Origin of the sequence: Pseudomonas xionganensis, assembly GCF_009763245.1 — a bacterium.
Taxonomy (GTDB): Bacteria; Pseudomonadota; Gammaproteobacteria; order Pseudomonadales; family Pseudomonadaceae; genus Aquipseudomonas; species Aquipseudomonas xionganensis.
In genome coordinates this window covers 111,104-168,157 of sequence record NZ_WKJZ01000002.1, presented here as the reverse complement: position 1 = coordinate 168,157, position 57,054 = coordinate 111,104, and the positions used below count along the sequence as shown (strand labels likewise).

Annotated in this window: 54 protein-coding genes and 1 tRNA gene (2 of these 55 only partly in view); 48 read left to right on the top strand and 7 right to left on the bottom strand. The window is 61.1% G+C overall.

Annotation, left to right across the window (positions count from 1 at the left end; translation table 11 throughout):
• The 3 genes from GJV18_RS13375 to GJV18_RS13365 all read left to right on the top strand — a co-directional run.
• Positions 1–2,523, top strand: the 3' portion of a protein-coding gene (locus tag GJV18_RS13375) for an indolepyruvate ferredoxin oxidoreductase family protein (protein ID WP_160346409.1). It extends 945 nt beyond the left edge of the window; the window shows 2,523 of its 3,468 coding nt (coding positions 946–3,468); its start codon lies beyond the left edge, outside the window; its stop codon occupies positions 2,521–2,523.
• Between the two features lie 79 nt (positions 2,524–2,602).
• Positions 2,603–3,661: a Leu/Phe/Val dehydrogenase gene (locus GJV18_RS13370; RefSeq protein WP_160346407.1), complete on the top strand. Its 1,059-nt coding sequence runs from the start codon at positions 2,603–2,605 to the stop codon at positions 3,659–3,661.
• A 121-nt stretch (positions 3,662–3,782) separates the two neighbouring features.
• Positions 3,783–5,177 carry a sodium-dependent transporter gene (locus tag GJV18_RS13365; protein ID WP_160346405.1) on the top strand — a complete coding sequence of 465 codons (1,395 nt, stop codon included), beginning with the start codon at positions 3,783–3,785 and terminating at the stop codon, positions 5,175–5,177.
• Between the two features lie 126 nt (positions 5,178–5,303).
• Here the strand turns inward: GJV18_RS13365 and GJV18_RS13360 are convergent, their stop codons facing one another.
• A complete protein-coding gene (locus GJV18_RS13360; protein ID WP_160346404.1) occupies positions 5,304–5,783 on the bottom strand; it encodes a GNAT family N-acetyltransferase in 480 nt (159 codons plus the stop codon).
• Positions 5,784–5,897: 114 nt separating this feature from the next.
• Between GJV18_RS13360 and GJV18_RS13355 the strand changes: the two genes are divergently transcribed.
• A tRNA-Arg gene (locus GJV18_RS13355) sits at positions 5,898–5,972 on the top strand.
• 57 nt (positions 5,973–6,029) lie between these two features.
• Here the strand turns inward: GJV18_RS13355 and sstT are convergent.
• Both sstT and GJV18_RS13345 read right to left on the bottom strand, forming a co-directional pair.
• Complete coding sequence (gene sstT / locus GJV18_RS13350) at positions 6,030–7,250, bottom strand: serine/threonine transporter SstT (protein ID WP_160346402.1); 1,221 nt, start codon at positions 7,248–7,250, stop codon at positions 6,030–6,032.
• Positions 7,251–7,496: 246 nt separating this feature from the next.
• A complete protein-coding gene (locus GJV18_RS13345) occupies positions 7,497–8,012 on the bottom strand; it encodes a phage infection protein (protein ID WP_160346400.1) in 516 nt (171 codons plus the stop codon).
• A gap of 439 nt (positions 8,013–8,451) precedes the next feature.
• On the opposite strand from GJV18_RS13345, the gene GJV18_RS13340 reads away from it, so the two are divergent.
• The 4 genes from GJV18_RS13340 to GJV18_RS13325 all read left to right on the top strand — a co-directional run bounded on the left by GJV18_RS13340 (position 8,452) and on the right by GJV18_RS13325 (position 12,369).
• Positions 8,452–9,693 (top strand): glutamine synthetase family protein, encoded by a 1,242-nt coding sequence (locus GJV18_RS13340; RefSeq protein ID WP_178113461.1) that lies wholly within the window; start codon positions 8,452–8,454, stop codon positions 9,691–9,693.
• 74 nt (positions 9,694–9,767) lie between these two features.
• Positions 9,768–11,072 carry an MFS transporter gene (locus GJV18_RS13335; protein WP_160346396.1) on the top strand — a complete coding sequence of 435 codons (1,305 nt, stop codon included), beginning with the start codon at positions 9,768–9,770 and terminating at the stop codon, positions 11,070–11,072.
• Positions 11,069–11,755 (top strand): TIGR04283 family arsenosugar biosynthesis glycosyltransferase, encoded by a 687-nt coding sequence (locus GJV18_RS13330; RefSeq protein WP_178113454.1) that lies wholly within the window; start codon positions 11,069–11,071, stop codon positions 11,753–11,755. The genes GJV18_RS13335 and GJV18_RS13330 overlap by 4 nt, the downstream gene beginning before the upstream one ends.
• Before the next feature lie 2 nt (positions 11,756–11,757).
• Positions 11,758–12,369 carry a TIGR04282 family arsenosugar biosynthesis glycosyltransferase gene (locus GJV18_RS13325; protein ID WP_160346394.1) on the top strand — a complete coding sequence of 204 codons (612 nt, stop codon included), beginning with the start codon at positions 11,758–11,760 and terminating at the stop codon, positions 12,367–12,369.
• A gap of 1 nt (position 12,370) precedes the next feature.
• On the opposite strand, the gene GJV18_RS13320 is transcribed toward GJV18_RS13325, so the two are convergent.
• The 4 genes from GJV18_RS13320 to flgA all read right to left on the bottom strand — a co-directional run bounded on the left by GJV18_RS13320 (position 12,371) and on the right by flgA (position 14,987).
• Positions 12,371–13,120, bottom strand: a complete 750-nt coding sequence (locus GJV18_RS13320) for a flagellar brake protein (protein ID WP_160346392.1) — start codon at positions 13,118–13,120, stop codon at positions 12,371–12,373.
• Positions 13,121–13,199: 79 nt separating this feature from the next.
• The gene (locus GJV18_RS13315) at positions 13,200–13,667 is read right to left on the bottom strand and encodes a flagella synthesis protein FlgN (RefSeq protein ID WP_160346390.1); all 468 of its coding nucleotides are present in this window, start codon (positions 13,665–13,667) and stop codon (positions 13,200–13,202) included.
• A gap of 72 nt (positions 13,668–13,739) precedes the next feature.
• Positions 13,740–14,084, bottom strand: a complete 345-nt coding sequence (flgM, locus tag GJV18_RS13310) for a flagellar biosynthesis anti-sigma factor FlgM (RefSeq protein WP_160346388.1) — start codon at positions 14,082–14,084, stop codon at positions 13,740–13,742.
• 144 nt (positions 14,085–14,228) lie between these two features.
• Positions 14,229–14,987, bottom strand: a complete 759-nt coding sequence (flgA, locus tag GJV18_RS13305; RefSeq protein WP_160346386.1) for a flagellar basal body P-ring formation chaperone FlgA — start codon at positions 14,985–14,987, stop codon at positions 14,229–14,231.
• 85 nt (positions 14,988–15,072) lie between these two features.
• Here flgA and GJV18_RS13300 point away from each other — a divergent pair, with 85 nt between their 5' ends.
• The 40 genes from GJV18_RS13300 to fliL form a co-directional block, all read left to right on the top strand.
• Complete coding sequence (locus tag GJV18_RS13300) at positions 15,073–16,005, top strand: chemotaxis protein CheV (RefSeq protein WP_160346383.1); 933 nt, start codon at positions 15,073–15,075, stop codon at positions 16,003–16,005.
• Between the two features lie 44 nt (positions 16,006–16,049).
• Entirely contained in the window at positions 16,050–16,877 is an 828-nt protein-coding gene (cheR, locus tag GJV18_RS13295) for a protein-glutamate O-methyltransferase CheR (protein ID WP_160346381.1), read from the top strand.
• 257 nt (positions 16,878–17,134) lie between these two features.
• Positions 17,135–17,542, top strand: coding sequence for a flagellar basal body rod protein FlgB (gene flgB, locus GJV18_RS13290; protein WP_160346379.1), 408 nt, complete (start codon positions 17,135–17,137; stop codon positions 17,540–17,542).
• A gap of 13 nt (positions 17,543–17,555) precedes the next feature.
• Positions 17,556–17,999 carry a flagellar basal body rod protein FlgC gene (flgC, locus tag GJV18_RS13285; protein WP_160346377.1) on the top strand — a complete coding sequence of 148 codons (444 nt, stop codon included), beginning with the start codon at positions 17,556–17,558 and terminating at the stop codon, positions 17,997–17,999.
• A gap of 21 nt (positions 18,000–18,020) precedes the next feature.
• The gene (gene flgD, locus GJV18_RS13280) at positions 18,021–18,686 is read left to right on the top strand and encodes a flagellar hook assembly protein FlgD (protein ID WP_160346375.1); all 666 of its coding nucleotides are present in this window, start codon (positions 18,021–18,023) and stop codon (positions 18,684–18,686) included.
• 44 nt (positions 18,687–18,730) lie between these two features.
• On the top strand, positions 18,731–20,047 hold the full coding sequence (gene flgE / locus GJV18_RS13275; RefSeq protein WP_160346373.1) for a flagellar hook protein FlgE: 1,317 nt from the start codon (positions 18,731–18,733) through the stop codon (positions 20,045–20,047).
• 199 nt (positions 20,048–20,246) lie between these two features.
• Entirely contained in the window at positions 20,247–20,987 is a 741-nt protein-coding gene (locus GJV18_RS13270) for a flagellar basal body rod protein FlgF (RefSeq protein ID WP_160346371.1), read from the top strand.
• A gap of 46 nt (positions 20,988–21,033) precedes the next feature.
• A complete protein-coding gene (gene flgG / locus GJV18_RS13265) occupies positions 21,034–21,819 on the top strand; it encodes a flagellar basal-body rod protein FlgG (protein WP_160346369.1) in 786 nt (261 codons plus the stop codon).
• A 59-nt stretch (positions 21,820–21,878) separates the two neighbouring features.
• The gene (flgH, locus tag GJV18_RS13260) at positions 21,879–22,619 is read left to right on the top strand and encodes a flagellar basal body L-ring protein FlgH (protein ID WP_178113453.1); all 741 of its coding nucleotides are present in this window, start codon (positions 21,879–21,881) and stop codon (positions 22,617–22,619) included.
• Positions 22,620–22,630: 11 nt separating this feature from the next.
• Complete coding sequence (locus GJV18_RS13255; RefSeq protein ID WP_407692362.1) at positions 22,631–23,734, top strand: flagellar basal body P-ring protein FlgI; 1,104 nt, start codon at positions 22,631–22,633, stop codon at positions 23,732–23,734.
• A 16-nt stretch (positions 23,735–23,750) separates the two neighbouring features.
• Positions 23,751–24,926, top strand: a complete 1,176-nt coding sequence (gene flgJ, locus GJV18_RS13250; protein ID WP_160346367.1) for a flagellar assembly peptidoglycan hydrolase FlgJ — start codon at positions 23,751–23,753, stop codon at positions 24,924–24,926.
• A 6-nt stretch (positions 24,927–24,932) separates the two neighbouring features.
• The gene (gene flgK / locus GJV18_RS13245) at positions 24,933–27,026 is read left to right on the top strand and encodes a flagellar hook-associated protein FlgK (protein WP_160346365.1); all 2,094 of its coding nucleotides are present in this window, start codon (positions 24,933–24,935) and stop codon (positions 27,024–27,026) included.
• 44 nt (positions 27,027–27,070) lie between these two features.
• Positions 27,071–28,753, top strand: a complete 1,683-nt coding sequence (locus GJV18_RS13240) for a flagellar hook-associated protein 3 (RefSeq protein ID WP_178113452.1) — start codon at positions 27,071–27,073, stop codon at positions 28,751–28,753.
• Positions 28,754–28,849: 96 nt separating this feature from the next.
• Positions 28,850–31,672 (top strand): O-linked N-acetylglucosamine transferase family protein, encoded by a 2,823-nt coding sequence (locus tag GJV18_RS13235; protein WP_160346361.1) that lies wholly within the window; start codon positions 28,850–28,852, stop codon positions 31,670–31,672.
• Complete coding sequence (gene rfbF, locus GJV18_RS13230; protein ID WP_160346359.1) at positions 31,669–32,442, top strand: glucose-1-phosphate cytidylyltransferase; 774 nt, start codon at positions 31,669–31,671, stop codon at positions 32,440–32,442. Before GJV18_RS13235 ends, rfbF begins: the two co-directional genes overlap by 4 nt.
• Positions 32,424–33,509: a CDP-glucose 4,6-dehydratase gene (rfbG, locus tag GJV18_RS13225; RefSeq protein WP_160346357.1), complete on the top strand. Its 1,086-nt coding sequence runs from the start codon at positions 32,424–32,426 to the stop codon at positions 33,507–33,509. The genes rfbF and rfbG overlap by 19 nt, the downstream gene beginning before the upstream one ends.
• Positions 33,502–34,062 carry a dTDP-4-dehydrorhamnose 3,5-epimerase family protein gene (locus GJV18_RS13220; RefSeq protein ID WP_160346355.1) on the top strand — a complete coding sequence of 187 codons (561 nt, stop codon included), beginning with the start codon at positions 33,502–33,504 and terminating at the stop codon, positions 34,060–34,062. Before rfbG ends, GJV18_RS13220 begins: the two co-directional genes overlap by 8 nt.
• Positions 34,059–35,282 (top strand): class I SAM-dependent methyltransferase, encoded by a 1,224-nt coding sequence (locus GJV18_RS13215; protein WP_160346353.1) that lies wholly within the window; start codon positions 34,059–34,061, stop codon positions 35,280–35,282. The genes GJV18_RS13220 and GJV18_RS13215 overlap by 4 nt, the downstream gene beginning before the upstream one ends.
• On the top strand, positions 35,282–36,175 hold the full coding sequence (locus GJV18_RS13210) for an NAD-dependent epimerase/dehydratase family protein (RefSeq protein ID WP_160346351.1): 894 nt from the start codon (positions 35,282–35,284) through the stop codon (positions 36,173–36,175). Before GJV18_RS13215 ends, GJV18_RS13210 begins: the two co-directional genes overlap by 1 nt.
• Before the next feature lie 20 nt (positions 36,176–36,195).
• Complete coding sequence (locus GJV18_RS13205; RefSeq protein WP_160346349.1) at positions 36,196–36,960, top strand: cephalosporin hydroxylase family protein; 765 nt, start codon at positions 36,196–36,198, stop codon at positions 36,958–36,960.
• A gap of 271 nt (positions 36,961–37,231) precedes the next feature.
• A complete protein-coding gene (locus tag GJV18_RS13200; protein WP_160346348.1) occupies positions 37,232–38,857 on the top strand; it encodes a flagellin in 1,626 nt (541 codons plus the stop codon).
• Between the two features lie 72 nt (positions 38,858–38,929).
• Positions 38,930–39,319: a flagellar protein FlaG gene (locus tag GJV18_RS13195; protein WP_160346346.1), complete on the top strand. Its 390-nt coding sequence runs from the start codon at positions 38,930–38,932 to the stop codon at positions 39,317–39,319.
• 74 nt (positions 39,320–39,393) lie between these two features.
• Complete coding sequence (fliD, locus tag GJV18_RS13190; protein WP_160346344.1) at positions 39,394–41,124, top strand: flagellar filament capping protein FliD; 1,731 nt, start codon at positions 39,394–39,396, stop codon at positions 41,122–41,124.
• Positions 41,124–41,516 carry a flagellar export chaperone FliS gene (gene fliS / locus GJV18_RS13185; RefSeq protein WP_160346342.1) on the top strand — a complete coding sequence of 131 codons (393 nt, stop codon included), beginning with the start codon at positions 41,124–41,126 and terminating at the stop codon, positions 41,514–41,516. Before fliD ends, fliS (GJV18_RS13185) begins: the two co-directional genes overlap by 1 nt.
• A 71-nt stretch (positions 41,517–41,587) precedes the next feature.
• Positions 41,588–41,968, top strand: coding sequence for a flagellar export chaperone FliS (fliS, locus tag GJV18_RS13180; protein ID WP_160346340.1), 381 nt, complete (start codon positions 41,588–41,590; stop codon positions 41,966–41,968).
• A gap of 28 nt (positions 41,969–41,996) precedes the next feature.
• Positions 41,997–42,293, top strand: a complete 297-nt coding sequence (locus GJV18_RS13175) for a flagellar protein FliT (protein WP_160346338.1) — start codon at positions 41,997–41,999, stop codon at positions 42,291–42,293.
• A gap of 227 nt (positions 42,294–42,520) precedes the next feature.
• Positions 42,521–43,993: a sigma-54 dependent transcriptional regulator gene (locus GJV18_RS13170; protein WP_160346336.1), complete on the top strand. Its 1,473-nt coding sequence runs from the start codon at positions 42,521–42,523 to the stop codon at positions 43,991–43,993.
• 173 nt (positions 43,994–44,166) lie between these two features.
• The gene (locus tag GJV18_RS13165) at positions 44,167–45,378 is read left to right on the top strand and encodes a sensor histidine kinase (protein ID WP_160346334.1); all 1,212 of its coding nucleotides are present in this window, start codon (positions 44,167–44,169) and stop codon (positions 45,376–45,378) included.
• A gap of 7 nt (positions 45,379–45,385) precedes the next feature.
• Entirely contained in the window at positions 45,386–46,783 is a 1,398-nt protein-coding gene (fleR, locus tag GJV18_RS13160) for a sigma-54-dependent response regulator transcription factor FleR (protein ID WP_160346332.1), read from the top strand.
• A 162-nt stretch (positions 46,784–46,945) separates the two neighbouring features.
• Entirely contained in the window at positions 46,946–47,275 is a 330-nt protein-coding gene (gene fliE / locus GJV18_RS13155) for a flagellar hook-basal body complex protein FliE (protein ID WP_160346330.1), read from the top strand.
• A gap of 15 nt (positions 47,276–47,290) precedes the next feature.
• Entirely contained in the window at positions 47,291–49,075 is a 1,785-nt protein-coding gene (gene fliF / locus GJV18_RS13150; RefSeq protein WP_160346328.1) for a flagellar basal-body MS-ring/collar protein FliF, read from the top strand.
• Complete coding sequence (fliG, locus tag GJV18_RS13145) at positions 49,068–50,084, top strand: flagellar motor switch protein FliG (protein ID WP_160346326.1); 1,017 nt, start codon at positions 49,068–49,070, stop codon at positions 50,082–50,084. Before fliF ends, fliG begins: the two co-directional genes overlap by 8 nt.
• Positions 50,085–50,891, top strand: coding sequence for a flagellar assembly protein FliH (gene fliH / locus GJV18_RS13140; RefSeq protein WP_160346324.1), 807 nt, complete (start codon positions 50,085–50,087; stop codon positions 50,889–50,891). It begins immediately after the preceding gene.
• Positions 50,881–52,242: a flagellar protein export ATPase FliI gene (gene fliI / locus GJV18_RS13135; RefSeq protein WP_160346322.1), complete on the top strand. Its 1,362-nt coding sequence runs from the start codon at positions 50,881–50,883 to the stop codon at positions 52,240–52,242. Before fliH ends, fliI begins: the two co-directional genes overlap by 11 nt.
• 3 nt (positions 52,243–52,245) lie before the next feature.
• Positions 52,246–52,701, top strand: a complete 456-nt coding sequence (gene fliJ / locus GJV18_RS13130) for a flagellar export protein FliJ (protein ID WP_160346320.1) — start codon at positions 52,246–52,248, stop codon at positions 52,699–52,701.
• A gap of 133 nt (positions 52,702–52,834) precedes the next feature.
• A complete protein-coding gene (locus tag GJV18_RS13125) occupies positions 52,835–53,140 on the top strand; it encodes an STAS domain-containing protein (RefSeq protein WP_160346318.1) in 306 nt (101 codons plus the stop codon).
• 15 nt (positions 53,141–53,155) lie between these two features.
• Positions 53,156–54,850 (top strand): fused response regulator/phosphatase, encoded by a 1,695-nt coding sequence (locus GJV18_RS13120; RefSeq protein ID WP_160346316.1) that lies wholly within the window; start codon positions 53,156–53,158, stop codon positions 54,848–54,850.
• Between the two features lie 29 nt (positions 54,851–54,879).
• Positions 54,880–55,233: an Hpt domain-containing protein gene (locus tag GJV18_RS13115; RefSeq protein ID WP_160346314.1), complete on the top strand. Its 354-nt coding sequence runs from the start codon at positions 54,880–54,882 to the stop codon at positions 55,231–55,233.
• 78 nt (positions 55,234–55,311) lie between these two features.
• On the top strand, positions 55,312–56,589 hold the full coding sequence (locus tag GJV18_RS13110; RefSeq protein WP_160346312.1) for a flagellar hook-length control protein FliK: 1,278 nt from the start codon (positions 55,312–55,314) through the stop codon (positions 56,587–56,589).
• A 198-nt stretch (positions 56,590–56,787) separates the two neighbouring features.
• Positions 56,788–57,054: the 5' portion of a flagellar basal body-associated protein FliL gene (gene fliL, locus GJV18_RS13105; RefSeq protein WP_160346310.1), read on the top strand. It continues 255 nt past the right edge of the window; only the first 267 of its 522 coding nucleotides appear in the window; its start codon is at positions 56,788–56,790; its stop codon lies beyond the right edge, outside the window.

Below are 57,054 nucleotides of genomic sequence, written 5' to 3'. Positions count from 1 at the left end.
ATGAGCTGGCCGCTGGAACCGGTGTCGGTGCATGAATTTGCCGAAGGCCTGGACGAGATTCTGGTGGTCGAGGAAAAGCGCAGCATCATCGAAGACCAGCTCACCGGCCAGCTGTACAACTGGCCCGTGGGCAAGCGCCCGGTGGTGGTCGGCGAGTTCGACGAAGCCGGCCATTCGCTGCTGCCGAACCTGTCCGAGCTGACCCCGGCGATGATCGCCCGCGCCATCGCCAAGCGCCTCGCGCCGATCTACAGCAGCCCGCAGATCGAAGAGCGCCTTGCCTTTCTTGCGGCCAAGGAAGCCTCGCTGGCCGCGCCCAAGCACACCACCGTGCGCACTCCGCATTTCTGCTCGGGTTGCCCGCACAACACCTCGACCAAACTGCCGGAAGGCAGCCGCGCCCAGGGCGGTATCGGTTGCCATTACATGACCCAGTGGATGGATCGCAACACCGATACCTTTACCCAGATGGGCGGCGAGGGCGCCACCTGGATCGGTCAGGCGCCGTTTACCGACACCCCGCATATCTTCCAGAACCTCGGTGACGGCACCTACTTCCACTCCGGCCAGCTGGCCCTGCGCGCGGCAGTGGCTGCCGGGGTGAATATCACCTACAAGATTCTCTACAACGACGCGGTGGCCATGACCGGCGGCCAGCCGATCGACGGCGAGCTGCGCGTCGATCAACTGAGCCAGCAGGTGTATGCCGAAGGGGTAAAACGCATCGCCCTGGTCACCGACGAGCCGGAGAAATACCCGACCCGCGCCACCTTTGCGCCCATCGTCACCTTCCACCATCGCCGCGATCTGGATGCCGTGCAGCGTGAGCTGCGCGAGTTCAAGGGCTGCTCGGTGATCATCTATGACCAGACCTGCGCCACCGAGAAACGCCGTCGGCGCAAGCGCGGCAAGCTGGTCGACCCGCAGAAGCGCGCCTTTATCAACCCAGCCGTGTGTGAGGGCTGTGGCGATTGCAGCGTCAAGTCCAACTGCCTGTCGGTGCTGCCGCTGGAAACCGAACTGGGACGCAAGCGCGAGATCGACCAGAACGCCTGCAACAAGGATTTTTCCTGCGTCGAGGGCTTCTGCCCGAGCTTTGTCACCGTGCATGGCGGGGCCTTGCGCAAGCCGGAGGCCGTGGGCCTGGGCGCGCTGTTTATCGCCCTGCCGGAACCCAAGCAGCCGACCCTGGAGCGGCCGTGGAATATCCTCCTGCCGGGTGTCGGCGGCAGCGGCGTCACCACGGTCGGCGCGTTGCTGGGCATGGCCGCGCATATCGAAGGCAAGGGCTGCAGCGTGCTGGATCAGGCCGGCCTGGCGCAGAAGTTCGGCCCGGTGGTGACCCATATCCGCATCGCCGCCAAGCAGGACGATATCTTTGCCGTGCGCATTGCCGCCGGGGAAACCGACCTGCTGCTCGGTTGCGATCTGGTGGTGTCGGCCAGCGAAGAAGCCCTGGCCAAGCTGAATGACAAGATCGCCCATGCGGTGGTCAACAGCCATGAAGCGGCCACCGCCGAATTCACCCGCAACCCCGACGCCCAGGTGCCTGGCGCGGCCATGCGCGAGGCGCTGATCGAAGCGGTGGGGGCGAGCAAGACCCACTTTGTCGATGCCAGCCGTCTGGCCACCCGCCTGCTCGGCGACAGCATCGCCACCAACCTGTTTATGCTGGGTTTCGCCTACCAGAAGGGTCTGGTGCCGGTGTCCGCCGAAGCCATCAACAAGGCCATTGAGCTTAACGGTGTGGCCGTGCCGCTCAATCAGCAGGCCTTCCTCTGGGGCCGGCGCGCCGCCCATGACCTGGCCGCGGTGGAGAAGCTGACCAAGCCCGTCACAGTCGAGGCGCCCCATTGCCAGAGCCTGGATGAGCTGGTCGCCGACCGCATGCAGCGCCTGACTGCCTACCAGAACGCCGCCTATGCCGAGCGCTATCACCAGCTGGTGGAGCGCGTACGTCAGGCTGACAAGGACGCCGAGCAGCGCCTGAGCAAGGCCGTGGCGCGCTACTACTTCAAGCTGCTGGCCTACAAGGACGAGTACGAGGTGGCGCGGCTGTACAGCGATGGCAGCTTCCTCAAGCAACTGGCCGAACAGTTCGAGGGCGACTACCAGCTGCAGTTCCACCTGGCGCCCAGCTGGCTGAGCAAGCCCGATGCCCATACCGGCGAGCCGCGCAAGCGCACCTTCGGGCCCTGGATGCTCAAGGCCTTCGCGGTGCTGGCCAAGTTCAAGTTCCTGCGTGGCACGGCTCTGGATCTGTTCGGCTACAGCGCCGAACGCAAACTTGAGCGCGAGCTGATCGACGACTACGAACAGAACCTGGAGTACCTGCTCAAGGAGCTGCGGACCGACAACTACCGCACGGCGCTGGCCCTGGCCGAGCTGCCGGAGCAGATCCGCGGCTATGGCCACGTCAAGGAACGCAGCCTGGCCAAGGTGCGCGAGCAGAGCAGTCAGCTCAAGGCACGCATGGTTGTCAGCCAGATCGCCGCCGTGCAGCTGTTCGAACCGGCTGCCTGATTTCCCCCGTCATCTTTGCCGCCCTCTCCTGCCCGGGAGAGGGGCGGCCTTTTTACAACAAGAAAACCGAGGAACACCGATGTCTGTCTTTACCCATATCGACTTCGACCACCACGAGCAGGTGGTCTATGGCCATGACCAGGCCAGCGGCCTGAAAGCCATTATCGCCATCCACGACAGCAGCCTCGGCCCGGCTCTGGGCGGCTGCCGCATGTGGAACTATGCCAATGACGATGAAGCACTGCGCGATGTGCTGCGCCTGTCGCGCGGCATGACCTACAAGTCGGCCCTGGCGCGCCTGCCCCTGGGTGGCGGCAAGGCGGTGATCATCGGCGATCCGCACACCGGCAAGAGCGAAGCGCTGTTTCAGGCCATGGGCGATTTCGTCGACAGCCTCGGCGGGCGCTATATCACCGCCGCCGATTCCGGTACCGGCGTGGCCGAGATGCAGATCATGGCCGAGCGCACCCGCCATGTGGCCGGGGCAGGGCAGCGCGAGGCCTTCGACGGCGGCAGCCGCGACGGCGACCCGTCGCCGTCCACCGCCTATGGTGTGTTCGTCGGTATCCAGGCGGCGGTGGCCCATCGTCTGGGTCGTAGCGATCTGCAGGGCATTCGCGTGGCCATCCAGGGTGTCGGCCAGGTCGGTTTCGGCCTGGCCAAGCTGCTCAAGGCCGCTGGCGCCCAGTTGTGGGTGACCGATATCCAGCCGGCTAATGTGCAGCGCGCCGTCGAGCAGCTGGGCGCCACGGCCGTGGGACAGAACGATATCTACGGCCTGGATGTGGACGTCTTCGCCCCCTGCGCCCTGGGCGCCATCGTCAACCCGCAGACCCTGGAAGCCCTGCGCGCGCCGATCATCGCCGGCGCGGCCAACAACCAGCTGGCCGACGCCAGCCTGGCCGAGACCCTGCGTCGCCGCGAGTGCCTGTATGCACCGGACTACGCGATCAATGCCGGCGGCATTATCGATGTGTGTTACGAGCGCACCGGCGGCAGCGTCGCCCAGCTCAAGGCGCATATCGAAGGCATCGGCCCGACCTTGACGGAGATCTTCCAGCGTGCCGCGGACGAGGGCGTGACCACCAGCGAGATTGCCGACCGCATGGCCCGCGAACGCCTGCAACGCGGCCTGTGAGCCGTAGGGTGGATGACGCTTCACCCATCCACCATTGCGAATGGGCGGTGGATGATAAAAGCGTCATCCACCCTACGCCCGATTCCCTGACTTTTTCACAACAACAAGAGGGTAAAACCCGATGAGTCAAGACAGCATCGCCGCCACCTCCCTGGCCGGCTCCCGCAATGATGGCAAGCGTGGCTTATGGTCGTCGCGCTGGGCCTTTATCCTGGCCGCCACCGGTTCGGCCGTGGGCCTGGGCAATATCTGGAAGTTTCCCTATATCACCGGCGAGAACGGCGGCGGTGCCTTTGTTCTGGTCTACCTGGCGTGCATCCTGGTGATCGGCATTCCATTGCTGATGGCCGAGGTGATGATCGGCCGGCGCGGCCGCGCCAACCCCGAAGGTGCCATCGCGGCCATGGCCCGGGAGGCCGGTGCCAGCCAGCACTGGCGCTGGCTGGGCACATTGGCGGTTATCTGCGGCTTTCTGATCCTGAGCTTCTATGCGGTGGTGGCGGGCTGGGCCCTGGCCTATACCCCGGCTGCTGCCAGCGGCGCCTTCGCCGGGCTGGATGGCGAAGCCAGCGGTGCACTGTTCGGTGCGCTACTGGCCAACCCCTGGAAACTGGCCGGCTACGGCACCCTGGTGCTGGTGTTGACCCTGGGTATTGTCGCCTGTGGCGTGCGCGACGGCCTGGAGCGTTCCCTGCGCTTTCTGATGCCGGGGCTGTTCGTGTTGCTGCTGATTCTGGTGGGCTATGCCGCGACCACCGGGCACTTTATGCAGGCCGTGCATTTTCTGTTTGATGCCGATTTCAGCAAGCTCAGTGGCACCGGAGTGTTGGTGGCCCTGGGTCATGCCTTCTTTACCCTGAGCCTGGCCAGCGGCGCGATGATGGCCTACGGCTCCTACCTGCCGGCTGGCACCTCGATCGCCAAGACCTCGATCATGGTGGCTATTGCCGATACAGGTGTGGCCTTGTTGGCCGGGCTGGCGATCTTCCCGCTGGTATTTGCCAACGGCCTGGAGCCGGGGGCCGGACCGGGACTGATCTTCGTCACCCTGCCGATCGCCTTCGGCCAGATGCCCCTGGGCCAGGTGGTCGGCGGGCTGTTCTTTATCATGCTGGCCATCGCCGCCCTGACTTCGGCCATCTCCCTGAGCGAGCCGACCATCGCCTGGCTGAGCGAGAAGTTCGGGATCAGCCGTCTCAAGGCGGTGCTGTGCAGCGGTGCGGCGCTGTGGCTGCTCAGTCTGGGCACGGTGTTTTCCTTCAATGCCTGGAGCGAGGTCACCCTGTTTGGCAAGACCTTCTTCGACAGCCTGGACTTTCTGACCACCAACCTGATGATGCCCCTGGGCGGCCTGGCCACCGTGCTGTTTACCGGCTGGGTACTGAGCCGCAAGACCGTGCAGGAGTCTCTGGGTATCGACCAGCCGCAGCTGTTCAACCTGTGGTGGCAGTTGCTGCGCTTTATCACCCCGGTGGCCATTCTGGTGGTGTTCCTGCATAGCCTCGGCGTGTTCTAAATTGTGGATGGATAAGGCGTTGTCCACCCTACGGCAGGCCTCGCGTAGGGTGGATAACGCGCCGTTAATCCACCCCGGCCAGCTCGGAGTAGGGTGGAAAACCGCGAAGCGTTTTCCATCAGCGGTTTAGGCCAGGGTCAGCGCCAGGCTGACGCCGTGAGGCTTAAAGCCCTGCTTTTCATAAAAGCGGTGCGCCGCCTCGCGGCTCTGGTTGCTGGACAGCGCCAGCTTGTAGCAACCCCAGGCCCTGGCCTTGTCCACGGCGCTGCGCAGCAGCGCCTGGCCGATGCCCAGGCCGCGGGCGTCGCTGTGCACCACCACATCTTCGAGAATCGCCGAGCGGGCGAAGTTGTGTGCCAGGTGATCAATACGGTGCAGGCTGCAGGTGCCCAGTAGCTGGCCGCCGCGTTCGGCCACCAGCACCAGGCAGTGGCTGGGCAGCTCGCCCAGGCGCAGGGCCAGCAACCTGGCATCGGCCCTGGGTTCTTCCGGGGCCAGCTGTTGCAGCAGGACGGCCAGGGCCTGGGCGTCGGTGACGCTGGCGGCGCGCAGGCTGTAGTCGGCAAAGGGCGAGTCGGGCAGGTGTGAAGGGTTGGCCGGGTGCATGGCGGTCTCCGCTGGTTTTGCTCCAGTATGGCCAAGCCAAGGTGGCAGTGGCATGACAAACCCATTCAGGCCCGCTAAGATGCCGCCCGGCCGCGGGCTAAGCCCGCCGGCCCTGTCCCCTTAGTTCAACGGATAGAATAAGCCCCTCCTAAGGGCTAGATGCTGGTTCGATTCCAGCAGGGGACGCCACTTAAGAAAACAAAAAGGCTTACGCACTGCGTAAGCCTTTTTTGTTTGCGCGGGTGTTTAGCGGCGCTGCTCTTCGCCCATACAGGCCGCAGCGGTAAACAGGGCATCGGTGGAGGAGTTCAGCGCGGTTTCCGCCGAGTCCTGGACGATGCCGATGATAAAGCCCACGGCTACCACCTGCATGGCCACCTCATTGGGAATGCCGAACAGGCTGCAGGCCAGGGGGATCAGCAACAGCGAACCGCCAGCCACGCCCGAAGCGCCACAGGCGCTGACCGCCGCCAGCAGGCTGAGCAGCAGGGCGGTGGGCAGATCCACCGCGATACCCAGGGTATGCACCGCGGCCAGGGTCAGCACGCTGATGGTGATGGCGGCGCCGGCCATATTGATGGTGGCGCCCAGGGGAATGGACACCGAGTAGGTTTCCTCGTGCAGGCCCAGGCGCTGGCACAGTTGCAGGTTGACCGGGATATTGGCCGCCGAACTGCGGGTGAAGAAGGCGGTCAAGCCGCTTTCACGCAGGCAGGTAAAGACCAGCGGGTAGGGGTTGCGACGGATCTTCCAGGCCACCAGCAGCGGGTTGATCACCAGGGCAACGAACAGCATGCACCCCACCAGAACGAGCAGCAGGTGCAGATAGTCGAGCAGCGCGCCCATGCCGGACTCGGCCAGGGTTGCGGCCACCAGACCGAAGATGCCCAGCGGCGCCAGATGGATCACCAGCTTGACGATATGGGTCACGGCTGCGGCCAGGTCACTGAGCAGCTGCTTGCTGGCGGCATTGGCCTGGCGCAGGGCAAAGCCCAGACCGATGGCCCAGGCTAGAATGCCGATAAAGTTGCCCGTGAGCAGGGCGTTGACCGGGTTGTCCACGGCCTTGAACAGCAAGGTCTTGAGCACCTCGGCGATGCCGCCTGGAGGCGTCAGGGCGGCGTCGGTGCTGGCCAGGGTCAGGCTGGAGGGGAAGGCAAAGCTGGCCGCCACGGCGATCATTGCGGCGCTGAAAGTGCCGATCAGGTACAGCAGCAGGATCGGGCGGATATGGCTCTGTTGGCCCTGCTGATGGTTGGCGATGGAGGCGGCCACCAGCACAAAGACCAGCACCGGCGCCACGGCCTTGAGGGCAGAGACGAAGACATCGCCAAGCAGACCGACGCTGCCTGCGCTTTGCGGCATGAACAGGGCCAGGGTGATGCCGGCGATCAGGCCGACGAGGATTTGCAGTACCAGGCTGGTGCGGGTAAAGACGTGCAGGAGAGGGTGTTGAGCAGCGGACATGGCGGGCGTCTCGGAGCAGGTAGCTGAACCGGTGATCTCTGGGCGAGCCTGTCGTTGCGGCTATGCATGTGGCTGATGGCTGCGCCAGGACGGTTGCGGGGGTGTTGATGGGGCTTTCGGCCAGACCTGTCTGCCCGGCCAGAAAAATAGCCGGCGACTTTAGCACAACGCCGCCATGTATGGGCTGTGCCAGGAAGGCAATAGCCAGGCGCCGGTTTCGGCGCCTGGAAAGGCTGGGGCTATGCTTTAGACGCTGCGTTTGCTCAGGGTTCGCTCGGCGCCACCTTCGGCAATACGGTTGCGACCTACACGATCAGCGCCGTCTTCGGCGACTTTCAGGCGTTGCTGCAGGCGCTCGGCACCCCCTTCGGTGATGCGGTTGCGACCTACACGATCAGCGCCGTCTTCGACGATTTTCAGGCGTTGCTGCAGGCGCTCGGCACCCCCTTCAGCGATACGGTTGCGACCTGCACGATCAGCGCCGTCTTCGGCGACCTTCAGGCGTTGCTGCAGGCGTTCGGCACCCCCTTCGGCGATACGGTTGCGGCCTACACGATCAGCGCCGTCTTCGGCGATTTTCAAGCGCTGCTGCAGGCGCTCGGCACCGCCCTCGGCCAGGGTCTTGAGACCGAGGTTTTCCAACGTCTGCAGGCTGCTGTCGCGGCTTTCGCCCAGCAGGGGTTGAGGCAGGCTTGGTGGTAGGGCAAAAGCGCCTGCGGACAGGCTGGTGAGTAGCAGGGCAGAGAGGATTTGCTTTTTCATCTTCAGGCTCCGTAGGGGCGGTAAGTGAGTACGGGGCCCATGATACTTACGAAAATTTGATCAAGAAGTGCAGTCTGGGCATGGTAATAATCGATGGCCTTGATAGTTGTATTTATTTATTAAAAATCAATTACTTGGAATATTTTTAGGTCAGACTTTAGGCGCTCTTATAGCGAGTATTGCCCGGTTTTTAATATCTAATTGATTGATGCTTATGCCGGTGAACATTGGCCAACGACTCGGAATAGCGCCTCGTGCTTGAAATTTCGAACATGCGCTGCGTATTTTGTTCGCCTGGGCCGGACTGGCGGCTATGCATAGATAAGGACAACAGCAGATGAGTAGCCTTGGACGCGCGAACCTGATTGAGTTGCTGCGCGGTGTTGATGAGATTGAGTGTGTGACCCCGGATCTCAATGGGGTGCCGCGGGGCAAGGTGATGACGGCCGAGGGCTTTCTTGAGGGGAGGCGCCTGCAGTTGGCCCGAGGTGTATTGCTGCAATGCATCATGGGCGGTTACCCGGCGGCGCGTTTCTATGGCAGTGACGATGGTGACCTGGCGTTGAATGCTGCGCCGGGCCAGGTACATCGCCTGCCTTGGAGTGATACGCCGCGGGCCCTGGCCATCTGTGATGCCGATGAGCTGGATGGGCGCAGTTCGGGTTTGTCCACCCGTGGGCTGCTGAAAAAAGTGCTGGCTCGTTACGCCGAGCATGGCTGGCAACCGGTGGTGGCCACCGAGCTGGAGTTCTTTGTCTTTGCCGCCAACCCCGACCCGTTGCAGCCGTTCCAGCCGCCGCTGGGGCTGGATGGGCGGCGCGAGGATGGCGGCTCGGCCTTCAGCGTCAGCTCCAACAATGGTCTGCGGCCCTTCTTCAGCGAGGTCTATCGCTGCATGGAAGCGCTGGGGCTGCCGCGTGACACCTTTATGCATGAGATGGGCGTCAGCCAGTTCGAGATCAACCTGCTGCATGGTGATGCCTTGTTGCTGGCCGATCAGACCCTGCTGTTCAAGCACCTGCTCAAGGAGGTGGGTCTCAAGCATGGCCTCAATGTGGTGTGCATGGCCAAACCCCTGGCGCACACCCCGGGCAGTTCCATGCATATTCACCAGAGCGTGGTGGAGCAGGGCAGTGGGCGCAATATCTTCACCGCCGAGGATGGCCAGCCGACCCCGGCGTTCTCTCACTTTATCGGCGGTCAGCAGGCGGCGCTGGCGGATTTCACCTTGCTGTTCGCGCCCCATGTGAATTCCTATCAGCGCCTCTGTCATCCCTATGCGTCGCCCAACAACGCCTGCTGGTCCGAGGACAATCGCGCTGCCGGCCTGCGCATTCCGGCCAGCTCGCCGGCTGCACGGCGGGTGGAGAACCGTCTGCCCGGTGCTGATGCCAACCCTTACCTGGCCCTGGCCGCCAGTCTGGCCGCCGGGCTCTATGGTATCGAGCAGCAGCTTGCGCCCAGCCCGTCGATCCAGGGCGAGTTCGAAGTGCCCGAGCATTTGCGGCTACCCTGTACCATGCATGCAGCCATCGAGCGCCTGGAGCGTAGTCACCTGGCCCGTGAACTGTTCGGCGCCGAGTTTATCGAAGGCTATATCGCTACCAAGACGCTGGAGCTGACCAGCTTCTTCGATGAGATTACCCCCTGGGAACGCCGTGTTCTGGCTGCCCAGGCCTGAGCAGATCCTGGTGATCTGAGTTATTCCCGTCGGTTTATGCGCCGGCGGCCCAACAAGGAGCCCGGCGCCGCCCCATGAGCCTGATTCTCAAATCCTTCAGTTCGCTGTATTTCGCCACTCTGCTGATGCTGCTCGGTTCGGGTCTGCTCAGCACCTATCTCGGCCTGCGCCTGTCGGAGAGCGCCGATGGCCTGTGGGTCGGTGCGCTGATGACGGCCAACTACCTGGGCCTGGTGCTGGGCGGCAAGCTGGGGCACAGGCTGATCGCCCGGGTTGGGCATATCCGCGCCTATGTGGCCTGCGCCGGGGTGGTGACGGCGGCTGTGTTGGTGCATGGGCTGACGGACTGGTTGCCGGCCTGGTTGCTGCTGCGCATGCTGGTGGGTCTGTGCATGATGTGTCAGTACATGGTGATCGAGAGCTGGCTGAATGAGCAGGCCGAAGGCAGTCAGCGAGGGCAGGTGTTTGCCGGCTACATGGGCGCTTCCTATCTGGGACTGATCCTGGGGCAGCTGGTGCTGGTGGTGCATCCCGGTCTGGGCGTGGAGCTGCTGATGGGGGTGGCGCTGTGCTTTGCCCTGTGCCTGGTGCCGGTGGCCCTGACCCGCAAGCTGCACCCTGCGCCGCTGCATCCGGCACCGCTGGATATACGCTTCTTCCTGGGGCGGGTGCCGCTGTCGTTGACCACCATTGCCGTGGCCGGCTTGCTGATCGGTGCCTTCTATGGCCTGGCACCGCTCTATGGCACGCGCATTGGCCTGTCCACCGAGCAGATCGGTCTGTTTATGGGTAGCTGCATCCTGGCGGGGCTGCTGGTGCAGTGGCCTCTGGGGTGGTTGTCGGACCGGCGTGATCGCACCGTGCTGATCCGCAGTTGCAGTGCGGTGCTGGCGCTGGCCGCCTTGCCCCTGGCGCTGTTGCCACAGCCACTGTTGCCCCTGCTGTTCGCCGTCGGTTTTGCTGTCTGTGCCCTGCAGTTCAGCCTGTATCCGCTGGCCGTGGCCTTGGCCAACGACCATGTGGAGGCCGAGCGGCGGGTATCCCTGACGGCCATGCTGCTGGTCACCTTTGGCGTCGGCGCCAGTATCGGGCCGCTGCTGGCCGGGGTGCTGATGCGTTTTGTCGGTGCCAATATGCTCTATGCCTTTGTCAGTGTCTGCGCCTTGATCCTGGTCTGGCGTGTGCGGCCGGAGCGGGTCACTCACCTGCATCAGGTCGAGGATGCGCCGCTGCATCACATTCCCATGCCGGATAGCACGGCCAGCTCGCCTCTGGCAGCGGCCCTCGACCCGCGGGTGGATGAGCAGCTGGTGCAGGAGCAGATGCAGGACGGCGATGCCGTGCAGGCGGATCAGACCGAGCAGGCGCAGGCACGGTGACGCCTTCGCTGAGCATTGTGATCCCGGCGCGCAATGAGGCCCAGGCATTGCCGTTGCTGTTGGCCGATCTGGCTGAGCTGCGAGGCGCTGGCGCCGAACTGTTGCTGGTGGACGGCGGCAGTCAGGATGGCACCTGTGCCCTGGCCGAGGGCCGGGTTGATAGAGTGCTGCATTGTGCGCCGGGTCGGGCCAGGCAAATGAATCTGGGTGCGGCAGCAGCCCAGGGCGATTACCTGTGGTTTGTCCATGCCGATACCCGGGTTGGCCCGCAGGCGCTCAAAGCCTTGCAGGCTGCACTACGCCAGCGTCCCCTGTGGGGGCGTTTCGATGTGCGGCTCAGTGGTGGTGGGCTGGCGCTGGGGGTGATCGGTCGTATGATCAGCCTGCGTTCGCGTATCACCGGTATTGCCAGTGGCGACCAGGGTCTCTTTGTCGATCGGCGTCAGTTCGAGGCGTTGGGTGGCTATGCCGACATCCCGTTGATGGAAGATATCGAGTTGTGCCAGCGCCTCAAACGCCGGCAGCGACCGTATTGTCTGCGTGCGGTCTTGCAGACCTCCAGTCGGCGTTGGCAGCAAAACGGGGTCTGGCGCACGGTCTGGCTGATGTGGTGCCTGCGCTTGGCCTACTATTGCGGGACCAGTCCGGAGAAGTTGGCCCGGCGTTATCAGCGAGGAGCTTGAGGATGAGTCTGTCGTTTTCCCTGCATATGCTGGCCCGCGCGCCAGTACCGGGCAAGGTCAAGACACGTCTGATCCCGGCCTTGGGCGAGGAGGGCGCCTGCAGCCTGCAGCAGCTCCTGCTGGAGCGGGCCCTGGCCTTGCCTGCGGCAGATTTCTGCGAGCGCTTTCTATGGCTGGATGATGCCCCTGGCGCAGAGCTGCAAGCTCTGGCCGAGCAGCTTGGCTGGACCCTGATGGAGCAGCCTGCTGGGGATCTGGGCGAGCGTATGCGGCGTATCGCGGCCCTGGGCTTGGCCAGTAGCGATGGGGTGATTCTGATCGGTAATGACTGTCCGGCCCTGGACGGACCCTATCTGGGGCACGCCTGCGCGGCGCTGCACAATCATCCCGTGGTGCTGGGGCCTGCCGAGGACGGTGGCTATGTACTGCTGGGGCTGCGTCGCAGCGACAACCTGCTGTTCAGCGATATGCCCTGGGGCACCGAGCAGGTGCTGGCCATGACCCGGGAGCGCCTGCAGCAGTTGGCCTGGAACCATCATGAGCTGCAGGCCCTGTGGGATGTGGATCGTCCGGAAGACCTGGCGCGTCTAGAGGCGCTGGGCATCCAGATCTGAGTTAGAACAGGCCGTCACTCTCGAAGCGTCGTGCTTCACGCTGCAACTGGTAGACGAAGCGTTCCACCAGGCGCTGCTCATTACCCGCCATGCGGTAGAAGCGCGCGCCGGCAAAGGTAATGTCGAGTTTGTCTTCGTACTGCACATGGCGCAGTTCGATCGGCGTGGTCAGGGCGCCAAAGGGCAGGTGGGCGGTAAAGCGTTCGTATACCTGCCCTGCCTGCAACGCCTCGCTGATATTGCCAGGAAAGCGCAGTTTGCAGCCGGTGGCTGAAATATCCAGCAGTTGACCATTGTAGGTGTCGCGCAGCTTGTCGCTGGCCAGGCTGACCTTGATCAGGTCGGCCTGCTTGAGTGGCGCGCGGAATGCATTGCGGCGCTGGTGGTAGAGCACTTCGTCGGGCAGGGGGCTGATATAGCAGCGCGCGCCTTCATGCTCGCTGATGCGGACCTCATGATCACACTGCCAGGCCACGCGCACGCCGTCATGAAAGGCTTCGACCTTGAACGCTTCGCCGTTCTGCAGGAAACGCTCGCCATCGCGCGGGATCAGTTCGTCAAGGATCAGGCGCTGCTTGTCACGATCCACCTCGATCACATAACTCTGGAATCGCTGATTGCGGCCTTCGAAGGTGATGATCAGGGGGTCGTGGTTCTGTTGCAGGAGGCGCAGGTTGGCCACGATTTCCACAGGTGCCTTGAGCAGCTTGGGGGGTTGCGGGCCATCTTCCTGGCTAAAGGGATTGGACACGGTCCATGAATCTCCGACAAATGCTTGGGTACTAGCATACTGTCAATGTGACAGCATGTCCCTGTACCTTGTTATGGATTCAGGCCTGGCTAAGCGGGCGCTGCTGGGCGATTCTAGCGGCACTACCCCGGCTGTCATAGAGGTTTGGCGTGTCGTTGCCGCGCAGAATGCCGAGGATGCTCTGATTCGAGCTTTGGCTGGAGCGGATTAGCCGGCCATTGCGCAGGTTGGCCGCCTGACAGTGTTGCAGCAACTCGTTGAGCCGTTCAGCCTGGCTCAGCAGCTGTGGGCCGAGGCTGGATTGTGCCGCCAGCTGTTGCAGGCCTTGGCTGTCAGCGCTCAACTGCAACGCATTGAGTAACTGGCTGCGACTGCTGCCATGCTGATCAAGCAGGCTGAGTAGGGGCTGTTTGTCACTCAGGAGTTGCTGCAACTGTTGCAGGTCACGATCCTGCAAATATTGGAATTCGCGATCGATCAGCTCAAGTAGCTGCTCGGCCGTACCGATATCCTGAGTGAAGAGATCCAGCAGGGTTTGGTCGTGCATGATGGGTTCCGGGGTGTAAAGCATGGCAGGCATGCTTTATTGGGCGTCCACTACCCCGGCGCAGCCTTGAGACTAGCGCTGGGATTCGAAATTCAGCAGCTTGCTGGCAACGCGTTGGCTGTCGACCTGATAGCTGCCTTCGGCGATGGCTTGCTTGAGCTGAGCCACGCGCTCTTTGTTGACTGTAGGTTGGTCGCGCAGCTTTTCGCTGATCTTCTGCAGCTGCTGGGCTTCGCGGCTCAGTTGAACGGACTCGCCGCTCTTGCTCGCAGTAGTTGCCTGTTCGCTGGCAGTGGCGGGCGCTGCAGGTTGTTTGCTCGTGACGGCCTCATTCTGGACACCGGGCTGAGCACTGCCAGTACGCCCCGAATTGGCTGGCGTAGTGGCGTTGTTGGGCCGGTTGAAATCGATGACCATGATGCAAAACCTCGAACAGTGTTTGGACGCTTGCCTAGCTTGTCGGCGTTGCCCGCGAAAACTTTAGAAGAAAATTCGCAGCTCGGCAGGGGCCTCAACCACAGTGTAGAAAATCCTTGGGTAAATACTAAACAAGATTCGTGCCTACATGGCCACTTCCACCTGTCCCGGGCCTGTCACCCGAGCGCGTACCACCCGGTTGGAGCGCTGGTTGCGCACGCGTATCTGCTGGCCGATGGTGCCGTCACTCAAGGCCTCGCCGGGCATTCTAACGCTGATGCTGCCGCTGCGGGCGCTGATCACCACCTGATCACCGCGGCGCACAACTTCGGCCGGTTGCAAGTATGCGGGTGTCAGTACCTGATCGGGTAGCAGGGGGCGTGTCAATTTTTTGCCAACTGCCTGCTTGAGTGCGTTCAGGTAGCCCTGGCTGATCAAGCCGACATCCCGCTCGGCCATGGCCAGGTCGCTTGCCGTCAAGATGGCGTCACGCTTGAGTGGGCGTACCGCCGTGACCACTTCCCGATACAGGCGCACTTGGCCAGGTACGAAGACCGTCCAGGGTGAGCTGCCGTTGCAGCGTACGCGCAGGGTCACCCGGCCAATGGGTTCGGCGGGGCTTTCCAGGCTGATGCTCAGTTCCTGGTCGCATTGCGGCAGGCGTAGTCGGGGGTCCAGGCGGTTGATCTGAATCTCATGGCGACCCTGGATATTGCTACGCTGCAGATAATTGCCCACTGCCTGCTCAAGAAAGCTCTGGCTGGCGCCGATAAGTTGCTCGGGTAGGGTGGCATTGGCCGCGCTGCAGATGCTGTAGCCGAATGTCAGCAAAGCGGGTAAAACTGCTCGCCAATGGCGGCACTTTGCCAGGCGGTGTCGGTAACTTGTCGTTTCAGTATTCATGCAGGTCGTTTAGCAAGGTGCGTGCCGCCTGCTACGCTAACGATTAATGCATGATCAGTAGTGCTCTCATATAAGGAGCTTGGGTATGGCCGGTGTGATGGATTCGGTTAACCAACGTACTCAGTTGGTTGGTCAGAATCGCCTGGAGTTGTTGCTGTTCCGCTTGGGGGGCAGCCAGCTGTATGGGATCAATGTGTTCAAGGTGAAGGAGGTGCTGCAGTGCCCCAAACTCACCATCATGCCCAAGTCCAGCCGAGTCGTGCGTGGGGTGGCCAATATCCGCGGCGGCACCATCCCGATTCTGGATCTGTCCATGGCCACCGGTAATGCGCCGCTGGAGAATATCGACAGCAGTTTTGTGATCATTACCGAATACAACACCAAGGTGCAGGGTTTCCTGGTGCAGTCGGTTGAGCGCATCGTCAACATGAACTGGGAATCGATTCATCCGCCACCCAAGGGGACCGGCCGTGACCACTATCTGACGGCGGTCACCCATCTGGATGACAAGATGGTGGAAATCATTGATGTGGAGAAAATTCTCGCGGAGGTCGCGCCGACTTCCGAGGTGATTTCCGAGGGGGTGATTGACGAACAGACCCAGGCCCGCGCGGTAAGCATGCGCGTGCTGACCTGCGATGATTCGTCGGTGGCGCGCAAGCAGGTCACGCGCTGCCTGGAGACGGTCGGGGTAGAAGTGGTGGCGCTCAACGATGGACGTCAGGCGCTGGAGTACCTCAAGACCATGGCCGATGAAGGCAAGAACCCGGCCGAGGAGTTTCTGATGCTGATTTCCGATATCGAAATGCCGGAAATGGATGGCTACACCCTGACGGCTGAAATACGTGCTGATCCCCGCATGAACAAATTGCACGTGATCCTGCATACTTCACTGTCTGGCGTGTTCAATCAGGCCATGGTCAAGAAGGTGGGGGCGGATGACTTCCTTGCCAAATTCCGCCCTGATGATTTGGCCGCGCGAGTGGTCGAGCGCATCAAGCTAGCGGCTGGGGACTGAGGGCTTGGCCCTCAGTGAATACTATGTTTGTCGAGGCCTCGCGAGTGTCTACAGGTAATTTGGATTTCGAGCAGTTCCGGACTTTCCTGGAAAAAGCTTGTGGCATTCTGCTGGGAAGCAACAAGCAGTACCTGGTTTCCAGTCGTCTCAACAAGCTGATGGAGCAGAACAGCATCAAGTCCCTCGGGGAGTTGGTGCAGCGCATGCAAAGCCAGCCGCGCAGTGGCCTGCGCGAGCAGGTGGTGGATGCCATGACCACCAACGAAACCCTCTGGTTTCGTGATACCTACCCCTTCGAGGTGTTGAAGAACCGGGTTCTGCCGGAAATGATCAAGGCCAGCCCGGGTCAGCGTATGCGCATCTGGTCGGCGGCTTGCTCTTCGGGACAGGAGCCCTACTCCCTGTCGATGAGCATTGATGAGTTCGAGAAAACCAATATCGGCCAGCTCAAGGCCGGGGCGCAGATAGTGGCCACGGATCTGTCGCCGTCGATGTTGATCAACTGCAAGTCCGGCGAGTACGACAGCCTGGCCATGGGCCGAGGGTTATCCCAAGAGCGTTTGCAGCGTTACTTCGATCCCAAGGGGCCCGGACGCTGGGTGGTCAAGCCGGCGATCAAGAGCCGTATCGAGTTCCGCCCGCTGAACCTGCTCGACAGCTATGCCGCGCTGGGCAAGTTTGACATCGTCTTTTGCCGCAATGTGCTGATCTATTTTTCGGCGGAGGTGAAGAAGGACATCCTGACGCGCATCCATGCCCAGCTCAAGCCCGGTGGCTACCTCTTCCTGGGGGCTTCCGAAGCGCTCAACGGGTTGCCTCATCTCTATCAGATGGTGCAGTGCAGCCCGGGCATTATCTACAAGGCCAAATAACAATCAGTTGTTGGACAGCGAAGCGGGAGGCCATGGCCTCCCGTTTTTTTGCCTGTGATTTGCCATAGGTCGCTACAGCAGCCTTGCCGATTGCCGCAAGCGTTGCCCGCAAGCGGAAAAGCTTTGCCGCTTACGGCCGAATGACACCTGAAAATATCTATAAGAGATTGATAAATAACAATAAAAAATAATGGCACGGCCATTGCTTTAAGACTTGCACGGAAAACGAGCAGGGCCCTAAGGGCAAAGGTTTGACCATGAGCATCAGCTTCGATCGTGCACTGGGTATCCATGAAAAGGCGCTCGGCTTTCGTGCCCAGCGCGCCGAGGTACTGGCCAATAACATCGCCAATGCCGATACGCCGCATTACAAGGCGCGTGACCTGGACTTTGCCACTGTCCTGGCGGAACAGAGCAACAAGAGCGCGCGTGGCCCGGTCAGCCTGAACCGCACGGATAGCAAGCACATTGCCGCTGAGGGTATCTCCAGCGGCGAAGCCGGTCTGCTCTATCGCAGCCCCCTGCACGCTTCGATCGACCAGAACACGGTTGACCTGCAGATCGAGCAGTCCAACTACGCGGAAAACGCGGTGCATTTCCAAGCCAGCTTTACCCTGCTCAACAGCAAATTCAAAGGGCTGGTTAGCGCCCTGCGCGGCGAATAAAGGAGCCTGAGCCATGTCACTTGCCAATGTATTCAACATCGCCGGTAGCGGCATGAGTGCCCAGAGCACTCGCCTGAATACCATCTCCAGCAATATCGCCAATGCCGAGACGGTGTCTTCGAGCATCGATCAGACCTACCGCGCCCGTCATCCGGTGTTCGCCACCGTGTTCCAGCAGGCTCAGGGCAGCGATCGTGGTTCGCTGTTTGCCGAGCAGGATGAAGCCGGTCGCGGCGTGCAGGTATTGGGCATCGTCGAGGATCAGAGCAGCCTGATGCCGCGTTACGAGCCCGACCACCCAGCCGCCGATGAAGGCGGTTATGTCTACTACCCCAACGTCAATGTGGTGGAGGAGATGGCCAATATGATTTCGGCCAGCCGTGCCTTCCAGACCAATGTCGAGATGATGAACACCGCCAAGCAGATGCTGCAGCGCGTACTGACCCTGGGTCAGTAAACCACCAGTGAGGATGACAGGATGAGCACGGTAAGCGGCGTCAGTTCGGCACTCGATCAGTACCAGATCAAGCAGGACACCACGCAGAACAAGGAGCTTGGCAAGAATGAGTTTCTCAATCTGCTGGTGGCCCAGTTGAATAATCAGAATCCGCTGGAGCCCCAGGGCAACGGTGAGTTTATTGCCCAGTTGGCCCAGTTCAGCCAAGTGGAAGGCATTGAGAAGCTGAACTCCAGCATGGGCTCGCTGCTCAGCGGCTATCAGTCCTCCCAGGCGCTGCAGGCTTCCTCCATGGTCGGGCGCAAGGTGATTGTTCCGACCGACAAGGCTGTTGTGGACACCAGCCAGAGTTTCCGCGCCAGCGCGGTGCTGCCCACCAGCAGCAGCAATGTCTTCGTCAACGTCTACAACCAGGCGGGCTCGGTGGTCAGTCGGATCAACCTGGGTGAGCAGGCGGCAGGCAATGTCAGCTTTATCTGGGACGGCAAGGATGCCAGCGGCAATCTGTTGCCGCCCGGCACCTACAAGTTCGAGGCCCAGGCCAGCTACGGCAATGAAACCAAGGGGCTGTACACCATGCTGCCGGCCAATGTGGACAGCGTCACGCTCGGCGGCAGTGAGTTGATGCTCAACCTGGCGGGACTGGGCTCGGTGCCCTTGTCCCAGGTTCAGGTCATCGGTCAGTAACTAACAGGTTCTAGTGGCCGGCAGTTCCGGCAAAGGAGACATCCATGTCATTCAATATCGGTCTGAGTGGTCTGCGGGCGGCGACCAGTGATCTCAACGTAACCGGCAACAATATCGCCAACGCCGGTACGGCTGGGTTCAAGCAGTCGCGTGCCGAGTTTGCCGATGTCTATGCCGCGTCGGTGCTGGGTACGGGCTCCAACCCCCAGGGCAGTGGTGTGCTGCTGGCCAACGTGTCGCAGCTGTTCAATCAGGGCAATATCAACTACACCCAGAACGCCCTCGATCTGGCGATCAATGGCAATGGTTTTTTCGTCACCAGCAACAACGGTGACGTCAGCTATACCCGGGCCGGTTATTTCGGTACGGATCGTGATGGCTTTATGGTGAACAACTTTGGCTACCGCTTGCAGGGTTATACCGTGGACGATGCCGGTAACCTGCAGAACGGCATTGTGGGGGATCTGCGTGTCGAAACGGCCAGTCAGGCGCCGCGGGCGACTGAAAACCTGGAGCAGGTGTTCAACCTGAATTCGACCAATACCGTGCCCACCACCGTGCCGTTCAATCCGGCCGATCCGACCACCTACAATTCGTCGACTTCGACCAATATCTATGACACTCAGGGCAATGCCCACGTCTTTACCCAGTACTTCATCAAGACCGGCCCGAACAGCTGGGATATGAACGTGCTGATCGACGGGCGTAACCCGGATGATCCGACCCTGACCACGCCATCCACCGTGCCACTGACCTTTACCACTTCGGGGCAGTTGGATGTGCCGGCGCTGATCGCCTCGGCGCCCACCGGTTTTACCGTGGATGCCAATGGTCTGATCCAGCTGACCACCTGGGTGCCAGCGGCACCGGATACCTCGGTACCTCCGGTATGGGGTCCCAACGGTGCGGACGCCAGTGCCACTGGGGTGGCCATTGATCTGCGTGGGGCAACCCAGTTTTCCAGCAGTTTTGCGGTCAACAGTGTCAGTCAGGACGGTTACACCACCGGCCAGCTCTCGGGTCTGGAAATTGACGATACCGGCGTGGTGTTTGCCCGCTACACCAACGGCCAGTCGCGGGTTCAGGGGCAGGTGGTCTTGGCCAACTTCGCCAATGTGCAGGGTCTGACCCCGGTGGGCAAGACCGCCTGGGTGCAGTCCTTTGCCTCGGGTGAGCCAGTGGTGGGCACGCCGCGTACCGGAACCCTGGGCGCTCTGCAATCCGGTGCGCTGGAGGACTCCAACGTCGAACTGTCGGATCAGCTGGTCAACCTGATCGTGGCGCAGCGCAACTATCAGGCCAATGCCAAAACCATTGAAACCAACAGTGCGGTGACGCAGACCATTCTCAATATCCGTTGATCCGGCTGAGCGCTTCAGTGAGTCTGCCGCTGGCGGCAAGAAGTCGCCGGTTTGACGTTTTAAAGCCCCCTTGATTGGGGGCTTTTTTAATTTTTCCTTTTAGTTTCAATGTCTTAGCCGTGTTCGTGAAGGGTGGCACGCCCCTTGCTGGTTACTCGCTATAGAGCAGCGGGCCCAAGGCCCATCGCGGAGAGTAACCATGGACAAGATGCTGTATGTCTCCATGACGGGGGCCCACCAGAACACCCTGGCCCAGCGTGCCCACGCCAATAACCTGGCCAACGTGTCGACCACGGGGTTCCGCCGGGATTTTGAACAGGCACGCTCGATGCCGATCTTTGGTGACGGTTATCCGGCGCGGGTCTATGCCATGAGCGAGCGCCCGGGAACTGACTTTACCCCCGGCACCTTGCAGGAGACCGGGCGTGATCTGGACGTGGCCATTGGTGGTCAGGGCTGGTTGGCCGTACAGGCGGCCGATGGCTCGGAGGCCTATGTGCGCACCGCCAGTTTGAATGTGGATGCGCTGGGTGTTCTGCGCACCGGCAATGGCTTGCCGGTAATGGGCAACGCCGGCCCCATTGCCATACCGCCCGAGCAAAAGATCGAGATCGGCCAGGACGGCACCATCAGCATTCGCGCCCTGGGTGAAGCCCCCAGCGTGTTGGCCGAGGTGGATCGTCTGAAGCTGGTCAACCCGGATCTCAAGCAGATGGAGAAGGGCACCGATGGCCTGATCCGCTTCAAGGGTGACGGGGCGGTTGAAGCCGACGCCACGGTGCAGATCACCTCGGGGTTTCTTGAGTCCAGCAACGTCAATGCCGTTACGGAAATGACCGCGATGCTGTCGTTGTCCCGTCAATTCGAACTGCAGGTCAAGATGATGCGCACCGCCGAAGACAATGCGGCGAGCATGGCGCGCCTCTTGCAGATGACCTGATTACCAACGCGCGGCGCCATTAACTAGGCGCCCGAGGAGAACAGATATGCTTCCGGCACTTTGGGTCAGCAAGACCGGCCTGGCGGCTCAGGACATGAACCTGACCACCATTTCCAACAACCTGGCCAACGTTTCGACCACAGGTTTTAAACGTGATCGGGCCGAGTTCGAGGACCTGCTGTACCAGATTCGTCGCCAGCCCGGCGGCCAGTCCAGCCAGGACAGCCAATTGCCTTCGGGTTTGCAGCTGGGCACCGGGGTCAGAATCGCGGGTACCCAGAAAATCTTTACCGCCGGCAGCCTGCAAACCACCGAGCAGCCCCTGGATATGGCGATCAATGGACGCGGTTTTTTCCAGGTGCTGTTGCCCGATGGCACGGTGTCCTACACCCGCGATGGCAGTTTTCACCTGAACTCCGACGGACAGATCGTCACTTCCAATGGCTATGCCCTGGAGCCGGCCGTGGTGCTGCCGCCGGAGGTGCGCACCTTTACCGTGGGCGAGGACGGCACCGTGTCGGTGACCACCGCTGCCGAGCCGCAGCCGCAGGTCATCGGCAATCTGCAGATCGCCGACTTTATCAACCCGGCGGGTCTGGAAGCCATTGGCAACAACCTGTTTCTGGAGACCGGTGCCAGTGGCGCCCCCCAGGTGGGGACGCCTGGCCTGAATGGTCTGGGCCTGACCCTGCAGAACACCCTGGAGAACTCCAACGTCAGCGTGGTGGAAGAACTGGTCAATATGATCACCACCCAGCGCGCTTACGAGATGAATTCCAAGGTCATTTCCACGGCGGATCAGATGCTCGGCACCTTGTCGCAGAATCTTTAACGGCTAAACAGTGCAGGAGCTGAGTGTTCAATGGCTCCGGCAGAGATGAGGTAGTGAATATGAACCGGCTGATGATGCTGTTGACTGTGCTGGTGTCCCTGGGCTTGAGTGGCTGCATGTCGCCACCGCCAAAACCCAACGACCCCTATTACGCGCCGGTTCTGCCCCGCACGCCCTTGCCGCCGGCACAGAACAACGGCTCGATCTACCAGGCGGGTTTTGAAAGCAACCTGTTCGGCGACCGCAAGGCCTACCGGGTGGGCGACATCATCACCATTACCCTCAACGAGCGCACCCAGGCCAGCAAGAACAGCAACACCAATATCCAGAAGAACAGCTCTGGTGACCTGGGTGTGCCCAACCTGTTTGGCATGGCGGTGGCGCCACAAAATCCGTTAACAGCTATTGGTGGATTGGGGCGAGTCGCTGATGCGCTGGGTATGACCAATGACAATCTGAGCCTGGAGGCCGCCTATGAGGCCGAGCGGCAGAGCCAGGGTTCGGGCCAGGCCGGGCAAAGCAATAGCCTGACCGGTTCCATCACCGTATCGGTGGCGGAAGTGCTGCCCAATGGCATTCTGCTGGTACGGGGTGAAAAGTGGCTGACCCTCAATACCGGTGACGAACTGGTGCGCATTGCCGGCCTGGTGCGAGCGGATGACATCGCCACGGACAACACCGTGTCCTCGACCCGTATCGCCGATGCGCGCATCACCTACTCGGGCACCGGAGCCTTTGCCGATGCGACCCAGCCGGGCTGGATGAGCCGGTTCTTTCTTAGCCCCATGTGGCCGTTTTGAGGGTGATTTCCATGACTATGGCTAAGTGGGTAATCCTGTTGCTGACTGCGTGTGGCGCCTCATTGGCCCAGGCCGAGCGACTCAAGGATCTGGCCAGCATCCAGGGCGTGCGCAGTAACCAGCTGATCGGTTACGGCCTGGTGGTGGGTCTCAATGGCAGTGGTGACCAGACCACCCAGACCCCCTTCACCGTGCAGACCTTCAACAACATGATGGCGCAGTTCGGCATCAAGGTGCCCCAGGGCGGCAATGTGCAGTTGAAGAACGTGGCCGCGGTGTCGGTGCATGCCGACCTGCCGCCGTTCGCCAAGCCAGGGCAGACCATCGACATCACCATCTCCTCCATCGGCAATGCCAAGAGCCTGCGTGGCGGCAGCCTGCTGATGACGCCGCTCAAGGGCATCGACGGCAACGTCTATGCCATCGCCCAGGGCAATCTGGTGGTGGGCGGTTTCGATGCCGGTGGCGCCGATGGTTCGCGCATTACCGTCAATGTACCGTCGGCTGGGCGTATCCCCGGTGGCGCCACGGTGGAGCGGCCAGTGCCCAGCGGTTTCGATCAGGGCAACTACCTGACGTTGAACCTCAATCGTCCCGATTTCACCACGGCCAAGAACATCGTCGACCATATCAACGAGCTGCTCGGCCCGGGGGTCGCCCAGGCGCTGGATGGCGGCTCGATTCGGGTCAGTGCGCCGCTTGATCCCAGTCAGCGGGTGGATTACCTGTCGATTCTGGAAAATCTTGAGGTCGAAGTGGGGCAGGCGGTGGCCAAGGTCATCATCAACTCACGGACCGGCACCATCGTCATCGGCCAGAACGTGCGGGTACAGCCAGCTGCGGTGACCCATGGCAGCCTGACGGTGACCATTACCGAAGACCCTATTGTCAGTCAGCCCGAGGCCCTTTCCGGCGGCGAAACCGCGGTGGTGCCGCGCTCGCGGGTCAATGCCGACGAGGAGGCCAAGCCGATGTTCAAGTTTGGTCCCGGTACCACGCTGGATGAGATCGTGCGTGCGGTCAATCAGGTGGGCGCAGCACCCTCCGACCTGATGGCCATCCTGGAGGCGCTCAAGCAAGCCGGCGCCTTGCAGGCCGATCTGATCGTGATTTAAGCAAGAGGACAGCATCATGGACTCTCGACTTTCCGCCGGTTTGCTCGGCAATGGTAAAAGCCCGCTGGACAGTGGCACCTTCACCGATCTCAACCGCCTGAACCAGTTCAAGGTGGGCGGTGACAGCGAGCAGAACATTCGCAAGGTCGCCAAGGAGTTCGAGTCGCTGTTCCTCAATGAAATGCTCAAGGCCATGCGCAAGGCCAACGATGTATTTGCCGAGGGTAACTACCTCAACAGCAGTGAAGGCAAGACCTACCAGGACATGCACGATCAGCAGCTGTCCCTGACCCTGGCCAATGATGGCAAGGGTATTGGCCTGGCCCAGGTGCTGGAGCGGCAGATGTCCAAGCTCAAGCAACCCGATAGCCGACCCAATCCCTTTGCCCAGGTCGATCAGCCCGTGCCCGCCGCGCCGAGCAAGCCCCTGGCCCAGGTCGATAGCAGCCGCAACGATGCCCCCCTGATCAACCAGCGCCGTCTGGCCTTGCCGGGCAAGCTGACCGACCGTCTGCTGGCCGGGATTGTGCCGTCGGCTACCCAGCCAGAGGGGCAGGCCTTGGCGCAGAACGACTGGATTCCGGCCAAGAGCTTTGCCGCGCCGCCTGACAAGGCCCTGAGCCTGGCGGGTAGCGATGCCATCAGTGGCCGCCGTATCGCCCAGCCGCCTTTGGCGCCGGGCAAGTCCATGTTCAGTTCGCCCCAGGACTTCGTCGCCACCATGCTGCCCATGGCGGAAAAGGCGGCCGAGAAGATTGGCGTCGATGCCCGTTATCTGGTGGCCCAGGCTGCCCTGGAAACCGGCTGGGGCAAGTCGATCATTCGTCAGCAGGACGGCTCCAGCAGCCACAACCTGTTCGGTATCAAGACCCACAACAGCTGGGATGGCGAGTCGGCACGGGTGCTGACCACCGAGTACAAGAGCGGCAAGGCGGTCAAGGAAGCGGCGAGTTTTCGCGCCTATGACTCCTTTGCCCAGAGTTTCGAGGATTATGTGAGCTTTCTGCAGGATAACGGGCGCTATCAAAAAGCCCTGAGCAGCACTGACAACCCCGAACGTTTCGTGCACGAACTGCAGCAGGCCGGCTACGCCACCGACCCCAACTATGCACGCAAGATCTCCCAGATCGCGCGCAAGATGCAGACCTACCAGACCGTAGCGGCAGTCGGCACGCCGCCGACCCGTGGATGATAAGCCATGGCTGACCTACTCAATATCGGCCTGTCCGGCCTGTCGGCGAACAAGACCTCGCTGGCGGTCACCGGCCACAACATCACCAACGTCAATACGCCGGGCTACACCCGTCAGGAAACCATCCAGGCGACCCGGGTGCCGCAGTTCAGTGGCGCCGGCTATATCGGCTCCGGCACCACGCTGGTGGATGTGCGGCGGATCTACAACGACTTTCTGACCACCCAGGTGCGCAGCAGCACGGCCCTGGACAGTGATGTAAAGGCCTATCTGAGCCAGATCAACCAGCTCGACTCCCTGCTGGCCGGTAGCACCACGGGCATCAACCCGGGCTTGCAGAAGGTCTTTGCCGCCTTGCAAACCGCCGCCGAAGACCCTGCCAATATTCCGGCACGGCAGCTGGCCTTGTCCGAGGCCGAAGGCCTGGCCAAGCGCTTCAACACCGTCTATGACCGTCTGTATGAGCAGAACGCCTTTATCAACAAGCAGCTGTCGGCCGTCACCGATCAGGTCAATCAGCTGGCCACCTCGGTCGCCAGCCTGAATGAAGCCATTGCCGTGGCAGCAGCCAATGGCCGGCAGCCCAACGATCTGATCGATGCCCGCGACGAGACGGTGCGCAAGCTGGCGACCTTTATCGGCGTGACGGTGGTTCCGCAGGATGACAACAGCTTCAACCTGTTTGTGGGCTCAGGTCAGCCGCTGGTGGTAGGCAGTCAGGCCTCGCGTCTGGAAGTGGTGCCGGGCTTGTCCGATCCACTGCGCAGCGAGGTGCAGTTCGTCAGCGGCCAGTCGCGTCAGGGCATCACCTCGCTGATCACCGGTGGCGAGATGGGCGGCCTGATTCGTTATCGCGAGGATGTGCTGGATGTCACCCTCAATGCCGTCGGCCGCCTGGCCTTGTCGGTCACCGATCAGGTCAATCGTCAGCTGGGCCAGGGCCTGGACCTCAATGGCGAGTTTGGCAAGTCGCTGTTTCGCGAGCTCAACGACCCGGTACTGATCGGCCAGCGCAGCCTGGCGCGTATCGGCAACAGCGATACCACGGCCAACCTCAATGTGCTGATCGAGGACACCACCCAGCTGACCACCAGTGACTATGAGGTGGAGTTCACCAGTGCCACCGAATACACCGTGCGCCGGGTATCTGACGGCACCATGGTGGTGCCGGTCTACGATGATGATGCCGACCCTTCCACGCCTCTGGTGCCGGCGCCGGCGCCCTATGACATCACCAGCGCCACACCGCTGATCTTTGATGGGTTTTCCGTGAATGTTGCCGCAGGCACTTTTGCTGCCGGCGACCGTTTCCGCATCATGCCGACCCGCAATGCCGGCGAATACATCCGCTCGGATATGAAAAACCCGGAAGAGCTGGCCTTTGCCGCACCGCTCAAGTCGCAGACCAGTCCGGCCAATATCGGCACCGGCACCATCAGCCAGCCGACTTTGATCACTGAAATCGATATTTATGACCCGGTGGCCAAGGCCGATCTGGAAACCAGCCTGCGCAATGCGCCGCCGCTGCGCATTGTCATGGGCGCAGCCGGTGGGGCGACCCAGGGTTACGACGTGGTGGATATAAACGGCAACGTGATTGACACCGGCATCATCGTCCCGGGGCAGAACAACACCCTGACCATCAACGTGCCCGCTACCGCAGGTCCGCCTGTGGTGCCTTCATCCTTCGAGTATGAGGTCACCATCAGTGGGCGCCCGCAGGGCGGTGATAACTTCTCGGTTTCCTTCAACACCAACGGTGTGTCGGATAACCGCAACGCGTTGAAACTGATCGACCTGCAGAATCGTGCAGTCATCGGCATCAATCCCAATGCACCTGCCACTACGGGGTCGAGTTTTACCGATGCCTACGGCGACCTGGTGGAGCGGGTGGGCACCCTGACCAGTCAGGCGCGTGTCGATGGTGAGGCCACCAGTGCCATTCTCAAGCAGGCTTCCGACAATCGTGACTCGGTGTCGGCGGTGAACCTGGATGAAGAAGCTGCCAAACTGATCCAGTTCGAGCAGTACTACCAGGCCTCGGCACAGATTATTCAAGTTGCCCGTACTCTGTTCGATACACTGATTAACTCGTTCTGACGGCTATTCGCCGCCGACAGGACATCGAGGTTAGAACCATGGTCATGCGCATCTCTTCCATCCAGGCATTCAACAACGGGGTCAATGGCCTTGGGCGCAACTATGCCAATGTGATTCGTACCCAGGAGCAGATCAGCAGCGGCAACCGTATTCTCACTCCCGCCGATGACCCCGTGGCCTCGGTGCGTCTGCTGCAGCTGGAGCAGCAACAGGCGGTACTGGGGCAGTACAAGGAGAACCTCACCGCCGCGAAAAACAGCCTGACCCAGGAAGAAACCACCATCACCTCCATGGTCAATGTGCTGCAGCGCATCCGTGAACTCGCGGTGCAGGCCGGTGGCGGGGCGTTGTCTGCCAATGACCGCAAGTCCATTGCCAAGGAACTTAGCGAGCGCGAAAACGAATTGCTTAATCTGATGAACAGCCGCAACGCCCGTGGCGAATACCTGTTCAGCGGCTTTCTGGGCAAGACCGAACCCTTTTTGCGTAACCCCGATGGCACCTACTCCTATCAGGGTGATGAGGGCCAGCGCAGCCTGCAGGTGGCCGGTTCGACCAATGTGGCGATCAACGACAACGGCAAGCGTCTGTTTGAAGATGTGAGCAATGCCAACCGGGTGCTGGAGGCGGCCGGCGTCGATAATCCGGCGCTGCCCACCCCGCCGTTACCCGCCACCACCATCCCGGCGTTGCCCGCCGACGAACAGCGGGTATTTATCTCTCCGGGGCTGGTGCAGGACAACCAGGCGTTCAATAGCGATTTCCGTGGCGGCGAGCCCTATTCGCTGGTGTTTGTCAGTGGCTCTGAGTTCCGCATCTATGACGGCGCCGGTGCTGACGTCACCTCGGAAGTGCCGGGCGGCGGTCAGATCGATCCCCTGGTCAATGGCGGTAACGTCATCAATTTCCGCGGCATGCGCTTCCAACTGGATGTGGTCCTGCAAGAAGGCGATAACGAGCTGGATCTGGATAACCTGCTGGCCGATATCCAGCCGCCAGCCTTGCCTGGCGCGCCAGGTATAGGCACCCACAGTTTTACCTTGCAATCGGCCCCCACGGATTTTGCCGTAACCCGCTCCTCGACCAACAACTCGGTCGCAGTGGTGGCGCCGGCAGGCATCAGCAACCAGGCTGCCTTCGATAGCCAGTTCCCCACCTCCGGCATCGTCCTGCGCTTTACCAATGACACCGACTATGAGGTCTATGCCCAGCCGGTAGGCCCCAGCAGCCCAGTGCTGGCAACCGGGACGGCGGCCGGACCATACCCCTCGACCTTTACCGTGTTCGGCGCCGATTTCACCCTGTCTGCCCCGGCTGCAGTGGCGGGCGGCGATGAGTTCGGTGTACAGCCGCAGTTTCAGGAACAGCGCAGTATCCTCAATACCATCAGCCGCCTGCGTCAGGCCCTGGAGTCATCGCCCACATCGCCTGCCGGTAATCTGGCGGTGCGTAATGAGGTGGCGATTGCTTTGACCAACCTGGATAACGGTCTGGGCAAGGTGCTGGAGGTGCAGACCGAGATCGGTGCCCGTCTCAATCTGATCGAAACCACCGAGACGGATAACGAAGACGTCACCTTGGTGAATAAGGCGGTCCAGGCTGAGCTGCGCGAGCTGGACTATGCCGAGGCGCTTTCCCGTCTGTCGTTCCAGACCATTATTCTGGAGGCCGCGCAGCAGAGTTACGTCAAGATCGCCGGATTGAATCTGTTTAATCAGTTGCGTTGAGGCTCTGCGCCTGTAGCTGTGTCGTTCTTTTTCCGTGTGCTGGCGCGTTAATTGCTAACCTGCCAAGGCATATCGGGAAAATGACGGATTCCAAGCATGACAATTGATACCGAGTGGATTGTGGATTTCTTCCGTCGGCAGGCAAGGCTGGCGTTCGAAGAGGGGGATTACACTCGTACGCGGAACAGCAGTCGTGAGCTGCTTCAGTATCAGCCGGAGGACGTCGAGGCCTGGTCGCTGCTCGGGGAGGCCGCGCTGGCAAGCAATGACAGCGTGGTTGCCCTGCGCGCCTTCGACCAGTTGTTGGAACTGGAGCCCGGCAACTCCGAATACGCCATGAAACTTGGCCAGGCCTGCATCCAGGCACAGGACTGGCCGGCTGCGCTGGCCGCCTTCAATCAGGTACTGGAAGTCCAGCCCGGTCATGCCGGTGCATTGCAAGCGCTCGGTCTGATCGAACAGTTGCAACTGAGGTTGAGCGTGCTGGGCCAGTCGCCTGATCGGCAGCCGCGTCGCAACGATCCCTGTCCATGCGGCAGTGGGCTGAAGTACAAGAAATGCTGCCTGGAGAAAAGCTCCCAGACTGTCATCCAGCAGCGCTTTGTCGAGGCCTTTGCCCAGGAGTCTTGGACGCAGGTTATAGACTTGGCCGGCGAGCTCAAGGTGCTCTCCAAGAAACATCGCCGGGCTCTTGCACTGGCGCGTTATCAGCTCAGCCAACGAGAAATCGCCTATCCCCTGGTGTCCGCTGCCTATGTCGAATGGCCCCGTGATCTGGAGCTGCGGGCGGCCCTGGCCGATCTGGAGCTGGATCATGACGTGGCGCGCGCCAGGCAACTGGCCGAGGCGGTGCTGGTCGAAGAACCGGGACAGTGGCGGGCGAGCCTCGTGCTGGCCGCCGCATATTCGCGGATGAAGCAGCCTGAACTGGCTGAGAGCACGCTGCGCACGCTGCTGCAGCACAATCCGGGTTGCGACATGGGCTGGCAGAGGCTCAGTTACTTCTTGCGCAGCTCGAACCGTCTGGAAGACGACCTGGACGCCATGCGCGAGTGGACCGAGCGTTGCCCTCAGCATGCGGATGCCTGGTGCTACCGGGGCATGTCGGCCATCATGAACGAACACCCTCAAGAGGGGCGTGAGTACCTCAACAGGGCCCTGGAGCTGAACCCCAACAGTCACGAGGCCCTGTGCTGGATCGGTCAGTCATACAAGGGCGAGCAGGATCCCCATAAGGCACTCGAGTATCTGGTGCGGGGCTTGCAGCTCAAGTCCGACTACCAGCCCGGCTGGAACATGCTCGGCGAGGTGTACCGTTCCGTCGGGCGGCAGCATGAGTCCGAGGGGTGCTTCATGCGCGCACTGGCGATCTCTCCAACCCAGCCCCTGGCCTGGAACAACCTTGCCAACACCTACCTGGACGGACACGTGCTCGGGGAGGCGGAGAAGGTCATGCAGGTAGCGCTGGAGTTGAACCCGGACGACCCCAGCCTGTGGTGCAACCTGGGTAACATTCTCAGCGGTGGCAAGCGCTTGCGTGAGGCCCTGGACGCCTACCGGAAATCCCAGGAAGTGTTGCATAGCTACTTGCCGGTACGGATCAACCTGGCTGGCGTCGAGTCGCATTTCGGCAATCTGGATCGCGCCATTGAATTGTTGCGTGAGGTACTGGAGCTGCCTGGCGCCAGTACGAATCTGTTGTTTATTGCCAACTATCACCCAGACTGGACTGGCGAGCAGGTGTACCAGCTTTATCGGGAAGCGACTAGCAACTACCCTGCCAGGCGCTATAACGATTATCCCAATTCTCGCATTGTGCAGCGCCGTTTGCGTATCGGCTATGTGTCGCCGGACTTCCGGGCCCATGTCTGCGCAATGTTCATCGAGCCTCTGCTGAGCAATCACGACAAGAGCCAGGTGGAGGTATTCGCTTATTCGCTGGCCAAGCGAGAAGACGCCGTTACCGAGCGGCTCATGGGCTATTGCGATCACTGGCGGCATTGTGTCGGGCTTAGCGACGAGCTGATCGCCGAACAGATTCGGGCGGATGGTATCGATATCCTCGTCGATCTGGCCGGTCACACCGCCAATAGCCGGTTGCAGGTTTTCGCGCTCAAGCCGGCCCCCGTGCAGGCCAGCTGGTGGATGGGCTTTGCATTCGGCACGGGTTTGAAACAGGTCGACTACTTCCTGGCCGACGAACAGATGCTCCCGCCTGGCAGCGAATCCTCCTTTGCCGAGCAGCTCTGGCGCATGCCGGCTCCAGCGGTTGCCTATGTTCCTCCAGAGCGGATGCAGGTGGTGGTTGGCGAGCTACCGGCCCTGGGCAATGGTTACATCACCTTCGGTAGCCTGACCCGACCGATACGTCTGAACCACAAGGTGATTCGGGTTTGGTCCGAGCTACTGCAGCGGGTGCCCGGCTCCCGCCTCATGCTCGACAGCAGCTTTTTCAGCGACGAGAGTCTGTGCACGCATTTTCATGGCGAGTTTGCGAAACACGGCATTGCCCCCGAGCGCTTGCAGTTTGGCTATACCTCGTCGCCGACCGATGCCCTGGCGCGGATGGATATCGCGCTGGACTGCTTTCCGCACAACTCCGGCACCACGCTGTATGAAAGCCTCTACATGGGGCTGCCGGTGGTGACCCTGCGTGATCGACCTTCGATGGGCCGAGTAGGGGCGCTGATTCTTCATGGTGCCGGTTTCGACGAGTGGATCGCCGACACCGAGCAGGAGTACCTCGACAAGTTGGTGGCCCTTGCCAGCGATGTTCCTGCGTTGGCGCAGACTCGTGCTGGATTGCGCCAGCGCATGCTGGACTCGAAGCTCTGTGATGCTGCCGACTTTACCCGGCGCATGGAGCAGACCTACAAAGAGATGTGGCAGCGCTACTGTGACGAAGGAGAACAAGCATGAAGGCAGTGATTCTGGCCGGTGGCCTGGGTACGCGCATCAGCGAAGAGTCGCATCTCAAGCCCAAACCCATGATCGAGATCGGCGGTAAGCCGATTCTCTGGCACATCATGAAGCAGTACTCGGCCCACGGTATTCATGATTTTGTGATCTGTTTGGGCTACAAGGGGTATGCGATAAAGGATTTTTTCGCCAACTACTTTCTGCATACATCCGATGTCACCTTCGACATGCGCAGCAACCAGATGGAAGTGCATCAGAACTACAGCGAGCCGTGGCGAGTGACCCTGGTGGATACTGGTGAAGACACCATGACCGGGGGGCGCTTGAAAAGCGCCGGGCGCTATCTGGATGCAGAAGAGGCATTCTGTTTCACCTATGGCGATGGCGTATCCGATCTGGATATCAGTGCGCTGGTGGCCTTCCACAAGGCCCATGGCAAATATGCCACGGTCACCGCTGTACAACCGCCAGGCCGTTATGGCGCCCTTGAGCGTGAGGGTGATCAGGTCAAGGGGTTTATTGAGAAGCCCCGGGGTGATGGAGGCTGGATTAACGGTGGTTTCTTTGTGTTGTCGCCCAAAGTGCTGCCCTATATTGGTAGTGTTGAGACGTCGTGGGAGGCCGAGCCGCTGACTCAGTTGGCCACCGATGGCCAGTTGATGGCTTTCCAGCACCAGGGCTTCTGGCACCCGATGGACACCCTGCGCGACAAGAATTACCTGGAGCAGCTGTGGCTGAGTGGGGAGGCCCCTTGGAAGCAGTGGAGCTGAGCCGCGCATTCTGGCGCGGCAAACGGGTACTGCTCACTGGGCATACCGGCTTCAAAGGTGGCTGGCTGGCACTCTGGCTGCAGAGTTGGGGTACTCGGGTCAGTGGTTTTGCGCTGCACCCCGCCACCTCGCCCAGCCTGTTTGAGCTGGCGCGAGTCGGGGAAGGTATTGACAGCCATATCGGTGACTTGCGCGATCTGCACGCGTTGCAGCAGGTGATGGATCAGGTCAAACCGGAAATCGTCCTGCACCTGGCGGCACAGCCACTGGTTCGCGAGGGCTATCGGGATCCGTTGGGTACCTATGCCAGTAATGTCATGGGCACGCTTCACCTGCTGGAAGCCATGCGCCAGACGGGCGGGGTAAAGGCCTGTGTAGTGGTCACCACCGATAAGGTCTACGCCAACCATGAATGGGCCTGGCCCTATCGCGAGAATGAAGCGCTGGGCGGCCATGACCCCTACAGCAGCAGCAAGGCCTGCTGCGAGCTGGTGGCGCAGTCATTCGCCGCGTCCTATTTTCCGGCTGCGCGCTATGCCGAACACGGTCTGGCCATGGCCACGGCCCGCGCCGGCAATGTACTGGGCGGTGGTGACTTTGCCCCTGATCGGCTGGTGCCCGATATTCTTGCGGCCTGGACGCGAGGTGAACCGGTGACCTTGCGTTACCCCCAGGCCGTGCGCCCATGGCAACATGCCCTGGAGCCGCTGGCGGGTTATCTGCAATTGGCCCAGGGCCTCTATGAACAAGGTTGCGCGGTGGCTGGCGCCTGGAACTTTGGACCCGCTGACAGTGATATGTGCACGGTCGGTGAGGTGGTCGAGCGTTTGGCGCAGCGCTGGTCGCAAGCTCCCGGCTTGTTGATCGAAGCCAGTGACTTGCATGAGGCAGGTTTGTTGCGTCTGGACAGTAGCCGCGCCCGCCAGCTGCTGGGGTGGTCGCCACGCTGGTCGCTGGATAGCTGTCTGCAGCAGACCCTGGCGTGGCACCAGGCCTGGCAACGTGGTGAGGACATGCGGGCCTATACCCTGGCGCAGTTAACCGATTACTGGGGTGCGCATGAGTGAGCTGAGCCTGCTGGAACTGCCGCTCAAGGGCCTGTTCAGCGTGCAGCACAAGGTGCATGAAGACGAACGGGGTCGTTTTTCTCGGCTGTTCTGCCAGGCCAGTCTGGCGGCGTGTGGGCAATCCTTGCACGTCCGTCAGATCAATCATTCACGTACCACCCAGCGTGGCAGTGTGCGTGGCCTGCATTTTCAGTATCCACCGCAGGCCGAGACCAAGTTGATTACCTGCCTGCGAGGTGCCGTATGGGATGTGGCGGTGGATCTGCGCCGCGGCTCACCCACCTTCTTGCGCTGGCATGCCGAACGGCTGGATGCAGGTGATGGGCGCAGTCTGTTACTGCCGCCTGGCTTTGCCCATGGCTTTCAGACGCTCAGCGATGATGCCGAACTGCTATATCTGCATAGCGCCGATTACAGCCAGGAGCATGAGGGGGCGCTGTCCGTTAACGATCCATGTTTGGCCATTGCGTGGCCTTTACCGGTCGTTAATTTGTCTGCTCGCGATGCCGCTCATCCGTTGTTGGATCAGTCCTTTCAAGGAGTCGAGTTATGAAGTGCCGAGGCTGTGGGGCTGCATTGCATCTACCGCTGATCGACCTGGGTACGGCGCCACCTTCCAATGCCTACCTGCGTGCCGATCAGTTGGACCAGGCTGAGCAATGGGTGCCGCTACGGGTGCTGGTGTGTGACAGCTGCTGGCTGGTGCAGACCGAGGATTTCCGCTCGGCCGATAGTCTGTTCGATGCCGACTATGCCTACTTCAGCTCTTACTCCAGTAGCTGGCTGGAGCACGCCCAGCGCTATGTGGCGCAGATGGTCGAGCGTTTTGGCTTGAATGCCCAGAGCCGGGTGGTGGAAGTCGCCGCCAACGATGGTTACCTGTTGCAGTATGTGGCTCAGCGCGGCATTCCCTGCCTGGGCATTGAACCGACCGCCAGCACTGCCCGTGCGGCGCGGGAAAAGGGGTTACAGATTCGCGAGTTGTTCTTTGGTGAAGAAACTGCGGCCAGCCTGGCTGCCGAAGGTTGGCGCGCCGACCTGATGGCAGCCAACAACGTGCTGGCCCATGTGCCGGATATCAATGATTTTCTCAAGGGCTTTGCCACCCTGCTCAAGCCTAGTGGGGTGGTCACGTTCGAGTTTCCTCATCTATTACGTCTGATGGCTGAGAATCAGTTCGACACCCTCTATCACGAGCACTACTCCTACCTGTCGTTGACCGCTGTGCAGAGCCTATGCACCCGCAATGGTCTGCAGCTTTTCGATGTCGAGGAGCTGTCGACCCATGGCGGTTCGTTGCGCGTCTATGCGCAACGCAGCGAGGGCGCTCATGCAGTGTCTGCCGCCGTGATTGAGTTGTTGGCCCGTGAGGAGCAGGCGGGGGTTAAAACAGCTGTGTTCTATTCGACTCTGGCGCCTGCCGCCGAACGGATCAAGCACGGGCTGTTGCGCTTCTTGTTGCAGGCCAAGGCTGAAGGCAAGCGCGTGGCGGCCTATGGCGCCGCTGCCAAGGGCAATACCCTGCTCAATTATGCCGGCGTGCGCAGTGATCTGCTGGCCTGGGTGGCCGATGCCAACCCGCACAAGCAGGGCAAGTTTCTGCCGGGCAGTCGGATTCCCATCGTCCCGCCAGCACGTATTGGTGAAGAGAAGCCGAATTATGTGCTGGTACTGCCTTGGAACCTGCTCTGCGAGGTGATGGAGCAGCAGGCTGTGATCAAAACCTGGGGCGGCCAATTTGTGGTGGCCGTGCCCGAGCTGCGGAGCTTCTGATGGCGCGGGTGCTGGTCACCGGTGGCAGTGGTTTCGTCGGCCGTCAGGTGGTCGCACAGCTGCTGGCGGCGGGGCACGAGGTGCACGCTGCCTGTGGTCGCCAGGCGCCGGGTGGGCCTGGCGTGCATCAGCTCAATCTGCTCGAACCTGGTGCGGCTACCGCGCTGCTTGCCAAGGTAAGGCCGCAGCGCCTGGTGCACTTGGCTTGGTGCGCCAAACCCGGGGTGTACTGGACGACGCCGGAGAACCTTGCCTGGGTGCGCGCGACCCTGGAGCTGTTGGACGCCTTCCAGCGTCATGGCGGTGAGCAGGCTGTGCTGGTTGGCAGCTGCGCCGAATATGACTGGAGCGGCGAGGGCATCTGCCGGGAGTACCAGACGCCACTGTTGCCGGCAACGCCCTATGGCCGCTGCAAGAATGTTACCCGCGAGCTGGCCGAGCTATTTGGCCAATTGCATGGCATGCCGATCGCTTGGGCACGCATCTTCCATGCCTATGGGCCCTTCGAAGCGCCTGGACGCCTGGTGCCGGCGGTGTTAAGTGCGTTGCTCAAGGGTGAGCCGGCGCGCTGCTCCCATGGCGAGCAGCGGCGCGACCTGTTGCATGTGGCAGATGTTGCTGCAGCCCTGGTACAGCTGATGAATACGAATTCCGAAGGTGCATTCAATATTGGTAGCGGTCAGCCGATACGCCTGCGTGAGGTCATCGAGTATCTGGCCAGACAACTGAATGCCGAACACCTGCTGCAATTCGGGGCCATCCCGGTTGCGGCCAACGATCCCCCGTTGCTGATCGCCGATAATCAGCGCCTGTTGGCCACTGGCTGGCGGCCGCGGTTCGATCTGCACAGTGGTCTGGATGATGCCCTCGCCTGGTGGCGTGGGCGAATTTGATACTCGAAAAGGAGCAGGACGTGAAACTGACAGTCGATACCGATAACAAGAAGCTGGTCCTGGAAGAGGGCGGTGCCATCCGCGAGCTGGACCTTTACACCGACCAATCCTTCGAGATTCTGTCCCGGCAGTGGGTCAATCTGGGCTGGAACCAGAAGTATCCCTATACCTTTTCCTGGATGGGGCGCCCGGTGATCCAGCTGCCGGAGGACATGATCCGCATGCAGGAGGTCATCTACAGCGTCAAACCGGATGTGATCGTGGAAACCGGTATCGCCCATGGCGGCTCTCTCATCTATTACGCCAGCCTGTTCAAGGCCATGGGAAAGGGGCGAGTAATTGGCGTAGACATCGAAATCCGCCCACACAACCGCAAGGCCATCGAAGAGCATGAGTTGTTCAGTTACCTGACTCTGATCGAGGGCAGTTCGGTGGCCGACGACGTGGTAGAGCAGGTCAAGTCGCTGATCAAGCCGGGCGAGACCGTGCTGGTGATCCTCGACTCCAACCATAGCTATGCCCATGTCTCTGAGGAGCTGCGCCTCTATTCTCCGTTGGTCAGCAAGGGTTCCTACATTGTCGCCACTGACGGAGTAATGAAGGAGGTCAAGGACGTGCCACGTGCCGGTAAGGACTGGGGCACCGACAATCCGTCCAATGCGGCCATCGACTTCGCAAAAGCCAACCCGCAGTTCGTCATTGAGCAGCCGGCCTGGCCGTTCAATGAAAGTTCGCTTAGCCAGAACATCACCCATTGGCCTGATGCCTGGCTCAAGCGCTTCTAGGCTATGTCGGTCTGATGCGCTAGCGGATTTCTCCTCCGATAGCGCGTCAAGCTTTTCACGAAAAGCCAAATTGTATGGCTCGTTTTCTCTAAATGGCTGTTTTTGAAGGAATAAAAAAAATCAAAAAACCAGGCTAAAGCTGCCTAAAGTTGCACCGCAAAGGGCCGATACAAAGTACGAATGCGAACTTAATGGGGCGTCTGAGCAAAGCAGGCCCAAAGCTCGCAAGCTCAGGCAAACTCAGTAACACGGTCCTTTGGAGGCAAACACCATGGCCCTTACAGTCAACACCAACGTCGCGTCGCTCAATACCCAGCGTAACCTTGGGGCCTCGTCCAAAGGCCTGGATACTTCGCTGCAGCGTCTGTCCACCGGTTTCCGTATCAACAGTGCTAAAGATGACGCCGCCGGTCTGCAGATTTCCAACCGCCTGACCAGCCAGATCAACGGCCTGAACGTAGCAACCCGTAACGCTAACGACGGTATCTCTCTGGCGCAAACCGCTGAAGGTGCGCTGCAGCAGTCCACCGGCATTTTGCAGCGTATGCGTGACCTGTCGCTGCAGTCGGCTAACGGCTCCAACGGCGCCAGTGAGCGTGCAGCTCTGCAGGCAGAAGTGTCGCAGCTGCAACAGGAGTTGAACCGTATTGCCGAAACCACCAGCTTCGGTGGTCGCAAGATTCTTGACGGTACCTTCGGTTCGCAAAGCTTCCAGGTCGGTGCCAACGCCTTTGAAACCATCAGCGTTTCGGTGGGTGCTGCATCGGCAGCCCGCATCGGTGCCAGTCGCTTCAATAGCGCCGTAGTCGGACTGGGCGATAGCGCCACCGACGCACAGACTGGTATTGCGGCTACGGCTGTTGCTTCCACCGACTTCTCGGCCTACACCACCACCGATATCGGCTATGCTTCGTCGCCCGCCAATACCGACGGCCTGACCATCAAGGGTAAGTTGGGCACAGCTTCCATCGCTCTGGGTGACGGTTCCTCTGCCCGTCAGCTGGCAGAGGCCGTCAACAAGGCTTCCGACGCCACTGGCGTCAATGCAACCGCGCGCACCGCTGCGCGCCTGCAGCAGGATTCCGACGGTGGCTTCACCAATACCTCCACGGGCGGCACCATCAGCTTCACCTTGTACGGTGCCAACAACACCAAGGACACCGATGGCGTATCCATCTCCACCAGTATTACCGACTGGAGTGACCTCTCCGGGCTCGCAGACCAGATCAACAAGGAAACCGGGCGTACCGGCATCAGTGCCCGCGTGCTGAACAACGGTGCCCTGGAGATGGTCAGCGAGCGTGGCGATAACATCATCATCAAGGATTACACTGCCGTTGATGCCGAAGACAACGATGTTGCGGCTGAGCTGCAGACTTTGTCCTTCAGTGGTGATAACGGTATTGCAGACGATCAGGATGCCAGCGATACCATCGATGGTGCTGCAACTCTGGCTGGTGATGGTGCGGGTGGTGCCGTGGCCGTAGGCCAGGTGCGCTTCGAGTCCCCTGATTCATTCGAGGTGGAGAACTTTGAAACCATTGACGGTGGCTTGCAGGATGCCAGCGTGTACAGCACCCTGGAGGCTGTCGATACCGTCGATATCAGCACGGCGGTTGGCGCGCAGAATGCTCTCGGCATCATCAGTTCGGCGATCTCCAATATCGACAGTCAGCGTGCTCAACTGGGTGCTGTGCAGAACCGCTTCGAGAACACCATCTCGAACCTGCAGAACATCTCCGAGAATGCCTCGGCTGCCCGTAGCCGGATTCGTGACACCGACTTTGCTGCTGAAACTTCGGAACTGACCAAGAATCAGATCCTGCAGCAGGCCGGTACCGCGATCCTGGCCCAGGCCAACCAGCTGCCACAGGCTGTCCTCAGTCTGCTCGGCTAAGGGTAAAAGGGCTAGACTACGGGGGGAAGGGCTTGGCTCTTCTCCCCGTTCCCTCATTGTGAGGAGAAAGTTATGGACATTGGTTCTATTCAGAATTCGCTTAATGCAGCTGCTGCAACCGTTAAGGGTGAACGGGATTCAGGGCCAGCCGCCAAGTTTAGGGCGGTAGCAGGGGAACCTGAAGCTCAAACCCCTGCGGCAGATCAAGCCCCCAAGACTGCTATGCCTGCCGAGGCTTCCCGCGAGGAGGTTGAGGCCGCAGTGGCAACCATTCAGGACTTTGTGCAGTCGGTTCGTCGCAGCCTGAACTTTTCCTTGGAGGAAGGCAGTGGCCGTGTAGTAGTCAAGGTCACCGATGCGGGGTCTGGAGATATCATTCGCCAGATCCCTTCTGAAGAGGCGCTGCAGTTGGCAGAGAATCTGTCGGAGGTTCGCAGTCTGTTGTTCAAGGCTGAAGCCTAGCCCAGTGCTGGCACGGCTTTTGACTGTATTACGCTATTAGGCGTTATAGAGTCATTATTTTGGCGAGGTGATTTATGGTCGGGGTTACAGGCATTGGCTCTGGAATCGATATCAATGGCATTGTAACGGCGCTGGTTAACTCCGAGCGGGCCCCAAAGGAGGCGCAACTCAATCGCCTTGAAAAAGCCACCACCTCACGTATTTCCGCCTTGGGAACGATGCGCTCGGTTATCAGCGAGTTCAATACGACCCTGCAGAGCCTCAATAAGTTGTCGGCCTTTCAAAAGCAGACAGTCTCCTCCTCAAATTCATCAATTCTCACTGCTACTGCGGGCGCGGATGTGCCCGCGGGAAAGTTCAGTCTGCAGGTCGAGCAATTGGCCTCAAGCAGCAAGGTTGCCCTTCAATCTGTAACCGGAGGCTCGGCCGCAACCTTTAACTCCGGGACTTTGGCGATCAGCGCCGGCAGCAGTAGCATCAATGTCAACATCACAGAAGATAACAACAGTCTGCTGGGCGTTCGTGATGCCATCAATACGGCTGGGAGCGCCCAGGGTATTAGCGCCAGTATCGTCACCGATGCTTCAGGTTCGCGTTTGGTGCTGAGTTCTTCCAAGCCCGGAGTCGGCAACGATTTGCAGGTTGTGGCCACTGAAGATGGCCTGACTTCAGGCGCTAACTCGCTTAAAGCCTTGGGCTTTAGTGCCGGCAGCAGTGTCGCACAGTTGCCGGTTGTTGCCGGTGGAGCGCTTGCAACGTTCAAGGAAGGCACGCTGAACATTAGCAGTGGGGCAACCAACTTGGCTGTGGCCATCACGGCTGAGGATTCTCTGGAGGACATTCGCCAGAAGATCAATACCGACGGTGCTGGGCAGGGCATCAGTGCCACGATTGAAACTGTTGAAGGCGGCGGTTCGCGCCTGCTGATCCAGTCCAGCAATGCTGAGTCAATTGCGGTGACCGCCACTACCGATGATCTGAGTGCTGGCGATAACAGTCTTTCATTGCTGGCGTCGGTTGATGGCAGTAACAGCAAGACCATTGATACCGCACAATCGGCGATGTTTAAGGTCGATGGTTTGTCGGTGGTGAAGGACAGCAACACCATTACCGATGTCATTGAAGGCGTTACCATCAAGCTGACCAGTGCCCAGTCCGCCGATGATATTGCCGCTAACAAGACGGTGGATATCAATATTGCCGAAGACAAGGGCTCGGTTCGTACCAACCTGCAGCGTTTTGTGGAGGCCTATAACAAACTGGTGCAGACCTCGAGCGAGCTCACCGCGGTCGTTCAGGTGGGTGAAGGCAAGCCTCCGGTCACCGGGGCTTTGCTTGGTGATACCTCTGTGCGCAATCTCTTGTCGGGGATGCGCAAGGAACTGGTACAGCTTGGCAGTCAATTTGATGTGCAATCGCTGGCTGAGTTGGGTATCACCACCCAGAAAGACGGCAAGCTCAGCATCGACTCTGCAACCCTGGATACGGCACTAACCGAGAAATACGACAAGATCGCCGAGTTTGTTGCAGGTGAGAATGGTTTGATGGGGCGTCTTGAGGCAGTGGTCAAGCCTTATCTGGGTAGCGAAGGTGTTTTGCAGCAGCGCGAGAAGGGCCTGCAAACTACGATTAGCAGTATCGACAAACAGCGTGAAGCCCTGAACCTGCGTATCGAAAAGGTTCAGGAGCGTCTTTATGCGCAATACAACGCCATGGACATGCTGGTTGGACGCTTGCAGAAAACCAGTGAAAGTCTGGCCAGTCAGCTCGCCAGCCTGCCTGGGTTTGTGAAAAAGGATAAGTAATGAGCAAAAAGCCGATCGACACCTACAAGCAGGTCAATACCAGCCAGGACGTGACGCCCTACCGCACCGTACAGATGCTTCTCGAAGGTGCCTTGCAGCGTGTGATGCTGGCCAAGCAGGCCCAGGCTGAAGGTGACACCGAGATTCGCGGCATGGCAGTGGGCAGCACCATCACGATATTGGGTGTATTGCAGGCCAGTCTGGACAAGGCGCTGGGCGGTGAAATTGCCGAGAATCTTGATGCGCTCTATGACTATATGACTCGCCGTCTGGCGGGTGTGGCTCTGGACAACACGCCTCGCACCCTGGATGAGGTTCAGGTGCTGCTGGAGCAGATCAAGGGCGCCTGGGATGCCATCGGCCCGGAAGTTGAGCCGGCTCCTGTCAGTTGATTTACCGCTAAAGCTTTAGCCTGTAGCGCCGATACCTGAGGTATCAGCAAGCAATACAGTGAGTACAGGCGATGAATGCAATGGCGGCCCTCAAGCAGTATCAAACCGTCAACACTCATGCTCAGGCGATGGAGGCCAGCCCGCATCGTCTGATCCAGATGCTGATGGAGGGCGGTATCAGCCGCCTGGCTCAGGCCAAGGGCGCCATGGAGCGCAATCAGACTGCACTCAAGGGGGAGCTGATCGGCAAGGCCATCGGTATTATCGGTGGCTTGCGTGAGGGCTTGGATCTTGAGCAGGGTGGCGAAGTGGCCGCAAATCTGGATAGTCTGTACGAGTACATGGTGTCCCGCCTGGTTGAGGCCAATCTACAGAATGAGCCCGATATCCTTGATGAAGTGGCTGTCCTGCTACGCAATGTGAAGGCTGGCTGGGATGCAATCGGTCAGTGAAGCTGTTTTATGCTCCAGGAGTAACCTCATGAGTCAATCCGTCCAGCGTCTTCAAGAGACCGGTAGTGCGCTGCGTAGTGCGCTGGCCAATCAGGATTGGGCGGCTATTGGTGAGCTTGATCAGCAGTGCCGTCTCGCTGTCGATGAAGCCATGGTTGATGCCGTGGGTGATGAGGAAACCTTGCGCATACGCATGCAGGAACTACTCGACCTGTATCGCGAGCTGGTCACGGTCTGCCAGGCCGAGCAGCAGCGCCTGGCCCAAGAGCTGGTTCAGCTCAATCAATCTCAGCAGGGTGCCAAGGTTTATCAGCTGTTTGGCTGAGGTCGTGCTTTGCTGCTCTACGATTTCTACATGGCCCGACTGCCTCCGGTAGTCGGGCCATTGCGTATGGGGCATGGCTGACTTGTTGCCAGGGAGCAAACATTTTTCAAAAAAATACGCCATAAAATTGACTGTGAACAGAAAATTGACTTAACTAGTGGCCAATTGCTGGCGCCTGTTTCATGACTGTGGCGCCTTTCTTCACTCCGGGATCAGACAAGAACACTATGTGGCGTGAAACCAAAATTCTGCTGATTGATGACAACCATGAGCGTCGCCGTGATCTGACGGTCATCCTGAGTTTTCTGGGTGAGGAGCATATCGCCTGTGACAGCGCTGGCTGGCGTGAGGCGGTGACGACCCTGGAGTCGAGCCGCGATGTGCTATGTGTGCTGCTGGGTGATGTGCAAGGCAAAGGTGGCGTGCTGGAGTTGCTCAAGCATCTGGCGGCCTGGGATGAGTTTCTCCCGGCGTTATTGATTGATGATCAGATGGCCGCCGACTGGCCGGAAGAGCAGCGTCGCAGTGTGCTGGCCTGCCTGGAAATGCCTCTGAGCTATAACAAGCTGCTCGATTCCCTGCATCGCGCCCAGGTCTACCGCGAGATGTACGACCAGGCCCGTGAGCGTGGGCGGCAGCGCGAGACCAACCTGTTTCGCAGCCTGGTGGGTACCAGCCGCGCCATCCAGCAGGTGCGGCAGATGATGCAGCAGGTGGCAGATACCGAGGCCAGCGTGCTGATCCTGGGCGAGTCCGGTACTGGTAAGGAGGTGGTGGCGCGCAACCTGCACTACCACTCCAAGCGCCGTGATGCGCCCTTTGTGCCGGTCAACTGCGGGGCTATTCCGGCGGAGTTGCTGGAGAGCGAGCTGTTCGGCCATGAGAAGGGGGCTTTTACCGGCGCCATCAGCAGCCGCGCCGGGCGTTTCGAACTGGCCAATGGCGGCACCCTGTTTCTCGACGAGATCGGCGATATGCCACTGCCGATGCAGGTGAAGCTGCTGCGTGTGTTGCAGGAGCGTACCTTCGAACGGGTTGGCAGCAACAAAACCCAGACTGCCGATGTGCGCATTATCGCTGCCACCCACAAGGATCTGGAGAAGATGATCGAGGCGGGCAGCTTCCGCGAAGATCTGTATTACCGCCTCAATGTCTTCCCCATCGAAATGGCGCCATTGCGCGAGCGCATCGAAGATATCCCGTTGCTGCTCAATGAGCTGATCTCGCGCATGGAGAACGAGAAGCGCGGTTCCATTCGTTTTAACTCGGCGGCCATCATGTCGCTGTGCCGGCATGACTGGGCGGGCAATGTGCGCGAACTGGCCAACCTGGTGGAGCGCATGGCGATCATGCACCCCTATGGGGTGATCGGTGTGGGCGAGCTGCCGAAGAAGTTCCGTCATGTCGACGACGAAGACGAGAACATGGTCGCCAGCCTGCGCGAGGAGCTGGATGAGCGGGCTGCCATCCTGGCGGGAGGTGTGGGGCTCGACTCCATGGCCATGCTGCCGCCGGAAGGGCTGGATCTGAAGGACTATCTGGGCAATCTGGAGCAGGGCCTTATCCAGCAGGCTCTGGATGACGCTGGCGGGGTCGTGGCCCGTGCAGCCGAACGCCTGCGCATACGCCGTACCACCCTGGTGGAAAAGATGCGCAAGTACGGCATGAGCCGCCGTGACGATGAGGGGCTGGACGACTAAGGCCTGCTGTCAGACCCTTGGCGCCCAGCCCAGAAATAAAGCCGAAGGATTGACGCATCCTTCGGCTTTGTTTTTTAAGTCATTGAAAATAAAGAATTATTTTTTAGGCACGGGTATTGCTATCTCTCAGCTAACTGACCGTCTTATGACGGCTCGCCACGCGAGAGAGAACGATGAATACCACTTCCCAGCGCTCCGTTGAAGCTGTGATCCCGGCGCTACCTGTTGAGCAGGGCGCGCGCGCCAATCTTGAGCAGACCTTTGCCCTGTTCAATCAGATGTCCACCCAGCTGAGTGCCTCCTACAGCATGCTGGAGGCTCGGGTGACCGAGCTGAAAGGGCAGCTGGCACTGGTCAGCGCCCAGCGTATGCAGGAGCTGGCAGAGAAGGAGCGTCTCGCCCACCGTCTGCAGAGCCTGCTGGATTTGCTGCCGGGCGGGGTGATCGTGATTGATGGGCAGGGCGTGGTGCGTGAAGCCAATCCGGTGGCGCGCAACCTGCTCGGCCAGCCCTTGGTCGGCATGCTCTGGCGCCAGGTGATCAGCCGCAATTTCGCTCCCCGCGAGGATGACGGCCACGAAGTATCCCTCAAGGATGGGCGGCGTTTGTCCATTGCCACCCGCTCCTTGCATGGCGAACCGGGCCAGCTGGTGCTGTTGACCGACCTGACGGAAACCCGTCGCCTGCAGGATCAGCTGGCGCGCCATGAGCGCCTCTCGGCGCTGGGGCGCATGGTCGCCTCCCTGGCCCATCAGATTCGCACGCCGCTGTCTGCGGCCATGCTCTATGCCGGTCATCTGGCCGAGCAGGAGCTGCCGCTGGAGCAGCAGCAGCGCTTTGCCGGGCGGCTGCAGGAGCGCCTGCATGAGCTGGAGCATCAGGTGCGCGACATGCTGATCTTTGCTCGTGGTGATTTGCCACTGCCTGATCGCCTGAGTCCGGAGGCGTTATTTACTGCCCTGCGGGCTGCCGCCGAGCCCCATGTGTTGGGTATGCAGGTACGTTGGCAGTGCGACAGCCGTGACGGGGCGCTGCTGTGTAATCGCGACACCCTGGTCGGCACCGTACTCAACCTGATTGAAAACGCCATCCAGGCCGCGGGTCGCGATGTGCGCCTGAAGGTGCATCTGTATTGCCGCGGGCAGAGCCTGCGTCTGTGCATCAGTGACAATGGCCCTGGTATCGAGCCTGCCACTCTGGCACGTCTGGGCGAGCCCTTCTTTACCACCAAGACCACCGGCACCGGTCTTGGCCTGGCCGTGGTCAAGGCCGTTGCCCGGGCCCACCAGGGCCAGCTGCAGCTGCGTTCGCGCCCAGGGCGCGGCACCTGCGCCATCCTCAGTTTGCCGCTGATTGCTGCGACTTCACCTGTGAGTAAGGAGTAACCCAGCCATGGCTGCCAAAGTATTGCTGGTCGAAGACGATCGCGCGCTGCGTGAAGCCCTGATCGACACCCTGTCCCTGGCCGGGCACGAGTACCGTGCGGTGGATTGTGCCGAGGCCGCCTTGCTGGCCCTGGAGGAGGAAGCCTTTGCCCTGGTGGTCAGCGATGTGAACATGCCGGGTATGGATGGTCATCAGTTGCTGGCGCAGATTCGTCAGCGCCAGCCGCAGTTGCCGGTGCTGTTGATGACGGCTTATGCAGCGGTGGAACGGGCGGTGGATGCCATGCGTCAGGGCGCGGCGGATTACCTGGTCAAGCCCTTTGCTCCGAAAGCGCTGCTGGCTCTGGTGCAGCGTCATGCCCTGGGCAGTCTGGCCGGCGCGGATGAGGAGGGGCCGGTGGCGGTGGAGCCGGCCAGTGTGCAACTTCTGGATCTGGCTGCGCGGGTGGCGCAGAGTGATTCGACGGTACTTATCACCGGCGAGTCCGGCACCGGCAAGGAGGTGCTGGCGCGCTTTATCCATCAGCAGTCACCGCGTTCGGGCAAGCCCTTTATCGCCATCAACTGCGCCGCTATTCCCGACAATATGCTCGAAGCCACCCTGTTCGGTCATGAGAAGGGGGCCTTTACCGGTGCCATTGCCAGCGCACCGGGCAAGTTCGAACTGGCCGACGGCGGCACCATTTTGCTGGATGAAATTTCCGAGATGCCTCTGGGCCTGCAGGCCAAGCTGCTGCGGGTGCTGCAGGAACGTGAGGTGGAGCGGGTCGGCGCGCGCAAGCCGATCAACCTGGATATTCGCGTGCTGGCCACCAGCAACCGGGATCTGGCAGGCGAAGTGGCGGCGGGGCGCTTCCGTGAAGACCTCTACTATCGGTTATCGGTTTTCCCCCTGGCCTGGCGCCCGCTTCGCGAACGGCCAGCGGACATCGTGCCCCTGGCCGAGCGGCTGCTGGCCAAGTACGTCAAAAAAATGAATCACTCGCCCATCCGCCTGTCCCCCCAGGCTCAGGCGCTGCTCGGCAGCTATGCCTGGCCGGGTAATGTGCGCGAACTGGATAACGCCATCCAGCGTGCCCTGATCCTGCAGCAGGGCGGTCTGATCCAGCCTCAGGATCTGTGCCTGAGCGCGGCGCCTCTGACGGCCCCTGTGCGCGCCCTGAGTGTCGTGCCGGCCAGCCAGCCACCCGTCTCCGATTCGAGTGCGGTGGCCGATGCCGGTGGCTTGGGCGATGACCTGCGGCGTCATGAGTTCCAGATGATTATCGACACCCTGCGTGCCGAGCGCGGCCGGCGCAAGGAAGCCGCCGAGCGCCTGGGTATCAGCCCGCGCACCCTGAGATACAAGCTGGCGCAGATGCGCGATGCCGGCATGGATGTCGAGGCCTATCTGTACGCCAGTTAATTCTCCGTCACCCGCAAAAGAGCTCGCCCGGCCAAGCGCCTGACGGGCTCTTTTGTGTGGCCGTGCGCCTGCAGCCCGCAATTCAGAGGTTGGCACCCTTGTTGCAGATACCCCACTACAAAGTCGCGCAGCGTCAAAAAAACGCGGCCAGTGGAGGATGTCATGAGCCAAGGTGTTGAATTCAATCGCTTGATGCTGGAAATGCGGTCCATGCAGGCAGAAGCCATGGCCCGGCAGAAGCCGGTCGTCAGTGCGCCTGAGGTCGGTGCGCCGAGCTTTTCCGACATGCTCGGCCAGGCTGTGAACAAGGTGAGCGAAAACCAGCAGGCCGCCAGCAAACTGGCCACCGCCTTCGAAATGGGCCAGAGCGGCGTGGATCTGACCGATGTGATGATCGCTGCGCAAAAATCCAGTGTATCGATGCAGGCCATGACCCAGGTGCGCAACAAGCTGGTTCAGGCCTATCAAGACATCATGCAGATGCCGGTTTAAGGGTGGGACTGAATCATGGCTGAAGCCGTAGCTGCAAACGTACCCGCCACCACTGCCGGTGACGATACGAAGAAACCCCTGTTTGGCCTGAGCTTTCTGGAAAATCTGGCCGAGATGTCGATGCTGCGTCAGATCGGCCTGCTGGTCGGCCTGGCCGCCAGCGTGGCGATCGGTTTTGCCGTGGTGCTCTGGTCCCAGCAGCCGGACTACCGCCCGCTCTACGGCAGCCTTAATGGCATGGATGCTACCCAGGTGATGGAGACCCTGTCGGCCGCCAATATCAAATACACCGTCGAGCCCAACTCCGGTGCCCTGCTGGTCAAGGCCGATGACCTGGCCACCGCGCGCATGCGTCTGGCGGCTGCCGGGGTCGCGCCCACCGACAACAGCATCGGTTTCGAGATTCTCGACAAGGAGCAGGGCCTGGGCACCAGCCAGTTCATGGAGGCGACCCGCTATCGCCGTGGCCTGGAAGGCGAGCTGGCGCGCACCGTATCGAGCCTGAACAACGTCAAGGCGGCGCGGGTGCACCTGGCCATCCCCAAGAGTTCGGTGTTCGTACGCGATGAGCGCAAGCCCAGCGCCTCGGTACTGGTCGAGCTCTATCCGGGCCGCGCTCTGGAGCCGAGCCAGGTGATGGCCATCGTCAATCTGGTGGCCAGCAGCGTGCCGGAAATGAACAAGGCCCAGGTCACGGTGGTGGATCAGAAAGGCAACCTGCTCTCTGATATCCAGGAAATGTCCGAGCTGACCATGGCCGGCAAGCAGTTCGATTACAGCCGGCGCATGGAAAGCCTGTTCACCCAGCGCGTGCACAATATCCTGCAACCCGTGTTGGGCGCCGGGCGCTACAAGGCTGAAGTCTCCGCGGACGTCGACTTCAGCTCGGTGGAATCCACCTCGGAGATGTTCAACCCCGATCAGCCGGCGCTGCGCAGTGAACAGCAGGTCAACGAACAGCGCACCAGCAGCCTGCCGCCCCAGGGCGTGCCGGGCGCCTTGGCCAACCAGCCGCCCGGTGCGGCCAATGCACCTGAGCAGGCCGGTGCGGGTGCGGTCGCCGCTGCCGTGGCGCCCGGTCAGCCGCTGCTGGACGCCAATGGTCAGCAGGTGATCGATCCGGCCACCGGTCAGCCGATGCTGGCGCCCTATCCGGCGGACAAGCGCGAGCAATCCACCCGCAACTTCGAACTGGACCGCTCCGTCAGCTACACCAAGCAACAGCAGGGGCGTCTACGTCGCCTGTCGGTGGCCGTGGTGGTGGATGACCAGGTGCGCGTCGATCCGGCCACCGGGGAGACTTCGCGTCAGCCCTGGAGTGCCGATGACCTGGCGCGCTTCACTCGCCTGGTGCAGGACTCGGTGGGCTTCGATGCCAGCCGTGGCGACAGCGTCAGCGTGATCAATACGCCGTTCTCCGATGCGGTTGGCGAAGAACTCTTTGAAGAAGCCTTCTACACCCAGCCCTGGTTCTGGGACATCATCAAACAGGTGCTGGGCGTGCTGTTTATCCTGGTGCTGGTGTTCGGTGTCCTGCGTCCGGTGCTCAACAACATCACCGGCGGCGGCAAGGGCAAGGAGCTGGCAGGTGCTGGTGGTGATGTCGAGCTGGGCGATATGGGCGAGCTGAGCGGTGATCTGGCCGAGGATCGGGTCAGTATTGGTGGCCCGCAAAGCATCCTCCTGCCCAGCCCGAGCGAGGGGTATGATGCACAACTGAATGCCATCAAGAGTCTGGTGGCCGAGGATCCGGGCCGCGTCGCCCAGGTAGTCAAAGAGTGGATCAACGCCGATGAGTGAGAATCGAACCGCTGCCAAGCTGACCAAGGTAGACAAGGCCGCCATTCTGCTGCTGTCCCTGGGTGAAACCGATGCCGCGCAGGTGCTGCGTCACCTGGGGCCCAAGGAGGTGCAGCGGGTCGGGGTGGCGATGGCCGGCATGCGCAATATCCAGCGCGAGCAGGTTGAACAGGTGATGGGCGAGTTCGTTGACATCGTCGGCGATCAGACCAGCCTGGGCGTGGGCGCCGACGGTTATATCCGCAAGATGCTGACCGCAGCCCTGGGCGAGGACAAGGCCGGTAACCTCATCGACCGCATCCTGCTCGGTGGCAGCACCAGCGGTCTGGACAGCCTGAAGTGGATGGAACCGCGCGCCGTGGCCGATGTAATCCGCTACGAGCACCCGCAGATCCAGGCCATTGTGGTGGCTTATCTCGACCCCGATCAGGCCGGTGAGGTGCTCAGCCACTTCGATCACAAGGTGCGCCTGGATATCGTGCTGCGCGTATCTTCGCTCAATACCGTACAGCCGGCAGCGCTCAAGGAGCTCAACCAGATTCTCGAGAAGCAGTTCTCCGGCAGTGCCAGCACCACCCGCGCCGCCTTGGGCGGGGTCAAGCGCGCCGCCGATATCATGAACTTCCTCGACAGCTCCATCGAAGGCCAGCTGATGGATTCGATCCGCGAGGTGGACGAGGACCTGTCCAGCCAGATCGAGGACCTGATGTTCGTCTTCGACAACCTGGCCGATGTCGACGACCGCGGTATTCAGGCGCTGCTGCGTGAAGTCTCCAGCGATGTGCTGGTGCTGGCCCTCAAGGGCGCCGACGAGGCGATCAAGGACAAGGTGTTCAAGAACATGTCCAAGCGTGCGGCCGAGTTGCTGCGTGATGACCTGGAGGCCAAGGGCCCGGTGCGGGTCAGCGATGTGGAATCCGCGCAGAAGGAAATCCTCACCATTGCCCGCCGTATGGCCGAAGCCGGAGAAATCGTGCTCGGCGGCAAGGGCGGCGAAGAGATGGTGTAAATGGTCGAGAAAGAACCCCCTAGCGAGCTGATCCGAGCCAAGGATGTCAGCGCCTTCGATCGCTGGGCGTTGCCCAGCTTCGACCCCGAGGAAGAGGCCCCCGCCGAGGTCGTGGTGGAGGAGTCTGCTGCCGGGGCGGTAGAAGAGGGCGAGGAAGCGCTTGCCGCCAGTGAGGAAGTGGCTCTGGAAGACGTCAAGCCCTTGACGCTGGAGGAGCTGGAAGCGATTCGCCAGGATGCCTACAACGAAGGGTTTGCCACGGGAGAGAAGGATGGCTTCCATGCCGGCCAGCTCAAGGCCAAGCAGGAAGCCGAGGTTGCCCTGGCCGCCCGCATCAAAGGGCTGGAGACCCTGATGCAGCAACTGTTCGAGCCGATCGCCGAGCAGGATCAGCAGCTGGAAAGCGCCATGGTCAACCTGCTCAGCCATATGGTGCGCCAGGTGATCCAGCGTGAGTTGGCGATGGATTCCAGCCAGATCCGCCAGGTTCTGAGCGAGGCGCTCAAGTTGCTGCCCATGGGTACCGAGAACGTACGTATCCATCTCAACCCGCAAGATTTCGAGCTGATCAAGGCCCTGCGCGAGCGCCATGAAGAGAGCTGGCGCATCCTGGAGGATGAGTCTCTGCTGCCAGGCGGCTGCCGGGTTGAGACCGAGCTGAGCCGCATCGATGCCACGGTGGAAACCCGCATGCATCAGGCCATCAAGCAGCTGTTCGAGCAGCAGCGCGAGCAACTGATTCACCCACCAGCCGCCGATATGCAACTGGACCTCGATGCCCCTGAGGTGGGTGCTGATGCGCCTTGAACGCACCAGCCTGGGCAAGCGCCTGGCTGCCTATAGTGAGGCGATCAATCTGCCGACCAAACCCGTGGTCGAGGGTCGTTTGCTGCGCATGGTCGGTTTGACCCTGGAGGCTGAAGGCCTGCGTGCGGCCCTGGGCAGCCGCTGCCTGGTGATCAACGATGACAGCTATCACCCGGTCCAGGTCGAGGCCGAGGTGATGGGCTTTGCCAATGGCAAGATCTACCTGATGCCGGTCGGCGGCCTGGCGGGCATCGCCCCGGGTGCCCGGGTGGTGCCGCTGCCGGATACCGGGCGCCTGCCCATGGGCATGTCCATGCTCGGCCGGGTGCTGGACGGCACCGGCCGCGCCCTGGATGGCAAGGGCGGCATGAAGGCCGAGGACTGGGTGCCCATGGATGGCCCGACCATCAACCCGCTCAACCGTCACCCGATAAACGAGCCTCTGGATGTGGGCATCCGCTCGATCAATGGCCTCCTGACCGTGGGGCGTGGCCAGCGCCTGGGCCTGTTTGCCGGCACCGGGGTGGGCAAGTCTGTGTTGCTGGGCATGATGACCCGCTTCACCGAGGCCGACATCATCGTGGTGGGGCTGATCGGCGAGCGGGGCCGCGAGGTCAAGGAATTTATCGACGAGATCCTCGGTCATGAAGGCCTCAAGCGTTCGGTGGTCGTGGCCTCGCCGGCCGACGATGCTCCCCTGATGCGCCTGCGGGCTGCCATGTATTGCACGCGCATTGCCGAATACTTCCGCGACAAGGGCAAGAATGTCCTGCTGCTGATGGATTCGCTGACTCGTTTCGCCCAGGCCCAGCGCGAGATCGCCCTGGCCATTGGCGAGCCTCCGGCAACCAAGGGCTATCCGCCCTCGGTATTTGCCAAGCTGCCCAAGCTGGTGGAGCGCGCCGGCAATGCGGAGGAGGGTGGCGGCTCGATCACCGCCTTCTACACCGTGCTCAGCGAAGGTGACGATCAGCAGGACCCCATCGCCGATGCCGCCCGCGGTGTGCTCGATGGCCATATCGTGCTGTCACGGCGGCTGGCCGAGGAGGGGCATTATCCGGCCATCGATATCGAGGCCTCGATCAGCCGGGTCATGCCTCAGGTGGTCAGCGCCGAACACCTCAAGCAGGCCCAGCGCTTCAAGCAGCTATGGTCGCGCTACCAGCAAAGCCGCGACCTGATCAGCGTCGGCGCCTATGTGCCGGGGGGGGATGCCGACACCGATCTGGCCATCGCCCGCCAACCCGCCATGGCCAAGTACCTGCGCCAGGGCCTGGCGGAGAGCGAAGGCCTGGAGAGCAGCAGTGCGCAACTGGCGGCCACCTTCAACCCTGCGCCGGCGGCGCCTTAAACCATGTCGAAGAGCCGTGCGGCGCGCCTGCTGCCAGTGATCGAGATGGCCGAGCGCGCCGAACGTGAAGCCGCCCTGCAGCTGGGGCATTGCCAGGGCCTGGTGCGTCAGGCCGAGGTGCAGTTGGGTGACCTGGAGCGTTATCGCGGTGACTACCAGCAGCAGTGGATCAGTGAAGGGCAGCGTGGTGTGTCCGGGCAGTGGCTGATGAACTACCAGCGTTTTCTGTCGCAACTGGAAACCGCTATCGGTCAGCAGCGGCAGAGCCTGGAATGGCACCGACGTAATATGCAGCAGGTGCGCGAAGTCTGGCAGCAGCGCTATGCCCGGCTTGAGGGGCTGCGCAAACTGGTCAAGCGCTATCAGGATGAGGCGCGGCTGGCCGAGGATAAGCGCGAGCAGAAGCTGCTCGACGAGTTGTCACAGCGGCTATCGGCGGGCGACCCGCTGGGTCGTTAAAGCCTTTTCACCCTGCCACGCTGGGCAGCGCGCAGGTAACAGCAGTTGCTGCCAGGGCTGCGGAGTGCTACATCTTGATCCTATGCGCTGAACTGTTGTCTGGCTCGGCTTTATCGTTGATCAGGAGAATTTCATGACCATCACCTCGCTGCCCTCATCCGATGGGCATGAGTTGACCATCGTCATTGCAGGACGCTTCGATTTCGGCGCTCATCAGGAGTTTCGCAACGCGTATGAACGCGTCAGCAGTACGCCCAAGAGCTACGTCATCGACCTCAAGGACACCACCTATCTGGATAGCTCGGCCCTGGGCATGCTGCTGCTGTTGCGTGACCATGCCGGCGGTGATAGCGCGCAGATTCGCCTGCTGAACTGCAAGCCGGATGTGCGCAAGATTCTCGCCATCTCGAATTTCGAGCAGTTGTTCCAGATCGCCTGACGCGAGGCTGAGCCGATGCCTGAGCGCCTGTCCATCCTGATCGCCGAGGACAGCGCCGCCGATCGCATGCTGTTGTCGACCATCGTCAGCCGCCAGGGGCACCGGGTACTCACCGCCAGCAATGGTTTGGAGGCTCTGGCGCTGTTCGAGCAGGAGCGCCCGCAGCTGGTGCTGATGGATGCCCTGATGCCGGTGATGGACGGCTTCGAGGCGGCGCGGCGGATCAAGCAGCTGGCCGGCGAAGCGCTGGTGCCGATCATCTTTCTCACCTCCCTGAGCGAAGGCGAGGCCCTGGTGCGTTGCCTGGAGGCTGGAGGTGACGACTTTCTCGCCAAGCCCTACAACCGCATCATTCTCGAAGCCAAGATCAAGGCCATGGACCGCCTGCGTCGTCTGCAGGATACCGTGCTGCAGCAGCGTGACCTGATTGCCAAGCACAATGAGCACCTGCTCAACGAACAGCGTGTGGCCAAGGCGGTCTTTGACAAGGTGGCCCACTCGGGCTGCCTGAACGCGCCGAATATCCGTTACCTGCAATCGCCCTATGCGGTGTTCAACGGTGATCTGCTGCTGGCCGCCTACAAGCCCTCCGGCGGCATGCATGTGCTTTTGGGAGACTTTACCGGCCATGGCTTGCCCGCTGCGATTGGCGCCATGCCCCTGGCCGAGGTGTTCTATGGCATGACCGCCAAGGGCTATGGGCTGACCGATATTCTGCGTGAACTCAATGCCAAGCTCAGGCATATCCTGCCGCGCGGGGTGTTCTGCTGCGCTGCGCTGCTCAATGTCAGCTTCCAGCGCCAGGAAGTCGAGGTGTGGAACGGCGGATTGCCCGATGGTTATCTGCTGCGCCGGGACGGCCCGCGTACCGCCCTGGTTTCCAGGCATCTGCCCCTGGGGGTGCTGGAGCCGGCCGCCTTCAATGACAGCTGCGAGGTTTATCCCCTGGCTTTGGGGGATCGCATTTTTCTCCTCTCCGATGGTGTGCTGGAGGCCTGCAATGCCCAGCAGGAGCTGTTCGGTGAGGCACGCCTGCTGCAAGTGCTGGACGCCAACCCCGCAGCAGCGCAGCTGCTCTATCAAATCCAGCAGGCCCTGCATGACTTCAGTGGCCAGCAGCAGGACGATGTCAGCCTGGTGGAAGTCAGTCTGGTCGAGGAGCGTCAGCTCAATCGCCCGCCACTGGCCTTTGCCGACAGCGGTCAGAGCCATCTGCTGGACTGGTCGGCCAGCTTCGAATTTCGCGGGGAAACCCTGCGCCACTTCAATCCGTTGCCGTTTCTGTTGCAGTTGCTGCTGGAGGTGCAAGGCCTGCGTCCCCAGGGGGGCGCGCTCTACACCGTGCTCGCCGAGCTCTATTCCAATGCGCTTGAGCACGGCGTACTGGGGCTCGATTCGCAGCTGAAACAGGATGCCGAGGGTTTTGCCGAGTACTACCGGCAACGCAGTGCGCGTTTGTTGCAGTTGCGCGAGGGGTATGTGCGCTTTCATCTGCAGCTTTTGCCTGAAGGAGGCGGCGGGCGTCTGGTGATTACCGTGGAGGACAGCGGCAAGGGCTTCGATGCCCAGGCCTTGATCTTGCGCGAGATGCGTCTGGATGGGCTCAGTGGCCGGGGGCTGGCGTTGATTCGTCAGCTCAGCGAGCGTTGCCGTGGCTCGGCGGATGGTCAGGGCATCAGCGTAGAGTTTTCCTGGTCGCCTGATGCATAATCCCGGCGCCATCTCCAGGGGGTAAGCCGTTGTCCGATATTCATCTCGATAGTGCCGTATTGGCTGCCTTGCAGGATGTGATGGAGGATGAATATCCGGTTCTGCTGGACACCTTCGTGCTCGATTCCGAGGAGCGCCTGCTGGTGCTGCGCAAGGCCGAGCAGGCGGGCGATGCGCAGAATCTGCGTTTGGCCGCCCATAGTTTCAAGGGCAGTTGCAGCAATATGGGCGCCTTGCTGCTGTCCGGCCTGTGTAAGCAGCTGGAGGAGGCCGGTCGTCGCGAGCAGCTGGAGTTGGCCCCCGATCTGCTTGAACAGATCGAGCGCGAATTTGCCATCGTGCGCATCCTGCTCAAATCCGAGCGCCAGCGTTACCGCCGCTGACTGAAATGCGACGGCCAGTGAAGTTGGCCCGCCCCTTGCAGAACTCTCCGCACGACCAACCCCGAACGGAGAGCATCCATGTCCGTTGCCCCCGATATGCTGCTCAGGCCGGCGCCTGAGATCAAGTCCAAAGCCGCCCCCAGCAAGGCACCGGAGAAACCGGCCGAGCCCAGCAGGAATAAGGCATCCGAGTTTTCTCAGGTGTATGCTCGCGAGCGTCAGAGCAAGGCGGCCGAGCGTTCCGACAACCAGACCAAGGGTGCCCGTGATGAGCGGGACAGCAAGGCCGGTGAGGTGTCCGAGCCGACGGATAATGCCGCTGCGCAACCGGTTGTTGCCGATGGCGGCAATGCTTTGCCGGAGTCGCCTCCGGCCGAGGCGGGAGGCCTGGACCCACTGTTGTTGCTGGGCATGACGGGCGAGTTACCGCCGGCAGCTGAAGAGACTGAGGCGTCTTTGCTGGGCGACACGCCTGAGCAGGATGCGGCACCACTGGTTGAGCAAGCACCGACCAGTCTGATCAGCTCCGGGCCGGCCAGCATGACCGAGGCCAGCTTTGATCCCGAGGTCGACGCCATCAACCAGTTGCCAGGTGTGCGCATGGCATTGGCGCTGGGCGCGCATGATAAACAGCCGGCTGAGCAGGCCTCGCCGGTGGCTCATGCGGTCAAGGCTGCGCAGAGTGCAGGGGAAGGCTTTGCCGCCAGTTTTGCCGGCAAGGGTGATCTGCAGGCCGAGGCTGGCGAAACGGATTTCGCCGAGTTGCAGTTGAGCAAGCTCAACGTCCGGGCCCTTGAAGTGGTCAAGGAGGGCTCGGCCGATACCGCGCCGGAAAACTTCGTCAGCAAGCTCAACAGTCTGAGCCAGGCCATCGCCCAGCAGCATGCTCAGGTCCGTTCGGCCCCGCTACTGGGTCAGCCTGTGGCCATGAATCAGGGGGGCTGGAGTGAGGCGGTGGTGGATCGGGTGATGCTGATGTCCAGCCAGAATCTCAAATCGGCTGAAATTCAGCTGGATCCGGCGGAACTTGGGCGTCTTGAGGTGCGCATCAATGTCAATCAGGAGCAGACCCAGGTCACCTTCGCCAGCCCCAATGCCAACGTGCGCGACGCACTGGAAGCGCAGATGCACCGCTTGCGCGAGATGATGGGGCAGCAGGGCATGAACCTGCTGGATGTGAATGTTTCTGATCAGTCCCTCAGCCGGGGTTGGCAGGGGCAGGGTGATGGTTCAGGCGGGGGGCGCGCAGGTGCTGAGGTTGCCGGCCTGGCAGATGGGGAGCCGGTCGGTACGCTGATCGACGGGGCGCAGGCCGGTGTGTCGAGTGCTCGAGGCCTGGTGGATTACTACGCCTGACACTGTAGTTGCCTGCTGCACTGTTCTAAACTCCAGTCGCCCGACGCCGTTATTGGCGCCGGGCGATTTTTTATCTGGAGTGGCCTTGCTGAGTCCGCCAAGTAGCTGGAACAGTGGCGTTATGGATGAAATGGCATAACACTTGCTCCAGACCCCTATAAAACGGATATCTTATCCGGATAACGACGGATTTTTGGCATGGCTAAGAAAGAAAAGGCGCAGGCAGCTGCCGGCGAAGCAAAACCTGCGGGCAAGATGAAACTGATCATCCTGATCGTGGTGGTGGTGCTCCTGGCCGTTGGTTTATCAGTTGGCGCGACTCTCTTCTTCCTGGGCAAGAGTGATACCGATAAAGAGGCAGAGCCCGCTGCGGCGGCCGCTCCAGCCGTGCCAGTCAAGCAGCCAGCCATCTACGAAGAGCTGGTGCCGGCCTTTGTGGTCAACTTCACCCACCAGGGCCGTGCG

Excerpts from the sequence above, each read along its gene's own strand:
- GJV18_RS13370 (WP_160346407.1), top strand. The coding sequence starts at position 2,603 with ATGTCTGTCTTTACCCATATCGACTTCGACCACCACGAGCAGGTGGTC.
- GJV18_RS13365 (WP_160346405.1), top strand. The coding sequence starts at position 3,783 with ATGAGTCAAGACAGCATCGCCGCCACCTCCCTGGCCGGCTCCCGCAAT.
- GJV18_RS13360 (WP_160346404.1), bottom strand. The coding sequence starts at position 5,783 with ATGCACCCGGCCAACCCTTCACACCTGCCCGACTCGCCCTTTGCCGAC.
- sstT (WP_160346402.1), bottom strand. The coding sequence starts at position 7,250 with ATGTCCGCTGCTCAACACCCTCTCCTGCACGTCTTTACCCGCACCAGC.
- GJV18_RS13345 (WP_160346400.1), bottom strand. The coding sequence starts at position 8,012 with ATGAAAAAGCAAATCCTCTCTGCCCTGCTACTCACCAGCCTGTCCGCA.
- GJV18_RS13340 (WP_178113461.1), top strand. The coding sequence starts at position 8,452 with ATGACGGCCGAGGGCTTTCTTGAGGGGAGGCGCCTGCAGTTGGCCCGA.
- GJV18_RS13335 (WP_160346396.1), top strand. The coding sequence starts at position 9,768 with ATGAGCCTGATTCTCAAATCCTTCAGTTCGCTGTATTTCGCCACTCTG.
- GJV18_RS13325 (WP_160346394.1), top strand. The coding sequence starts at position 11,758 with ATGAGTCTGTCGTTTTCCCTGCATATGCTGGCCCGCGCGCCAGTACCG.
- GJV18_RS13315 (WP_160346390.1), bottom strand. The coding sequence starts at position 13,667 with ATGCACGACCAAACCCTGCTGGATCTCTTCACTCAGGATATCGGTACG.
- flgM (WP_160346388.1), bottom strand. The coding sequence starts at position 14,084 with ATGGTCATCGATTTCAACCGGCCCAACAACGCCACTACGCCAGCCAAT.
- flgA (WP_160346386.1), bottom strand. The coding sequence starts at position 14,987 with ATGAATACTGAAACGACAAGTTACCGACACCGCCTGGCAAAGTGCCGC.
- GJV18_RS13300 (WP_160346383.1), top strand. The coding sequence starts at position 15,073 with ATGGCCGGTGTGATGGATTCGGTTAACCAACGTACTCAGTTGGTTGGT.
- flgB (WP_160346379.1), top strand. The coding sequence starts at position 17,135 with ATGAGCATCAGCTTCGATCGTGCACTGGGTATCCATGAAAAGGCGCTC.
- flgC (WP_160346377.1), top strand. The coding sequence starts at position 17,556 with ATGTCACTTGCCAATGTATTCAACATCGCCGGTAGCGGCATGAGTGCC.
- flgD (WP_160346375.1), top strand. The coding sequence starts at position 18,021 with ATGAGCACGGTAAGCGGCGTCAGTTCGGCACTCGATCAGTACCAGATC.
- flgE (WP_160346373.1), top strand. The coding sequence starts at position 18,731 with ATGTCATTCAATATCGGTCTGAGTGGTCTGCGGGCGGCGACCAGTGAT.
- GJV18_RS13270 (WP_160346371.1), top strand. The coding sequence starts at position 20,247 with ATGGACAAGATGCTGTATGTCTCCATGACGGGGGCCCACCAGAACACC.
- flgG (WP_160346369.1), top strand. The coding sequence starts at position 21,034 with ATGCTTCCGGCACTTTGGGTCAGCAAGACCGGCCTGGCGGCTCAGGAC.
- flgH (WP_178113453.1), top strand. The coding sequence starts at position 21,879 with ATGAACCGGCTGATGATGCTGTTGACTGTGCTGGTGTCCCTGGGCTTG.
- GJV18_RS13255 (WP_407692362.1), top strand. The coding sequence starts at position 22,631 with ATGACTATGGCTAAGTGGGTAATCCTGTTGCTGACTGCGTGTGGCGCC.
- flgJ (WP_160346367.1), top strand. The coding sequence starts at position 23,751 with ATGGACTCTCGACTTTCCGCCGGTTTGCTCGGCAATGGTAAAAGCCCG.
- flgK (WP_160346365.1), top strand. The coding sequence starts at position 24,933 with ATGGCTGACCTACTCAATATCGGCCTGTCCGGCCTGTCGGCGAACAAG.
- GJV18_RS13240 (WP_178113452.1), top strand. The coding sequence starts at position 27,071 with ATGCGCATCTCTTCCATCCAGGCATTCAACAACGGGGTCAATGGCCTT.
- GJV18_RS13235 (WP_160346361.1), top strand. The coding sequence starts at position 28,850 with ATGACAATTGATACCGAGTGGATTGTGGATTTCTTCCGTCGGCAGGCA.
- rfbF (WP_160346359.1), top strand. The coding sequence starts at position 31,669 with ATGAAGGCAGTGATTCTGGCCGGTGGCCTGGGTACGCGCATCAGCGAA.
- GJV18_RS13220 (WP_160346355.1), top strand. The coding sequence starts at position 33,502 with ATGAGTGAGCTGAGCCTGCTGGAACTGCCGCTCAAGGGCCTGTTCAGC.
- GJV18_RS13215 (WP_160346353.1), top strand. The coding sequence starts at position 34,059 with ATGAAGTGCCGAGGCTGTGGGGCTGCATTGCATCTACCGCTGATCGAC.
- GJV18_RS13210 (WP_160346351.1), top strand. The coding sequence starts at position 35,282 with ATGGCGCGGGTGCTGGTCACCGGTGGCAGTGGTTTCGTCGGCCGTCAG.
- GJV18_RS13200 (WP_160346348.1), top strand. The coding sequence starts at position 37,232 with ATGGCCCTTACAGTCAACACCAACGTCGCGTCGCTCAATACCCAGCGT.
- GJV18_RS13195 (WP_160346346.1), top strand. The coding sequence starts at position 38,930 with ATGGACATTGGTTCTATTCAGAATTCGCTTAATGCAGCTGCTGCAACC.
- fliD (WP_160346344.1), top strand. The coding sequence starts at position 39,394 with ATGGTCGGGGTTACAGGCATTGGCTCTGGAATCGATATCAATGGCATT.
- fliS (WP_160346342.1), top strand. The coding sequence starts at position 41,124 with ATGAGCAAAAAGCCGATCGACACCTACAAGCAGGTCAATACCAGCCAG.
- fliS (WP_160346340.1), top strand. The coding sequence starts at position 41,588 with ATGAATGCAATGGCGGCCCTCAAGCAGTATCAAACCGTCAACACTCAT.
- GJV18_RS13175 (WP_160346338.1), top strand. The coding sequence starts at position 41,997 with ATGAGTCAATCCGTCCAGCGTCTTCAAGAGACCGGTAGTGCGCTGCGT.
- GJV18_RS13170 (WP_160346336.1), top strand. The coding sequence starts at position 42,521 with ATGTGGCGTGAAACCAAAATTCTGCTGATTGATGACAACCATGAGCGT.
- GJV18_RS13165 (WP_160346334.1), top strand. The coding sequence starts at position 44,167 with ATGAATACCACTTCCCAGCGCTCCGTTGAAGCTGTGATCCCGGCGCTA.
- fleR (WP_160346332.1), top strand. The coding sequence starts at position 45,386 with ATGGCTGCCAAAGTATTGCTGGTCGAAGACGATCGCGCGCTGCGTGAA.
- fliE (WP_160346330.1), top strand. The coding sequence starts at position 46,946 with ATGAGCCAAGGTGTTGAATTCAATCGCTTGATGCTGGAAATGCGGTCC.
- fliF (WP_160346328.1), top strand. The coding sequence starts at position 47,291 with ATGGCTGAAGCCGTAGCTGCAAACGTACCCGCCACCACTGCCGGTGAC.
- fliG (WP_160346326.1), top strand. The coding sequence starts at position 49,068 with ATGAGTGAGAATCGAACCGCTGCCAAGCTGACCAAGGTAGACAAGGCC.
- fliH (WP_160346324.1), top strand. The coding sequence starts at position 50,085 with ATGGTCGAGAAAGAACCCCCTAGCGAGCTGATCCGAGCCAAGGATGTC.
- fliI (WP_160346322.1), top strand. The coding sequence starts at position 50,881 with ATGCGCCTTGAACGCACCAGCCTGGGCAAGCGCCTGGCTGCCTATAGT.
- fliJ (WP_160346320.1), top strand. The coding sequence starts at position 52,246 with ATGTCGAAGAGCCGTGCGGCGCGCCTGCTGCCAGTGATCGAGATGGCC.
- GJV18_RS13125 (WP_160346318.1), top strand. The coding sequence starts at position 52,835 with ATGACCATCACCTCGCTGCCCTCATCCGATGGGCATGAGTTGACCATC.
- GJV18_RS13120 (WP_160346316.1), top strand. The coding sequence starts at position 53,156 with ATGCCTGAGCGCCTGTCCATCCTGATCGCCGAGGACAGCGCCGCCGAT.
- GJV18_RS13110 (WP_160346312.1), top strand. The coding sequence starts at position 55,312 with ATGTCCGTTGCCCCCGATATGCTGCTCAGGCCGGCGCCTGAGATCAAG.